Source organism: Lentzea sp. NPDC058436, assembly GCF_042721515.1.
In the GTDB taxonomy this organism is placed as follows: Bacteria; Actinomycetota; Actinomycetes; order Mycobacteriales; family Pseudonocardiaceae; genus Lentzea.
The window spans coordinates 1-57,671 of sequence record NZ_JBHXLF010000006.1 but is presented as its reverse complement, the minus strand read 5'-3'; the positions used below and the strand labels follow the sequence as shown (position 1 = coordinate 57,671).

Genomic DNA, 57,671 nt, shown 5'->3' with positions numbered 1-57,671 from the left:
ACCGTCGACGTCAACGCGACGTACAAGGACCCGCGCTGGGCGACCGTCGCGGGCGTGTACTCCAGTGAGGCGCGGCCGTTCCCCAGCGTCCCGAACTTCGCGCCGTTCCGGCAGAAGACCTCGGAGACCCTCAACTCCATCTTCGCGAAGTGCCCCGCCGACTCCTCGGCCGAGCTGAAGTCGCTCGCGGACGCGCTCAAGAAGGAGCTCGACAACCAGAAGGCGTCGAAGTGACGGCTGTTCAGTCACTCGGCGACACCCGAGACGTGGGCTCGACGGCTAGTGGCGGCGGTGCCGTCGAAACCCACCCCGTGAGGCGGCGCCGCCGGCGTCGCCTCACGGGAGCCACCTTCATCCCGTGGCTCTTCCTGCTCCCCGCCGCGCTGATCTTCCTGGTCTTCAAGTTCATCCCGATGGCGGAGGGCATCCGGCTCTCGCTGTTCGAGGTCCGGCCGTTCCTCGGGGACGTCTTCGTCGGGTTCCAGAACTACGCGACGATCCTGCGGGACGAGAAGTTCCTGACCGCCAGCTGGCACACCCTCGTGCTGGCCGGCGGTCAGACGGTCGGCGCGATGGTGATCGGCTTCTTCCTGGCGTTGCTGCTCGAAGGCCACACCAAGTCGCTGTGGTTCGTCCGGTCCGCGGTGTTCCTGCCCGTCGTGGCGGCCACCGCGGTCATCGGTGAGATCTGGCGGCTGTTCTTCTACCCGGCGCCGGAGGGCTTCCTCAACGAGCTGATCTCGTGGGTCGGCCTCGGGCCGTGGGAGTACATCCACAGCACGGACACCTCGCTGGTGTCGGTCATGTTCGTGGGCATCTGGAAGCACGCCCCGTACGACATGGTGCTGATCCTCGCCGGGCTCGCCGGCATCGACCGCCAGCAGTACGAGGCCGCCGCGATCGACGGAGCCTCGACGCCGCAACGGATCTGGAACGTCACGCTGCCCGCGTTGCGCCCGGTCATCACGATCCTCCTGACCCTGGCGGCGATCCGCGGCCTGCGCGTCTTCACCGAGGTCTACGTGCTCACCGGCGGTGGCCCGGCCGGCTCGACCGACGTCTGGATGACCCGCGTCTACACCACGGCGTTCGAACAGTCCGAAGCCGGACTCGCGTCGGCTGGTTCTGTGCTGTTGTTCCTGGTTACCTTGATTCTGACGGTCAGCGTGCAGTGGTACCGCCGCAGGAGGGAAGCGCGATGAGCACCGTGAACTCAAGTCGCTTCGACAGCGCCATCGGCTGGTCCACCCGCCCGGACGCGTGGGTCGGCAGGACCGTCCGGTTCCTCTTCAGCGCCCTCGCTGTAATCCTTTTCTGCGGCCCGCTGCTGGTCATCTTCTCCGGCGCGTTCGACCACAACCCGGACCCGACCAAGCTGTCGGTGATCCCGGACAGCCCGTCGCTGATCAACTTCCAGGTCGCGGCGGAGAACAAGATCTGGCACTACCTGATGAACTCGCTCGTCATCGCCGGTGGTGCGCTGCTGTTGCAGCTGTCGGTGAGCGTTTTCGCCGCGTACGCGTTGGCGCGCAAGAAGTTCCGCGGTCAGGCCATCGCCCTGCTGGTCATTCTCGCCACGATGATGTTGCCGGAGGAGGTCATCGCGATCCCGCTGTCGCTGGTGATCGGAGACCTACCGCTGGTGCACGTGAGTCTCAAGGGCACCCTGCTCGGCGTCATCCTCCCGCTGGGGGCCTGGGGTTTCTCCATCTTCGTCATGACGGAGTTCATGAAGGAGATCCCCGGCGAGCTGGAGGAGGCGGCCAAAGTGGACGGTGCGGGGGAGCTGCGCCTCTTCGCGCAGATCATCCTCCCGCTGTGCAAACCCGCGCTCGGCGTCATCGCCGTGTTCGGCTTCAACATGATTTGGGAGCAGTACCTGCTTCCCCTGATCGTCGCCGCTGACCCCTCCGATTACACGCTCACGGTCGCACTTCTCGCGCTCCGCTCCGACGACCAGGTCGGAACGGGCATCGTGCTGGCCGGTGCGTTGCTGGCGCTGGTACCGAGCCTGGTCGTGTACCTGTCGCTGCAGAAGTCCTTCCTGCGTGGGATCACCACCGGAGCGATCAAGGGATGAGTCTGGTTATGCAACTCGATGGTGTGCTGTTCTTTCCGGTGACCCCGTTCGACAGCGAGGGGAACATCGCGTACGACGTGCTCGCCGAGCACGTCAAGCACGGTGTCTCCGCCGGGCCGGGCGCGGTGTTCGTCGCGTGCGGCACCGGCGAGTTCCACGCGCTGGGGCTGGAGGAGTTCGAACGGGCGGTCGCCGTCGCGGTCGAGGCGACCGCCGGCAAGGTGCCGGTGTTCGCCGGCGCGGGCGGCTCGATCGTGGCCACCAAGCAGTTCGTGAAGGCCGCGGAACGCGCGGGCGCCCAGGGCATCCTGCTGCTGCCGCCGTACCTGGTGAGCAACCCGGCCGCCGGTCTCGTGCGGTTCGTGGCCGAGACCGCCGCCGGCACCGAACTGCCGATCATCGTGTACCAGCGCAACAACGCGCGGTTCACGCCGGAGACCGCCGTCGAGGTCGCGCGGATCCCGAACGTCGTCGGCTTCAAGGACGGCCTCGGCGACCTCGACCAGATGCAGCGGATCGTGCTGTCAGTCCGTGCCAACGTTGACAAGCCGTTCCAGTTCTTCAACGGCCTGCCCACCGCGGAGATGACGCAGCTCGCGTACCGGGCCATCGGCGTCGAGCTCTACTCGTCCGCGGTGTTCTGCTTCGCGCCCGAGATCTCGATCGGCTTCTACAACGCCGTGCAGTCGGGCGACACGAAGCTCGTGAACCGGTTCCTGTACGAGTTCTACAAGCCGCTGGTGGAGCTGCGCGACCTGGTCCCCGGCTACGCGGTCGGGCTGGTGAAGGCCGCGGTGCGCGCGAACGGGTTCGAGGTCGGTGGCGTGCGGCCGCCGCTGGTCGACCCGACCGACGAGCACCTCGTCGCGCTCGACAAGATCATCGCCGCGGGCAAGGCACTGCTGAGCTGAGAGGGCGTTCGGCATGAAGATCACCGAGATCGTTCTGACACCGATCGCGTTCCGGGACCCGCCGCTGCTGAACTCGGCGGGCGTGCACGAGCCGTGGGCGCTGCGCACGATCGTCGAGGTGCACACCGACGAGGGCATCTCGGGGCTGGGGGAGACCTACGGCGACCTCGGGCACCTGGAGCGCTCGCGGTCCGTTGTGGACTCCCTCATCGGCCTCGACGTCTTCGCGTTGAACGAGATGCACGCGCGGGTCGCCGCCGCACTCGGCGGCGAGGCCGGGCCGGACAAGCACGGGCTGACCGGCAAGATCACGGCGGAGAGCACCGTCGACCGCGTGTACTCGCCGTTCGAGGTCGCGTGCCTGGACGTCCAGGGCAAAGCACTCGGGCGCCCGGTGAGCGACCTGCTGGGCGGCGCGGTGCGTTCCTCCGTGCCCTACTCCGCCTACCTGTTCTACAAGTGGGACGGGCATCCCGGCGCCGAGCCGGACGAGTGGGGCGAGGCGGTCGACCCCGCCGGGATCGTGGCGCAGGCCTCCAAGATGATCTCGCGGTACGGGTTCGGGTCGATCAAGCTCAAGGGCGGCGTCTTCCCGCCGGAGCAGGAGATCGAGGCGATCCGCGCGCTGCGCGAGGCGTTCCCGGACCACCCGCTGCGGCTCGACCCGAACGCGGCCTGGTCGGTCGAGACGTCGCTGCGGGTGGCCGCCGAGCTCGACGGCGTGCTGGAGTACCTGGAGGACCCTGCGCCGGAGATCTCCGGGATGGCCGAGGTGGCCGCGAAGGCGCCGATGCCGTTGGCCACCAACATGTGCGTGGTCGCGTTCGAGCACCTGCGTCCGTCGGTGGAGCAGGACGCGGTGCAGGTGTTGTTGTCGGACCACCACTACTGGGGCGGTCTGCAGCGGTCGCGTCAGCTGGGGATGATCTGCCAGACGTTCGGCATCGGCCTGTCTATGCACTCGAACTCGCACCTCGGCATCTCGCTGGCCGCGATGACGCACCTGGCGGCGGCGACGCCGAACCTGAACTACGCGTGCGACACGCACTACCCGTGGAACGCGGCCGACGAGGTCGTGGAACCCGGCGTTCTGTCCTTTGTGGATGGTGCGGTGCCGGTCCCGACGACACCGGGGCTCGGTGTGTCGCTGGACCGCGACGCGTTGGGGCGCCTGGCGGAGAACTACGTCCGCTGCGGCATCACGGCTCGTGACGACACGGGCTACATGCAGAAGTTCGACCCGAGCTACGAGAGGAAGCGTCCCCGGTGGTGAAGTCGGTTGTCCACGCCTACCCGTGGGACCTGATCGGAGATCCCGAGGCCGTCGCGCGGTATCAGGCGCTCGGGGTCGACGCGATCGCCCTGGCAGCGTCGTACCACACCGTGCGGGCCGCGACGCCGCTCCACCCGTCGCACCGTCTGGTCGACGCACGGCACGCGGCGTTCTACCTGCCGGTGCGTGCGGAGAAGTACGGCCGTCTGGTACCCGCCGAACCGTCCTGGGTGGACGGTTCGGACTCGTTCGGCGATGCGGCGGCTCTGGTTCGTGCGGCGGGACTTCCGGTGTACGCGTGGACCGTGCTGACGCACAACTCGCGCCTCGGCGACCTGCACCCGGACGTGACGGTGGTGAACGCGTTCGGGGACCGCTACCCGTACGCGTTGTGCACCGCGCAGCCCGACGTCGTCGAGTACACGTCGGTGCTGGTGTCGGAGGTGCTGGAGCTCGGCGCGCCGGACGGGATCGTCCTGGAGGCCTGCGGGCCGCTGGGGTTCTTCCACGGCGGGCACCACGAGAAGACCGACGGCACGGACTGGAACGCGGTGCAGCAGAAGCTGTTGTCGCTGTGCTTCTGCTCGGCCTGCACCGCCCTGTACGCCGACCCGGATGCTCTGCGTGACGCGGTCCGGGCCGGGGTCGACCGCGGCGCTCTCACCGTCGAGGAAGCGCTGGGAGCGCTCGCGGACGACGTTCAGGCCGTCCGCACCGGCGTCGTGCGCTCGTTGCGGCAGCGACTGGTGGGCGAGATCCGTGCCGCCGCGCCCTCGGTGCGGGTCGGCATGCACGTGACGGCGGACCCCTGGGGCACCGGGCCGTTCGCGACCGTCGCCGGGGGAGTCGGCGCTGACATCGATGTCCTGACGACGATGTGCTGGCCCGGCCCGGACGTCGCCGTGCCCGGCATCGAGGCCCTGCGCGCCGCGGCCCCGGACACGCGGATCGCCGCGTACGTGCTGGGGCTGCCGCCGAAGCCGGCCGACGGGGCGGCGCTGTCCAAGGAATGGCTGGCGTACCTCGACGCCGGTGTGGAGGAATTCCACCTCTACCACGGGGGTCTAGCGTCCGCTGCACGCCTGGAAGCTTTGCGAGAGGCTGTAACCGCCGTTAGCCGGTAACTGTGAAAGAAAGTCGCTGCAACCCGTTGTGAGCGCGGTTCCGTCCTTCTCACATGAGGCACATAGGAACCGTAGTTGGCACTGGCGTACTGCTGCTCGTCATCTCGGCCTGTGGCAGCGCGCAGAACGCGGCGCCCGGAGCGGGTGGCGGTGGCGAAACGCTGCCCACCGCCACCTCATCCGCGGAGCCGTCGTCCGAGGTACCGCCGAACACGTCCCCCGGTGAAGTTCCGCCGGACGGCAAGCCGGTGACGAAGCTCGACGCGAACGCGTTGCCGCCGGACCAGCCGCGCACCGCGTGGACGGTGGGTGACGGGAAGACCGTCGGCGTCGTCGGCCAGGAGGGCGGCTGCGGCAAGGCCAGCGCGTCCGTGCTGGAGCAGACCGCGGACGCGGTGAAGATCGAGCTGCTGGAGACGACGCCGCTGACCAAGCAGATGTGCACCATGGACATCCGCTTCCCCCCGCTGACGGTGCAGCTCTCCGAACCCCTCGGTGAGCGCACGGTCGTGCTGACGTCGCGTCAGGAACAGAAGTAGACCTTCCTCCCCACGGTGCCCGGTCGGCACCTGCCCCCGCCGGCCGGGCATCTCCCCTTCTTCGATCTCACCTTCGTCCTGTCCGGACACTTCTCGGCCCAGGGTTCTCGGCGGAGACTTCCCGCTGGGGACTTCGCGCTGGAAACCTCCGCCAAAATTCGACCGGACAGGTCGCAGGACATTTCACAGGGACTTCTTGTCCCGGTTTGCGAGGATGGTGCGCATGAGAAACGCCGTCGCTGCCGTTGCTCTCGCCGTCGTGCTCGCCGGCTGTTCGTCCGGCACGCAGTCCGGCGCGCCCGGCTCCAGTTCACCGGGCACCGCACCCACGGGCACGACCGCGCCCGGTTCGAGCGGCACCCCCGGTTCGTCGTCGGGGGCCAACCCCACGGCCCCGGCCCAGCCTCCGGTCTCGATCTCGGAGGAGAAGCCCGTCATCCCTCCGAACGTCACGCCCGTGGCGAAGGAGAAGGTCGACACGACATCGTTGTCAGACACCTACCGCGACGAGGCCTACGTCTTCGGCGACGGCCGTGACGTCGAGGTCTTCGGCGTGGGCGGCGGCTGCAAGGAGGCCAGGGCCGAGATCACCGGCCAGTCCGCCGACGTCGTTCAGATCACGCTGGTCACCATCACCAAGCAGCCTCCCGGCACCATGTGCACTCAGGAGGTCCGCCAGGTGCCGCTGACCGTCCGCCTCGACGCGCCGCTGGGCGACCGCCGCCTGGTGTTGGAGTCCCGCGAAGAGACCGGCTGACGCCGCAGCGCTGAGCTGGGGCACTGAGCTGGGGCGCTGGTGTGAGTCGCTGGCACGGGACCCTCAGTACAGGGACACTGATATATGGATCTTGAGCCTGTCGACCTGGCGCATGGCGACCGCGTACTGCGCGTATACGACGTGGGTACCGGCGTCCCGGTGTTCTGGTGCCACGGAACACCCAACCTGGGACTGCCTCCTGAGCCGCTGTTCCGTCCGGGCGTGCGCTGGGTGTCCTACGACAGACCCGGCTACGGCGGCTCCACGTCCGTGGGCGACCGGCCCGTCGGAACAGCGGCAGCCGATATATCGCACATCGCCGACGAGCTCGGCATCGCGCGGTTCGCGGTGGCCGGTCACTCCGGCGGCGCACCACACGCCCTCGCGTGCGCCGCCCTGGTGCCGGACCGCGTGACCGCCGTGCTCGCCATCGCCCCGCTGGCGCCGTTCACCGCCGAAGGCCTCGACTGGTTCGCCGGCATGATCGCTTCGGCCAGGGGGTCCTTGGGAGCAGCCACCGCGGGCCGTGCGGAGAAGGAGCGCTACGAGGCGTCCGGCGTCGAGTACGTCCACGAGTTCTCCGAGGCCGACCTGGCCACGTTGCGGGGGCCGTGGTCGTGGCTCGGCGGAGTCGCCGGGCCGGCGCTGCCGGACGGTCCCGGCCCGCTGATCGACGACGACCTCGCCTACGTCGCGCCGTGGGGATTCGACCCGGCGACCATCACCGCGCCGACCCTCCTGCTGCACGGCGACGCCGACGGCATCAACCCGTCGGCGCACAGCCGGTGGCTGGCGGACCGCATCCCCGGTGCGGAGTTGCGCCTCACGCCGGGCGACGGCCACATCTCCGTTCTCGACCACGCCTCGGACGGCCTCGACTGGCTGCTGGCGCGCTGACTCAGGCGACGGCGACGACCTCGACGCCGAAGCGCACCTCCGTTTCAGCAGTACGAACGCACTGCCGAAACGGAGGTTTCGTAAGAGGGTCTAACGGCGGAAACTGATCTGCAGGGTCGGGGTCGACGTCTCCGCGAAGAAGTCGTTGCCCTTGTCGTCGACGACGACGAACGCGGGGAAGTCCTCGACCTCGATCTTCCAGACCGCCTCCATGCCCAGTTCGGGGTACTCGAGCACCTCGACCTTGCGGATGCAGTCCTGCGCCAGCCGCGCCGCCGGGCCACCGATCGAGCCCAGGTAGAAGCCGCCGTGCGTCGCGCACGCGTTGGTGACCTGCTTGGAGCGGTTGCCCTTGGCGAGCATCACCATCGAGCCGCCCGCGGCCTGGAACTGCTCGACGTAGGAGTCCATCCGGCCCGCGGTGGTCGGACCGAACGACCCGGAGGCGTAGCCCTCGGGCGTCTTGGCCGGACCGGCGTAGTAGACCGGGTGGTCCTTCATGTACTGCGGCATCTCCTCGCCTGCGTCGAGGCGCTCCTTGATCTTGGCGTGCGCGATGTCGCGGGCCACGACCAGCGGGCCGGTCAGCGAGACGCGGGTCTTCACCGGGAGCTTGGTGAGGATCTCGCGGATCTCCGCCATCGGGCGCGTCAGGTCGATGTTGACGACCTCGTCGGACAGGTCCTCGCCCTCGATCTCGGGCAGGAACTGCGCGGGGTCGCGCTCCATCTGCTCCAGGAACACGCCCTCGGCCGTGATGCGGGCCTTGGCCTGGCGGTCGGCCGAGCACGAGACCGCGATGCCAACCGGCAGCGAGGCGCCGTGGCGGGGGAGACGGATGACACGCACGTCGTGGCAGAAGTACTTGCCGCCGAACTGCGCGCCGATGCCGAAGTTCCGCGTGAGCTCCAGGACCTGCTCTTCGAGGTCCTTGTCGCGGAACGCGTGGCCCGCCGCGGAGCCCTCGGACGGCAGGTTGTCGAGGTAGCGGGCCGAGGCGAGCTTCGCGACCTTGAGGTTCTGCTCCGCGGACAGGCCGCCGACGACGACCGCGAGGTGGTACGGCGGGCACGCGGCCGTGCCGAGCGAACGCAGCTTCTCGTCCAGGAACGTCGCGAGGCGCTTCGGGTTCAGCACCGCCTTCGTCTCCTGGTAGAGGAACGTCTTGTTCGCGCTGCCGCCGCCCTTGGCCATGAACAGGAACTCGTACACGGGCTCCTGGCCGGGCTTGTGGAACACCTCGATCTGCGCGGGCAGGTTCGTGCCGGTGTTCTTCTCGTCCCAGAACGTCACGGGAGCCATCTGCGAGTAGCGCAGGTTGAGCTCCTGGTAGGCCTCGTAGACGCCGCGGGCCAGCGCCTGCTCGTCGTCACCGCCGGTCAGGACGGTCTCGGAGCGCTTGCCCATGATGATCGCCGTGCCGGTGTCCTGGCACATCGGAAGCACGCCGCCGGACGAGATGGCGGCGTTGCGCAGCAGGTCCATGGCGACGAAGCGGTCGTTGCCGGACGCCTCGGGGTCGTCGATGATCTTGCGCAGCTGGGCGAGGTGCGACGGGCGCAGCAGGTGCTGGATGTCGCGGATCGCTTCCTTCGCGAGCAGCGTCAGCGTCTCGGGCGCGATCTCCAGGAACTTGCGGTCACCGGCCTCGACGAGCTTGACCCCGTCGGAGGTGACGAGGCGGTACTCGGTCTCGGTGTCCTTCGCGAGGGGGAGGACGTCGGTGTACTCGAATGTGGTGGGCACGGGGTACACAACTCCAACGGTGTGCAGTTCGGATCAGAAAACCGTACCGCCACCAAAGGGACGTACCGCTGCCACGGCGTTGTTCCGTGGCCCACATACGCGGAAGGCCGGGGCGGCCCCCGGCCGTCCCGACCTTCCTTCGCGTGCTAACCCGACTCACGACGGGCGTCGCGTGGCTCTGGTAACGCCCGACCGTGCCGTGAGTTGAGTCACAAGTCAATACTGCCGGACAGGTGAAACCGGACCGTGACGACTTCGGGGACTACGAGGCGTAGGCGCGGAGCTTCGCAGCGCGTTCGCCCTGGCGGAGCTTCGACATGACCTCGCGCTCGATCTGACGCACCCGCTCGCGCGACAGGCCGAACCGCTTGCCGATCTGGTCGAGCGTGCGCGGCTGACCGTCCTCCAGGCCGTAGCGCAGCCGGATCACGGCCTGCTCACGCGGCTCCAGCGTCGCGAGCACGCGGCGCAGGTCGTCCTGCAGCAGCCCGGAGATGACGGCGCTCTCGGCGTCGGTCGCGTCCGAGTCCTCGATGAAGTCACCGAGGGGAGCGTCCTCCTCCGTGCCGACCGGCATGTCGAGCGATACCGGGTCACGGGCGTGGTCGAGCAGGTCGGCGACCTTGTCGACGTTGAGGCCGGCCTCCTTCGCCAGTTCCTCGTTCGTCGCCTCGCGGCCGAGCGTCTGGTGCAGGTCGCGCTTGATCCGCGCGAGCTTGTTCACCTGCTCGACGAGGTGGACGGGGAGGCGGATGGTGCGGCCCTGGTCGGCCATGCCGCGGGTGATCGCCTGGCGGATCCACCACGTCGCGTACGTCGAGAACTTGAAGCCCTTGGTGTAGTCGAACTTCTCGACCGCGCGGATCAGACCCAGGTTCCCCTCCTGGATCAGGTCCAGCAGCGGCATGCCGCGGCCCGTGTAGCGCTTGGCCAGCGACACGACGAGACGCAGGTTGGCCTTGAGCAGGTGGTCCTTGGCGCGGCGGCCGTCGCGGACGAGCGCCCCCATCTCCTCGCGACGGGTGGGGGTGAGGCGCTTGGCCGTCTCCATGACGTGCTGAGCGAACACACCGGCCTCGATGCGCTTGGCCAGTTCCACCTCCTCCTCGGCCGTGAGGAGCGCGGTCTTGCCGATTCCGTTCAGGTAGACTCGAACGAGGTCGGCTGCTGGTCCCTGGGCGTCGAGTTCGTGCTCGACGACGGTGGGCGTGTTCTCTCCGACTTCACGGTCGGAGATCCTCGTGACGGTCATGGATCTCCCTCCCCCTGGTGCGGGCGACGCTGCTGTCGGTCAGGCCTGTAGCTCCTGAACGAACAGTCGCGCGTGGCGGTCAAGGCGGCGCGGCGCTGCGCCCTGGTGGCCGGTTGCGGCGGGCCCGCTCGGGATCCCATCGCTAGCTGGCTGATACCTGGGTAACGAAGACGATTCCGAATTCGTTCCCGACTTCCATGACCTGAAGACGTCATCGCTGTCACAGCGGTTGCGCGACTAATCTGAGAACTGCCTGAGAACCCTTTAGTCAGAGCTCTACGATCACCGTGAACGGGCCGTCGTTCACGCTCCGTACCTTCATCTCGGCTCTGAATCGTCCCGTTTCGACGCGCGCGCCCTTTTGGCGTAGTTCCTGCACCACGGCGTTCACCAACGGTTCCGCGTGCTCGGGCCGGGCGGCCGCCGTCCAGGACGGACGGCGACCCTTCCGCGTGTCCCCGTACAGGGTGAACTGGCTGACGACCAGCAGTGGAGCACCCGTGGACTCGCACGACCGCTCGTCGTCGAGGATGCGCAGCCCGTGCAGCTTCTGCGCCATTTTGCGAGCGTGGTCGTCCGTGTCGTCGTGGTGTACGCCGAGCAGCACCAGCAATCCGGGCTCGTCGATCGCGCCGACGATCTTCCCTTCGACTTCGACACTCGCTTCTGTGACGCGCGCCACAACGGCTTTCACGCGGGAATCAACATTCCGTGCCGGATGAGATCACGAACGATCGGCAAGGCCGCTTCGGTGTCGATTTCTCCGTAAGCGAACTCGAGCAGCGAGAGCAGGTCCTCCAGCGGCAACGCGCCGTTGCAGCCGGCGACGAGCTTCGCGGTCGCCTCGTCGACCTCGTGCTGCCAGCCGGGCCCGTCCGTGCGGTGCAGGCGCGCGACGACCTTGCGCCAGCCCTCGTCGCCCGGCTCGGACACCTCTTCGAGCAGCACGGTGTCGGCGACCCGGAACCGCTGACCCAGCAGGTCGGGGTTCGCGCGCAGCCACGCGACGTTGTCGAGCCAGCGCGCCGCCTCCGGGCCCAGCGGGTCGTCGTAGGCGTGGCGCAGGTCCTCGCAGATGACCTGTGAGTGCATCTCATCGGTGCGACGCAGTGTCACGTAGCCGAAGCCGACGCCCTGGACGTCGTTCTCCTCGAACCAGTCCAGCCACGCCGCGGCCTTCTGCCGGCCCTCGGGGCTGCGCGGGTCGACGCCCGCGTCCTTGAGCCACGTGCCGACGTACAGGGCGGGCTCGGCGATGTCGCGCTGCACGAACCACGCGTCGATGCCGCCGCGGGGCAGCCAGCCCGAGACGCGCTCCTCCCAGTCCTCGCCCCTGCGGTGCACCCACGACGCGAGCAGCTGGCCGACGCCGCCCTCGTTGAGGAACGCGGGCAGCTGCCGGATGACCAGCGCCGACGCGTCGTCGCCGCCCAGGCCGGAGTCGCGGTAGACGTAGTCGACGCGCGGCGGGCCGACGACGAACGGCGGGTTGCACACGATGTGGTCGAAGCGCCGCTTGGCGACCGGCCCGAACCACTCGCCCCGCAGCGTCTCGACGTCGAGCTCGTTCAGGCGGAACGTGCCCTGCGCGAGCCTGAGCGCGCGCTCGGACAGGTCGGTCGCGGTGATGCGCTCGGCGTGCTTGCTCGCGTGCAACGCCTGGACGCCGCAGCCGGTGCCGAGGTCGAGCAGCGTGCCGACCGGGGTGCGCTTGGTCGCGCGGGCGAGGCTGATCGACGCGTGGCCGACGCCGAGCACGTGGTCCTCGGGGACCGCTCCGCCGCGCACATCGGAGTCGAGGTCGGCGACGACCCACCAGTTGTCCTCGTACGGCCGGACGTCGAGGCCCGCCCTGAGATCTCCCGCGTTCCTGTCGACGGCGAGGATCTCGTTCTTGACGGCGTCGTCGATGTCGACACCGGCGAGCGCGGCGCGGACGTCCTTCTCCGGCTCCTCGTCGCCGAGCAGGAACATGCGGATCAGCGTGCCGAGCGACCCGGCGTCCCTGCTCGCGCGGCGGGCGGGCTCCGGCTCGCCGCGGCCGAGCGCGGCGTGGGCCTGCGGGCCGAGCGCGTCGACGACGCCGTCGGCGGTGTAGCCGGAGTTCAGGAAGGCCTCGCGCAGACGGGCGCAGAGATCGGCAGAAAGATCGGGGTGCACGGGAGGAGATGCTTTCACGCCCCGAGGTTCAGCGCGTGATCCGGAGGGCGATGGCCATCGCGAGCCGCTGGTCGGGGTCGTCGAGGGGGAGCGGTGTCACCTCGGACATCTTCTGCATCCGGTACCTCAACGTGTTCGGGTGCACGTTGAGCTCCTTCGCCGCCGCCCGCACGTCGCCCTGGGCGGCGAGCCACGCCCTCAACGTTGTCGCGTACTGCGTCCCGTACTCGGCGTCGTACCGCAATATATTGGATATCGGTCCGCGGGTGGGCACACGCCCGGCGTCGGCGACGGCGGCGAGCCGTTGCAGCAGCACCTGCGCCCACGCGTCGTCGTATACAACCGGTGCACCGGTGGAGAGCGCGAGGCATTCATCGGCCTCCTGCCGCGACGACGGCAGCTGCGTCGCCTCGGCCGGGCCACCGATGCCCGCCAGCACCGTCGCCTCCGCTGGAAGCTCTCGCACCAGTGAACGAACCCACCCGACGGCGTCGTCGGCGGCGGGGATGACGGTGTAGAGGACGTTGCCGAACAGGGCGCTGCGTCCCGGCCGCGACCACCCGAAACCCGCGGTCGCCCGCTGGAACGCGAGCACCGCGGCGCCGTGCTCGCCCTCGCCGGCGTGGGCCTGGACGGCGATCACCCGCAGATCGGCCGACGGCAGCCCGAGCCGCGCGACGTCGGCGGACTCCGGGTGCTCCAGCAGCCTGATCACCAGATCCGCCTCGGCCTGCCGTTCGAGGTCCGTCGACGCCCGCGACCGCAACAGGTGCAACGCCGCCGTGCGCGCGCCGTCGACCAGCGCGGCGCTCCTCGCCGCGTCGACCGGCCCCGTCACCTCCACCCACACCGATCCGAGCAGCTCACGACCGGCGCGCACGGCGGCGACGAGCCGGTTGCCGAGCTGCGGGGTCAGCTTGGGCACGAAGATCGGTTCGTCCGACGACGCGAGGTGCGTGAACACCCCGAACTCGTCCAGTGCCCGCCGCGCTTCTTCCGGCACCCGCCGCCCGAGGATGGTCTGCACGCGGACGGGGTCGACGTCCTCCTGCCGGTAGGAGTACGCGAGCACGCGGGACTGCTGGTCCTCGATCGTCACCGGCCCGCCGACCACGCCCGCGATGACGTCGGCCAACCCGAACAGGTCCCCGGTCCGCGTACCGCCGTTGACGAGCGTCTGCGTGACGTTCGCGAGCTGGCTCCACGGCACCGACGGGTCCACGAGCAGCACGGCCGCGCCGGACTTCTTCGCCGCGGCCACCACCCGTTCGTCGAGCGGGGGCCTGCCGTGCAGGACGACGGCGGAGGCCGCGGTGGCCGACACGAGACGTGCCGCCGCGGCGACCGAGGGCGTGCCGAGACCGAGAAGTACGTCACCTGTGGCGGCAGGAGTGTTTTCCGCCGGGTCGTGCAGGGCAACTCCACGGAGTTCGGCGTCACGGCCCCTCGGCGCGCAGGCCAGATGCGTGCCCAGGCTGCCGAGCACGTCCACGAGCCGATCAAGGGCGACCACTCGCGGATGTTAACCGCCGACCGGCCGTCCCGGCCGTCACTCGGACGTGGGACCATAGGAGATGTGGAGGTGGTGTCGTGAGCAGTCCCGACCGGAACGACACCCCGGTGTTGATCACCGAGGCGGCCCCGTCCTACGAAGAACAGCACGCCGCCCGGCGCAGGAAGTACGCGATCATGATGAGCCTGCGCTTCCCGTGCCTCATCCTCGCGGCGTTGTTCGCGCACACCTGGTGGCTCGCGCTGTTCTTCATCGTGCTGTCCGTCCCGCTGCCGTGGATGGCCGTGCTGATCGCGAACGACAGGCCGCCGCGCAAGACCGAGAAGGCGAACCGCTACGAGGTCGAGCGCCGCGCCATCGCTCCGAAGAGCACCACCGTCATCGACGGCTGACGCGACGCAAGCGCTTCGCCCGCGGCTGAACCGCACCGATATATCAGCTGACAGCTGATATATCGGCTGAGGCCGAGACCTACCGGGGTGGCTGGGCGCCGACGACGCCGACCGCGCGAGAACCCGCACGGACACCACCGAGCAGGGCGTCCCGCTTCGAACCTCCGGCCAGCCACGCCGCGAGGAAACCCGCGTCGAACGCGTCGCCCGCGCCCGTCGAGTCGACGCACTCGGTGACTTCAGCGGGGACCGAGATCACCTCGTCCTGGTCCACCCAGCTCGCACCGTCGGGCCCCGACGTCACGACGACGGCGCCGACGTGCGACAGCAGCGACTTCGCCGAGGCCGGTTCGGGCGAACCGGTGAGGGCGAGGAGCTCGTCGGCGTTGGGCAGCAGGAAGTCGACCCCGCGCACGTCGGCCAGGAACGCCTCGGCCGAGTGGATCAGCACGGCCGCCTGGGGGTCGACGGACGTCGTCCAGCCCGCCGCGTGGGCGGCCTCCAGCACGGCGAGGCCCGCAGGACGTGAGGTGGCGTCGAGCAGCACGTAACCGGACAGGTGCAGGTGGCCGTTCGTGCCGGCGAGCAGGCCGGGGTCGAGGTCGGCGGGGGAGAAGCGGGCGTTGGCGCCGCGGTCGGGCAGCATCGAGCGCTGGCCGTTCTCGTCCACGAGCACCACGACGCAGCAGGTCGCGAGGTCCGGGTCGACCGCGAACGCGCACTGCACGCCCGCGGAGGTCAGTTCGGCGTGGACCTGACGTCCGGCGGAGTCCGCTCCGACACGCGCCACCAACACCGGCGACGCACCGCACGCGGCGAGCCACACGGCCGTGTTCGCCCCCGCGCCGCCCGGTTCGATGGTGACCTTGGCGCGCACGTCGCCGCCGTGGGCGATGGGGCCGGAGTGGCGGGCCACCACGTCGAGGCCCGCGTCACCGACGACGACCACAGGCCTCATCGGGCCAGCTCGACCGCGGTCGCGGCGGCCACCGAGGCGTTGTTGACGACGAGCTCCTCGTTGGCGTCGAGGCTGACGCCCTCGCTCGCGGTGTGGAAGTGCTCCAGCAGGACGGGGCTGACGTCCTTGCCGCGCACGTCCTGGTCGACGAGCTTCTGCAGGCCCTCGGCCAGCAGACGGTCGTGCAGGCCGGCGTCCATCTCGAACGCGGCGGGGATCGGGTTCGCCAGCAGCATGCCGCGACCACCGGCCGCGAACACGGCGGCGGCCTCGGCGGCGTTCTCGACGCGCCACGGCACGTCGAACGCGGACTCGCGGCGGTAGAAGGCGGGGAAGCGGGACGTCCGGTAACCGACGACCGGCACCGAACGGGTCTCCAGGACCTCCAGCGTCGCGCCCATGTCGAGGATCGACTTCACACCCGAGCAGACGATCAGCACCGGCGTCGTCGCCACCACGTCGAGGTCGGCGGACACGTCCCACGTCTCCCGCGCCCCGCGGTGCACACCGCCAAGGCCACCGGTCGCGAACACGCGGATGCCGGCCTGGTGCGCCAGCGCCGTGGTCGAGGCCACGGTCGTAGCGCCGCTGCGCCCCAGCGCGTAGGCGGCACCGAGGTCGCGCAGCGAGAGCTTCACGAGGTCGCCGGAGTTGCAGACGCGGTCGAGCTGGGCAGCGGAGAGGCCGATGTGCGGCACACCGTCGAGCACGGCGATCGTCGCGGGAACGGCACCGGCCTCCCGCACCACCTTCTCCAGGCGTGCGGCGACGGCCAGGTTGCGCGGCGCGGGCAGGCCGTGGGACAGGATCGTGCTCTCCAGGGCGACGACCGGCCGGTTCTCGGCCAGGGCGGCGGCAACTTCATCAGCGATGTGCAGCGTGGTCACGAGGGGACATCTTCCCAGGTACCCTGGGCGCGTGAGCACCCAGACTCTCCCCGAGGTCGACGTACGGCCGGACGAGACCGACCAGTCCTCGGACGACACGCCGAAGATGTTCCACTACGTGCGCAAGGCGAAGATCGCCGAGAGCGCCGTGATGGGCACGCACGTGGTCGCGCTGTGCGGCGAGGTCTTCCCGGTCACGCGGTCGCCGAAGCCCGGCTCGCCGGTGTGCCCGGACTGCAAGAAGATCTACGAGAACCTCCCGCCCGGCGGAGACGAGTAAGACACCTCTCCACACTGACAGCAGCGCCCGGCGCCTCGATCCCCCCCATCGAGGCGCCGGGCGCTGCTGTTTTCCGGGCCACTGTCGTGATCATGTGAGCGATACGTGAGCGGCGCCTGGTTGCATTCGCGCCCGTTACACCCACACGAGTGAAAATCCGCATATTGATCTGCAGTTGAAGCCCTGACACGGTTCACGCCGGACCTGGGGAAGGGTCCTCACAACCGAAAACTCTGGGGGGAACGCGTTGAGACACGCGTGGTCAAGTGGTGCGCGCAGACGCACGCGCAGACAGTTCAGCTTGCTGCTGGTCCTGCTCGTGGCGCTTCCGATCCTGTCCGGCGCCGACTCGCCCTACGGCTGGTCCGGCGCTCTGCCCGCAGGGGCGTCGACCTCCGCACCGGAACAACGCAGCGGCGCCGCGGACGGTTCCACTCACGAGGCCTCCGCCGACTCCACCCGGATCAAACGCGATCTACCCCAGCGCGACCAGCCGAGGCCCAAGAACGCCGTCGCTGACCAGTCCGCCCCGCTGCCCGAGGCGAAGAACGCGGCAGCAGAAGACCAGCAGATCAAGCCCGAGGTCGAAGAGCCAGTTCTTCCCGCTATCGAGAAGGACGCCGTAGAGCGTCCTCAGGACCGCACCGAGACCACCCAGACCTTCGACAACCCGGATGGCAGTCGCACGCTGCGGCTGCACACCGGACCGGCCAACGTCCGGCAGCCGGACGGGTCCTGGCTCCCGGCGGACCTGACCCTCGCGGCCGCTGGCGGCAGGCTGAGGCCGAAGGTGTCCCCGACGGGTCTGAGCTTCGCTACGAGAAGTGCGGACAGCGCACTCGTCCAGATCGATGTCGACGGCGATCACAGCATCGGCTACGGCATGCGCGACGTCACCGATGTGCCCGGCGAGGCCAAGGGCGAGCAGGTCACCTACCGCGGCGTCCGGCCCGGCACCGACCTGCGGCTCACGGCCACCCGGGGCGGGGTGAAGGAGGACCTGCTGCTCGCCTCCGCGGCGGCGCAGTCCTCCTACTCGTTCACGCTGAAGCTCAAGCGCCTCACGCCGCGCGTCGACTCCGTCGGCGGGATCGAGCTCGTGGACGGCGACAAGATCGTCGCGACCATTCCCGCCGGTGTCATGGACGACGCGGCCGGTGTGCGGTCGACCGGGGTGAGGTACGGCCTGGACAAGATCGCCGACGACACCTGGGTGCTGCGCGTCGACGCCGACCAGGCCTGGCTGCGCGATCCCGCCCGCAAGTTCCCCGTCACGCTCGACCCGAGCACCGAGCGGTTCAACACCGACAGCGACGCCATGTTCGTGCGTTCCAACGGCTTCGGTGGCGCGAACGGCGGCCTTGAGACCGGCAAGGTCGAGGGCAACCCGGTCTCGCGGACCTACCTGCACTTCTCCGGCGCGCAGAACGCGTTGCGCAATCGCTATGTCGTCAGCGCTTCGCTGACGCTCAACAACGTCTACTCGACGAACTGCACGCCGCGGCCGGTCTCGGTGTTCGAGGTGACCCAGCCGTGGTCGTCCTCCATGAGGTGGCCCGGAGCCGCAGTAGGGCAGTCGCTGTCCTCACAGACGTTCGCGCACGGAGGTGCGTCCGGTACCGCTTGTGCGGCCCCGGCGTGGGTGCCCTTCACCCTCGATGCCGACCTGATGACCCGGTGGACGCACGGTTCCGCGCTGGCACACGGCCTGTCGGTGCGCATGGCCGACGAGTCGCTGCGCGAGGGACGCCGATTCGCTTCGGCCAGCACCGTGAACCAGCCGTACCTGGAGGTCCGGTACTCCCCGGAAGGGGCCTCCTACGAGGCCACCGGTGTGACGCTGCCGAGCAACGTCAAGGAAGGCAAGCTCAGCGTCAAGGTCACCAACCTGGGCATGTCGAACTGGCCCTCGTCCGGTGGTGTCCACTTCGGATACATCATCAAGCAGGGTGACCGCGAAGTCGCGCGCCGCAACGGTTTCCGCGTTCCCGCCGACCTTGCGCCGATGGCGACGCATCAGTTCGTGGACCTGCCACTACCGGCACTCGCGCCGGCGGACTACGACGTCTTCCTGACCATGTTCAACCCGGACGGCACGGACTTCCGGGACGCGCACGGCGTGCCGCACGGGCGGATGCCGATCACGGTCTCCAACCGCGCGCCCACCACGGACTACCAGCAGCCCGGCACCGGTGCGACGGTCGAGTCGCTTCGGCCAACGTTGTTCGTGAGGGGCGTCGACCCGGACAACTGGCCCGCCCGCGGACTCACCTACAAGTTCAAGATCTGCACGGACGCCGCCCTCACCCAGGAGTGCCAGCAGACTCCCGAGTGGGCGGGCCAGTCGTTCTCCCCGCAGCTGAACCGGTGGAACAAGACCTACTACTGGGGCATCAAGGCGTACGACACGGTCGACGAGACGCCCTTCTGGGCCGGACCGTACGTCCTCACCACGCGCGTGCCGCAGCCCGCGATCACCTCGCACCTCGCGGGCAGCCCGAACTCGGCGCAGGGACCGGGTCTCGACCCCAACATCGGCAACTTCTCCACCGTCGTCACCGACGCCTCGATCCCGACGGCCGGGCCCGACCTCACGATCAGCCGCACCTACAACAGCCTCGACCCGCGCAAGGACACGGCGTTCGGCACTGGCTGGTCGTCGCGCCTGGACATGCGGATGAAGGCGGACGACGACCACTCCGGCAACGTGGTGATCACCCACCCGACCGGCCGGCAGGTGAGGTACGGCCGCAACCCGGACGGCACGTACGGCTCGCCCAGCGGAAGCACGGCCGACTTCGTGTACACCCCTGCCGCCGGCATCTACACGTTGCGGGACACGACCGGTGCCCAGTGGAGGTTCGACACTCTCGGCAGGCTTGTCACGATCGTCGACCCGGCAGGTCTCACCGAGACACTCGACTACGACACCGACGACCGCGTCAAAACGATCACCAGCGACACCAGCAAGCGGACGCTGACCGTTTCCTGGCAGGGCAACCACGTCTCGTCGGTGACCACGCAGGCACCTGAGCCGGGCACTCCGGCACCGGTGTGGACCTACACCTACGTCGGCGACCAGCTCAAGACCGTCTGCGTCCCCGGTGCCGCGCCGAACTGCACGACGCAGGAGTACGTGAACGGTTCGCACTACCGCAGCACGGTGCTCGACGACCGCCCGAAGGCCTACTGGCGCCTCGGCGAGACCACTGGCAGCACCTTCGCCAACGTGACCGCGCGCAGCGACGGCCAGCACGCCGCCCAGCCGCGCAACGTCGTGCTGGGCACCACCGGAGCGTTGGAAGGCACGTCGGACCGGGCCGCGACGTTCGACGGCAACTCGAGCTACGCGACGTTGCCGAACGAGCTCGTGTCCGAGTCGATGTCGCTCGCGGTGGAGCTGTGGTTCAAGACGACGTCGCAGGGCACCCTGCTGAGCTACGCGGACAAGGAGTTCCCGGCGGCGCCGGGAAGGTCGACCCCGGTGCTGTACGTCGGTACCGACGGCCTGCTCTACGGCGGGTTCGCCCGCCGCGACGCCGGTGGGCCGCGCCAAATCGTCAGTCCGCAGGCGGTCAACGACGACCAATGGCACCACGTCGTGCTGTCCGCCGCCATCGACACCCAGACGCTGTACCTCGACGGGCGGAAGGTCGGCGAGCCTCTCACCGGTCTCATCGACCACCGGGAGCAGACGAGGGTCACGCTCGGCGCGGGTTCTGGCAAGGACTGGCCCGCGACCAACGGCGGTGACTTCTACTTCTCGGGGTCGATCGACGAGGCCGCTGTCTACCTGCACCCGCTCGGCTCACTCGCCGTCGCGGAGCACCACGCGGCCAAGGGCAAACTCGACCAGCTGACCACGATCAAGCTGCCGCAGGACGACCGGCAGTACGCGAAGCTCACCTACGACGACGTCAACGACAGGGTCGCCACCCTGCTCGACCACACCGGCCGGTCGTGGTCGCTCGACACGCCGAAGACCAACGGCGCGACCCGCACCGCCGTGCTGCGCGGCCCGAGCAACTTCGGTGACTGGTCGTACGCGTTCGACCTCGACAACGGCGGCCGGCTCACCTCGGTCACGCACGACGGCGTGACATCGCGCAACGAGTACAACTCCGCCGGCTTCCTCTCGGCCACGGTCGACGAGAGCGGTCTGCGCACTGAGCTGACCACGGACGCCCGCGGAAACGTGCTGAGCCGCAAGACGTGTCGTGCCGCCGGCTCCTGCAACACCAGCTACTTCACCTACCTGGCAGCGGATCCGCTCAACCCGCTCGACCCGCGCAGCGACAAGCTGGAGTCCACTTCGGACGCTCGCTCGACCGACGCCGCCGACACCCGCTTCCGCGTCGACTACACCTATGACGCGGCCGGCAGGCCGACAGGCGTCTCGTCTCCGGCACCCGCGGGGGTGACGGTGCGGCCGAGCACGTCGGTCACCTACGCCACCGGCGGTGAGGCCGCGGTGGGCGGCGGCACCGTGCCCGCCGGCCTGCCGATCAGGTCGACCGGCAAGCGCGGCCAGGTGACCTCGCTCTCGTACTTCGCGAACGGTGACCAGGCCGAGGTCATCAGCCCGTCGGGGTTGAAGGCCGGGTTCACCTACGACGCTCTCGGGCGGCAGAAGTCCGTCACCACCGGGAACGCCGGCGGCGGTGTTTTCGGCACGACGACCTACGAGTACACGTCCCGGTCCAAGGTTGCGAAGGTGACCGCGCCCGCGGTGCAGAACACGATCACGGGCAAGACTCACCAGCAGGTGACGACGTACCGCTACGACGGCAACGACAACATGCTGGAGACCACCGTCTCCGACGTGCTGGCGGTCGCGGACGGAGGCACGCCGTCGCGCACCACGAAGACGGCGTACGACGCGCAGGACCGGTTGGTGCGCACGGAGTTCCCCGACGGCGGAACGGAAACGCGCGCATACGCGGACAACGGGCTCACCGAGACCGTGACCGACGTCAACAAGGTCGTGTGGACCTCGCAGTTCGAGGAACGCGGACTGTTGCTGTCGCGCACCGCGACCACTCCCGGCGCCGACCCGGAGGACCCCGGGGCGGCCGGCCTGCTGGTCGAGTCCCACGTGTACGACCCCGCGGGCAAGGTGCGGTCGTCCGACGACGCGATGGGCCGCAAGACCTCCTTCGCCTATTACGACGACGGTCTGCTCGCGACCACCACTCGCAACGGCTACCACGATCCCAACGGCACCGTTCGGGACGTCGTGCTCGAGGAACGCACCTACGACGCCGCCGGCAACGTGGTGGCAGTCGTCTCGGCGGGCGGGCGCAAGTCCACCCAGACGTTCGACGCGGCAGGGTTGCCCCTCACGTCGACGTTCGACCCGGACGGGCTGCGGCGCGCGGTGACCACCACGCGTGACGCCGACGGCAACGTGGTCAGGACCGAACGACGTGGTGCCGCCGACGACGCTCGTGTCGAAGTCACGGCCTACGAGTTCGACACGAGCAACCAGATCAAGGCGGAACACGCCTACCTCAACGCGGACACCGCTTTCACCACCAGGTACGACCGCGACGAGCGCGGGCTGCTGAGGTCGGTGACCGACCGGCGCCTGAACACGACGACCTTCAGCTACGACGCGACGGGCAACCAGGTCGCCGTGACCTCCCCGTCCGCGGAGGTCTGGGTCGGCGGTGTGCGCACAGCGGGCTTCACCGGCACGAACACCGCGGGTCGCAACGTGTTCGGGGAGCAGACGCACACCCGTGACGCGGCCGGCGCGGTGTCGGTCACCGAGTACGACTCCATGGGGCGCGCCACCAAGGTCAGCCTCCCCGCGTACACGCCACCGGGCGGTCAGCCGGTCGTGCACAGCAGGCGGATGGAGTACGACCAGGGCGGCAGACTGAAGAAGTCGATCGACGGCCTGAACCGGGTCACGAGCTACGACCACGACCCCTACGGCCGGGTCACGGCGACGACCCTGCCCCAGGTGGGCGAGGCGCCTGCCGTGATCAGGGCCCGCTACAACCGCGCCGGCGACCTGCTCACCGGGATCGACCCGATGGGCAACGAGACGCGGTTCACCTACGACGAGCTCGGCCGGCGGATCACCAGCACCGAGGTCGACCGCTCGTCCGGCTCGCCGCTCTACTTCACCACCACGACGAAGCACGACCTCGCGGGCAACGCGTTGTCGGTGACCAACTCGATGAACGCCACGTCCAGCGCCACCTACAACGCGGCGGGTGAGGCGCTCACCTCGACCGACCCGACCGACCGGGTGGCGAGGACCAGCTACGACATCGCGGGCCGCGTCGCGACGAGCACCGATCCGTCAGGCCTGGTCTCCAGCCAGACCTACGACCTGCTCGGCAGGACGGTCCGGTCGGCGAACCTGGCGAACGGCACCGAGCTGCGGGCGGCCACGACGGAGTACGACCCGGCCGGCAACGTGCTGAAGCGGGTCTCGCCGCAGGGACGCGTCTCGAGTTACACCTATGACGCGCTCGGCCGGCTGTTCACGCAGACGGAGAAGGTCGACGCGACCAAGTCGATCGTCACGTCGTTGGGCTACGACAAGCTCGGCAACCGCAGCAGGGTCGTCGACGGCCGCGGCAACGCGACGGTCCACACCTACACGGCGAGCGGGCTGCCGGAGTCGACGATCGAACCGGCGACGACGGCCACGCCGAACGCGGCGGACCGCACGTGGACCACCGTGTACGACGCCGCGGGCCAGATCACCCGCGAGCTCAAGCCCGGTGGTGTCGCCATCGACCGGGAGTACGACGCGCAGGGCCGGGTGAAGCTGGAACGCGGCTCTGGCGGCGAGGCGGCCACCTCGGACCGCACGTTCGGCTACGACCCCGCCGGTCGGATGATCAAGATCGGCGGACCCGCCGGCGACAGCGGCTACACCTACGACGACCGCGGCAACCTCCTCACGTCGTACGGGGCGGGCGGATCGGCGACCTACACGTACAACGGCGACGGCACGGTCGCCACCCGCAAGGACGTCACCGGTGACGCGTCGTTCACCTACGACAAGGCCGGCAGGCTGCTCTCCGCGGCCGACCCGTTGTCGGGCCGCACGGTCGACTACGGCTACGACTCGGCCGGGCGGCTGGGTGTGGTGTCGGACCGCGCGGTGAGCGCGTGGACGTCCCGCAGGCTCACCTACGACCCGCTCGGGCGCCAGACGTCCGACCAGGTCCAGGAGACCGTGGAAGGCGGGTTGCGCGTCCTCGTCGGCACGGAGTACGGCTACGACCTCGACGGCAAGGTGACGTCGAAGAAAGTCACCGACACGTCGGGCTCGGCCGCCAACACCTACGGCTACGACGGCGCGGGCAGGCTCACCTCGTGGACCGGCCCGGCCGGCACCACGGCCTACCGGTGGGACGACTCGGGCAACCGCGTCGGAGCGGGCGCGGTGACCTTCGAGTACGACGAACGCAACAGGCTCAAGTCCGGTGGCGGCGCGACGTACACCTATTCGCCGCGTGGCACCCGTGCCTCGGTGACCCAGAACGGTCAGACCACGGCGTCGAACTTCGACGCCTTCGACCGCCTGGTCTCCTCGGGCGCGGTCGGCTACCGCTACGACAGCCTCGACCGCGTCACCGACCGCAACGGCGTCGCGTTCAAGTACCAGGGCCAGACCAACGACGCCGTGAGCGACGGCAGCAGGCTGATCAGCAGGTTGCCCGACGGCACCGCCTTCTCCGACAAGGTGGCGGGCAGCACCGTCAAGGGCCGCATGCTGTTCGCCGACCAGCACGGCGACATCATCGGCCGCTACCTCGGAGCAGCCGTCGACGGTCTGCGCACCTTCGACCCGTTCGGCGCCGTCACCAGCTCGTCCGGAGCGGGGTCCTCGCTCGGGTTCCAGGGCGACTGGACCGACGGGGCGACCGGCTCGGTCAACATGGGCGCGCGCTGGTACGCGCCGGGTGCCGGGCAGTTCGTCAGCCGTGACGACTGGACGCTCGACCCGTCGCCTTCCGCGCGCGGCAACCGGTACGCCTACACGTGGAACGACCCGGTCAACGGCATGGACCCGGACGGCCACGACAACATCCCGGTGCTCTGCCTGCAGGACTGGAGCTTCACCCCGCGCAGCGTCCTCGACCTGCGCAAGCTCAACCCGGCGGTGCAGGCGTGGGAGTCGTTCTTCAAGCAGATGACCGGCACGTCGAAGTGCCTGGCGCAGACCGCCGGGACCTGCGTCGCGACCATCTACGACGACTACGGCAACCTCTGCCCGGGCTACATGACCTGTCTGAACGGGTCCGTGCAGAAGTACGGCCGCTGCGGTGGCCTCTACACCCCCGACGACGCCCTCCGGCCCGGAGACTGCAAGACCTTCGTGGGTGGCTGCAGCAGGCCGCAGCAGAACTCGAACCAGCCGGGGAACCCCGGAAAGCGCCCGACCGTGGTGGCTCCGCGGCCGCCGCCTCCACCCAAGTGGTGGAGGGACGCGCATCGGTACCTGCCGCGCCCGGACTTCGGCGTCAACCTCGTGCCGCGCTCGCCGGACGTCGTGACCCTGCCGCCGGCGGACCAGACCAACGACGATCCGGGCCAGGACACCGAGGACTCCACGGAGACGACGGAGGACGACGACAGCAACGACGCTCCGGACGCGCAGCCGACCGGCAACCCGTCGTCGAACCCGAACTCGCCGCCACCGGGAAAGCTGCCCAAGCCGCAGATCGGCCTGGACGCCAACATCTTGGTCTACTGGTGGAACAAGGACGGCCAAGGAGACTACGGCCATCTCAAGGACCAAATCGAGTCAGCGGTCTGGGGAAATGAGATCGTAATTTCGCCGCAGGCGTACAAGGAGTTCATCTACCTTGGCACAAAGAATAAGGACCCGGATCGGGTAAAGTGGTACGACAAAAATGTCAAAGACCGAGCGAGAATAGGTCATGACGAGCGTGAGGACGAGGTGCGAGACCTTGTCAACCGGGGACCTGCGCAAGATAGGGGAGGCAGGACGAAGCTGAGTGAAGAGGACGCGCGAGTTTATGACTCCGCGAGGCAGAACAGTCCTACTTTGCTGCTGATGACCAGTGACAACGAGTTGTGCACCAACCTCCGATACGACGGACATCCGTACATCTATCTGCATCCCGGTAGCGGTAACGTGTCCGGGACAGCCTGCAAAAAGGGAACCAAGTAGAGCTGGCGGTGGAGGTTTTCGATGGGGATGTACAACATCCTTCTGCTCGATCAGGTCGAAGGATGTCCGCAGTGCGGTCTGGGAAAAACCAGGTACGTCCAGTTCGGCTTCGGTGCGTTGGCTCTGAAGGAATATCGAGTAGGGGACGACCTGGAGTGGGGGAGTTTGGACAGGGGTGAGCCGGGGCTGCGTCACGTCGCCGTCTTCGGTACCGGCCTCAACTGCGTCGACTGCGACTACGGCTGCGATGACGACTTCCGGATAGACGTCAAGTCCGACGTCATCGTGTCGGCGGTGGTGGACGACGGAACGCTGGACTACCTGTCGCAGGGGCACCACTACTGGCTTGTGCTCGAAAGATAGCCGCATTATCCGTTGAAGAATGGAATAAAATGAGAAGATTGCGACGTGCGGCCGTCTTGGCCGTGGGTTTCACGCTGGGGGCGGCTGTCGTCGCAACACCGGGATGGGCGGCAGCGCCGCCCGCCGGCACCAGACCGGACGTGGTGAACTCCGCGGACGACGCCAGACCCGGCCAGACGGTGCCCAAGGACGCGAAGGGCCGCAGGCTCGTCTACGTCGAGGGCGCGCAGGTGAACCAGCTCCGCGCGGCAGTCGTCAAGGCGGGCGGTTCGGTGAGCGGTTCCGGCAACGGCCGGATCAAGGCCGCCGTGCCCGAGGACAAGCTGGACCTGGTTGCGAGCCAGCCCGGCGTGTCCGAGGTGCGGCTGCCCGACCGCGCGGTGCCGATGGCGATCACGTCCGAGGGTGTGAGCGCCGCCAAGGCGAACCTGTGGCACGACGCCGGCAAGAAGGGCGCCGGTGTCAAGGTCGGCATCATCGACATCGGGTTCGGTGACGTGGAGTCCGCGCAGGCCTCCGGGGATCTGCCGGCCGGCCTCACCATCAACAACGACAACTGCCTCGACGCGGCGGAGAAGTCGCGGCACGGCACCGGCATCGCCGAGATCGTGCACGACGTCGCCCCTGAGGCGCAGCTGTTCCTCGCGTGCATCGAGGACACCTTCACCTTCGACCAGGCCGAGGTGTGGCTGCGGCAGCAGGGCGTGCAGGTGATCTCCTCCGCAGTCGGCTTCCTGGCTCCCGCCGGCAGCCGCGGCGACGGCACCGGTGACGCCGGCAGCCCGGACGAGGTGGTCAAGCGCAGCAAGGCCGCGGGCATCCTCTGGAGCGTCGCCGCGGGTAATCAGGGGCGGCTGCACTACGGCGGCAAGGCCGTCGACTCGAACGGTGACAGCTGGGTCGATTTCGGGATCTCCCGCCAGAACGGCTTCCCGCTGGACCCCGGTGCGACCGCCACCGTCGGGTTGCGCTGGGACGCGTGGCCGAAGACGAGGCAGGACCTGGACCTCTACGTCTCGACGACGTCGGAGAACCCGCCGACCGGAGTGAACGACCCGAACGTCGTCGCGGTGTCGACGCGCTCACAGCGCGACGAGCCGGAGGGACGCGCGCCGACGGAGTCGGTCTCCTTCCGCAACGACTCGGGCGCCACGAGGACCTACTGGGTCTACGTGAAGAACCACAACGCGTCCTTCACCACGCCGATCGAGCTCTTCGTCAACGGGCCCGGCCAACGGCAGCAGTTGCAGCTGTACACCGAGGCGGGCAGTGTCGTCGAGCCCGCGACCTCACCGCACGTGATCGCGGTGGGTGCGACCCAGCCGGCGTCGGGCCGGGTGCAGGACTACAGCGGCCGCGGCCCGACGGTCGACGGCAGGACGAAGCCCGACATCACGGGCTATGACGCGGTGTCGACCAAGGTGACGGGAACGCTGACCGGCACCTCGGCGGCGGCGGCGCACGTCGCGGGCGCGGCGGCCCTGCTCAAGTCGGCCAGCCCGGCGCTCGACGCGGTGCAGCTCCAGTCGGCGTTGCAGGGCAGGGCGACGGCGCCGGCGAACGCGGACCGGAACAGCTGGGGCAGCGGGACGCTCAACCTGGGCGTGCCGAGCGACGTGCCCACCGCGCCCGCCGGGTCCAAGTTCACGATCGACCCGGTGCCGACGCGGGTGCTCCTGGGCGAGCGGTTCGAAGCCGGTCAGACCAAGACGGTCCCGTTCTCGAGCCTTCCGTCTGGTTCCACCGCCGTCGCGATCACCCTGTCGGCGAGGGCCGACCAGAACGACATCGGCGACTTCGGCATCGAGGTCGCTCCTGGCGACCCCGCCGCGCTGGCGGGCAAGGTGCCCACGCTGAACGCCCGCGGCGACAACCAGTGGACGTGGCAGTCGCTGACGCTGTTCGCGCCGCTCGCCGGCGACCGGTCGATCAAGCTGCGCAACCGGGGCAACGGACCGGTGGTCGTCGTGGTCGAGCGGCTCGGGTACTTCCACCCGACCCAGGGCACGAACACCTACGTTCCGAAGGCCGCGCCTGCTCGCGTGCTCGACACGCGCGGCTTCGCGACCACCACGGGTGGCAACACCCGCAAGACGCCTCTCATCGGTGGGAACACCAACGAGAAGACCGTGGACGTGCAGATCCGCGGTGTCGCGGACGTGCCGCAGAACGCGACCTCGGTGGTCGCGAACCTCACCGCGTTCGAGGCCACGTCGCAGCAGTTCCTGGTCGCGCACGCCGGTGGCACCGCGCAGCCGGTGACGACCTCCGTCGTGGTGAACACCGGTGACCGCCGGACCAACCTCGTCGTGGTGCCGATCGGACCGGACGGCAAGATCCGGCTGACCAACACCAGCACCGCCTACACCGCCGGTGTGGCGCTGGACGTCCTCGGCTGGTTCGCGGAAGGCGACGCCGGCGCCAGGTACGTGACGATGGGTGAATCCGGCCGGGTCGCGGACACGGCCACCGGCCTCGGTCTGCCCAAGGCCCCGATCGGGCACGGGCGGACCGGCAGGTTCCAGGTGTCCGGTGTCGCGGGGGTTCCGTCCTCGGCGACGACGGCCGCCGTGGTGCTGACCGGGAGGGACGACAACCTCGGCACCGAGCTGAGCGCGGTGGCGAAGGAGGTCGGCTGGCTGGCGGCGAGCCAGGTGGGCACGCGCAAGACGGAGACCGCGTCCGGACTCGCGCTCGTCCCCCTCGGGGACAGCGGCCAGGTCGACGTGCGCAACGAACGCGGGCAGACCAAGTTCTCGGCCGACGTCACCGGGTACTTCGTCGGTGGTTCTAGGGTCGCGACGTCGGCTGTAGCGGGCAACTGCGTCACTGCCCCGGACGCCGACGGCTTCACCAGCATCTTCGACGGGCGCAACGAGAACGACCTCGGTGGCTGGCAGTCCACGGGCACCAAGGCGACGGTCGACGGGTGTGAGGCCGTCACCGCCAACACGAACGACGTCAACTGGTACGCGGCGCACACGTACGGCAACGACTACACGCTCAAGCTCGACTGGAAGGCCACGTCCGCGTCGTCCGACTCGGGTGTGTTCGTCGGCATGACCAACCCCGGCATGGACGCGGGAAGGCCGAGCCAGACCGGGTACGAGGTCAACATCGGCGCCACGAACGCGACGGGAACGCTGCAGACCGGCGGGATCGTCGGCATCAAGGCGCCGAGCAGCACGTCGGCCGTCAAGCCGGTCGGCGAGTGGAACACGTTCGAGCTCCGGTACCGCTGGAACACAGTGACCGTGCACCTCAACGGTCAGCTGGTGAACGAGCACGGTTTCTCGGACGCGACGGCGGCGGGCAAGAACACGTTCGTCGGTTTCCAGAACGACAACATCGGTGACCCCGTGCGCTTCCGCAACGTGCGGATCAAGCGGGACACGCCGGTGCTGTCGGGCGAGGTGAAGAACAACAGCGGCCGATGCCTCGACATGTTCACCGGTGACCCGAACCTGGGCGTCGTCAGCCTGCACGACTGCAACAGCAGCTTCGCCCAGGTGTGGACGATGCAGGGCGGCCTGCTGCAGGCCGGCGGCAAGTGCCTGAGGGTGCCGGCCGCCTCCGACGGCACCGAGGCGATCCTCGCCGGCTGTGCGGGTGACGACTTCCAGCAGTGGGTGGTGCGCGGGGACAACAGGATGGTCCACCGCGCGTCCGGGCGGTGCCTCACACCGCGTGGCAGCGCCAACGAGTCACGGCTCGAACTGCGTCCCTGCGACCCCGGGAACACGTCCCAGACCTGGACGCTGCCCGCGGGCAACGGCGGCAAGGTCGGTCAGGTCGCCGCGCAGCTGGGCAAGTGCCTGGACGTGTTCAACGCCGACGTGACGCAGAACAAGGTCGGAATCAGTCCGTGTCACGGCGGTGTGAACCAGTCCTGGGTCGCGCCCGGTGACGGCACGCTGCGGGGCTCGGGCAAGTGCGTCAACGTCGCGTCGGACACCCCGGGCGAGGGCAGCTCGGTGAACCTGGCGGCGTGCAACGGCGCGCAGCACCAGCAGTGGGTCTCACAGCCCGACGGAACGCTGGTCAACCCGTTGACGGGTCGCTGCCTGACGTCGGCGAGCGCGGACTTCTCTCCGATGACGGTCACCACCTGTGGCGGCACGCCGTCGCAGAGCTTCCGGCTCAGCTCGCAGGTCACGTCCGTCGGTCAGGTCGTGGGTCTCGCGACGAAGTGCCTGGACGTGTTCGGTGCTGTGCCCACGGGCAAGATCAACCTGCACTCGTGCGGGGGATCGGCGGCACAGAACTGGTGGACTCCCGGCAACGGCACCCTGTTCGCGCTGGGTCAGTGCCTCGACATCCAGCACACCGGCAACGGGGCGCTGACCAACCTGGCCGGTGCGAGCTGCCGGGGTGACAGCGGGCAGATCTGGTCCGCGCGGTACGACGGCACGATCGTCAACCCGCTGGCGAACCGATGCCTGGACGTCTTCGGCGCGCTGCCGGACGACGGGACGCAGATCGTCATCGGGGACTGCCACCAGGGCTTGAACCAGAGGTGGGCGACGCCGGTCAACCCGAGCTGATCGGGACGACCACGACGGCGGGGGTGGCTTCGGCTACCCCCGCTGTTTTTCTTCCTCCGCCTCGGGCGACGGCTTCTGGATCGGCAGCGGTGACGTCAGCTGCGTGTCCGCGGGCGAGGGCGCCGAGTAGCCGTTGTTCGTCTCCGCCTGCGGCTTGGCGCTCTCCTCGCGGATGCGGGACGCCGCGCGTTCCATCTCCAGCCTGCGCCAGCGGCGGCGCTGGCGGCGGGTCATGCGGGCAGGCCACATGTCCTGGACGGCGCTGTTGAAGTACGCGCCGATCGTGATCGCCAGGCCGATGAAGAACACGAACAGCAGGAACGCGATCGGCGTCGCCAGCGCGCCGTAGGTGTAGCCGGTGGTGGTGATCCACTGGATGTACAGGCGCAGGCCGATGGACGACAGGATGAACACGGCCATCGCGAGGACCGCGCCCGGCAGGACGCGGTGGTACGGCAGGCGTCTCGGCAGCGCCACCTTGTAGAGCAGCGACAGCGAGAGCACGAGCAGCAGTCCGACGCCGGGGTAGTAGAAGCGGCCCACCCACGTCTCGATGTACGGCTGCCAGGTCGTGGGGAAGAACTGCGGCAGGACGTCCGGGCCGAGCGCCAGGACCGGCAGGCCGACCACCAGGGCGACCAGCGAGATCATGTAGAGCAGCAGGGCGAAGATGCGCTGCCACAGCTCGTTGCGCACGCCGTACTGGCCGTGGGCGACCGTGATCGCGTCGACGAACGACGACATCGCCGACGAGCCCGCCCACAGCGATATCAGGAAGCCGATCGAGACGATCTCGCCCTTGCCGGTCGAGAGGATCTCCGCGACCGTCGGCGCGATCACGCCGTTGACGACGTCCGCGCTGAAGATCGTCCGGGTGAATCCGATGATCTTCTCCTGGACGGACAGGACGATCTCCGGGCCGAACCACGTGCCGATCCAGCCCATCGATCCCAGCACGCCGAGCAGCAGCGGGGGGAACGACAGCGTCTGCCAGAACGCGGCCTCCGCCGCTTCTGAGAAGATGTTGCCCTGCCACGCCTTCGACAGCGTGCGCGCGAGTAGACGCAGCGGCCCCTTTCGGCCGGACCTGCGTGGTGCGTCGTTGTCGGAAGGCGAAACCATCGCGGTGACAAGCATGGTGCATACCGCCACGTTTCGCGGCATCGACGCCCGGAACAGGTAGAGTCGCGGTGCCCTCGGCCACGGTCCGCCTGAGGGTATTGCTATGTCTGACCTGCGCAAATGAGGAGAAACACGTCTTGACAGCGCCAGCAGCAACGCCGGCAGCAATGCGACCGCTGCGAGCCTGGCAGCGTCGCGCGCTGACCAAGTACCTCGCCGCCAGGCCGAAGGACTTCCTCGCCGTCGCGACGCCGGGCGCGGGCAAGACGACCTTCGGGCTCCGCGTCGCCGCCGAGCTGCTGGCCGACCGGACGATCGAGGCCGTCACGATCGTCACGCCCACCGAGCACCTCAAGCACCAGTGGGCGAAGGCCGCCGCCGAGCAGGGCATCCACATCGACTCGAACTTCCGCAACACCAACGCGATGACCTCCCGCGACTACCACGGTGTCGCGGTCACGTACGCGCAGGTCGCCGCCCATCCGACGCTGCACCGCGTGCGCACCGAGAACCGCAAGACGCTCGTGCTGCTCGACGAGGTGCACCACGGCGGCGACGCCAAGTCGTGGGGTGACGCGATCCGTGAGGCGTTCACGCCCGCCGTGCGCCGTCTGTGCCTCACCGGCACGCCGTTCCGCTCGGACGACTCGCCGATCCCGTTCGTCCAGTACGAGGAGAGCAACGGCGGCTTCAAGACGTCCAAGGCGGATCACACTTACGGGTACTCCGACGCGCTGCGCGACGGCGTGGTGCGGCCCGTGCTGTTCCTGGCGTACTCGGGTGAGGCGTCGTGGCGGACCAGCGCGGGCGAGGAGTACACCGCACGGCTGGGCGAGCCGCTGACGCAGGAGCAGACCACGCGGGCGTGGCGCACGGCACTCGACCCGGCCGGCGACTGGATGGCCTCGGTGCTGCGCGCCGCCGACCAGCGGCTGACGCAGAAGCGGCAGAACGGCCTGCCCGACGCGGGCGGCCTGGTGATCGCCACCGACCAGACCGTCGCGAAGGCCTACGCGCAGGTGCTGGAGCGCGTCACCGGTCAGATCCCCACGCTCGTGCTCTCGGACGACCCGAAGGCGTCCGGCAGGATCGCCGAGTTCGCCGCGACGACCGAGCGCTGGATGATCGCGGTCCGCATGGTGTCCGAGGGCGTCGACGTGCCGCGGCTCGCCGTCGGCGTGTACGCGACGTCGTCGTCGACCCCGCTGTTCTTCGCGCAGGCCATCGGCCGCTTCGTGCGCAACCGGAAGCCCGGCGAGACCGCCACGGTGTTCCTGCCCTCGGTACCGGTGCTGTTGCAGCTCGCGTCGGAGCTGGAGGCCGAGCGCGACCACGTCCTGGGCAAGCCGCACCGGGAGAAGGACGGCTGGGACGACGAGCTCATGGCCGCGGCGAACCAGGCCAAGGACGAACCGGGCGAGGACGAGCGCGCCTTCACGGCCCTGGGCACCACCGCCGAGCTCGACCAGGTGATCTACGACGGCTCCTCGTTCGGCGCCCCGACCCAGGCGGGCTCCGAGGAGGAGCAGGAGTACCTCGGACTGCCCGGCCTGCTCGAACCCGACCAGGTGCGCACCCTGCTGCTGCAGCGGCAGGAGGAGCAGATGGCGATCGCCGCCAAACGCCCCAAGCCCGAGGTCGCTGTGCGCGAGGCACGGCCGGTGGGTGTGCAGGAGCGCCTCACGGCCCTGCGCAAGGAGCTCAACACCCTCGTCGCGATGCATCACCACCGCACGAAGAAGCCGCACGGCAAGATCCACAACTCGTTGCGCGAGTACTGCGGTGGCCCGCCCACGGCGATGGCCACCATCGAGCAGCTCGAAGAACGGATCGCGACCCTGCGGTCCTGGTAGAGCTCGCCGAAACCGATATCCGATATATCAGTTCCGGGTGACGGCGACGGCGAGCGTGCTGTAGCGCATGGTGAACTCGCCGCCGATCGCGTCGATCGCGGCGCCGACGTCGCTGAGCAGTGCGGCACCCTGCTCGGCGCTGAGCAGGGCCATCGGGCTCATGGTGCGCATCAGGTCGACGTACTCGGCCGTCGTGTAGACGCGCTCCCAGTCCGCGCGCCACTGCTCGGTGCGCGAGAACGCACCCGAGGCGGCGAACGCGTCGCCGGTGCGCACACAGCCGGCCTGATAGGACTCGAACGCCTCGTCGTAGGAGTGGCCGACGCGGTAGGGGATCTGAGCCGCCAACTTGTCGTAGGCCGCGACGTAGGCGTCGGCGATCGCCGACGGAGTCCCGAACACGTGCCAGAGCGCCACGAAGACCCCGCCGGGCCGCAGCACCCGTGCCGCCTGGAGCGGACCCTCCTCCGCGTCGACCCAGTGCCACGACTGCCCGGCGACGACGGCGTCGAACTCGCGGCCGGCCGGGTCCCAGGTCTCGAACTTCGCCACCTCGACGGGCACACCGGTGCCGCGGGCGAACCCGGCCATCCGCTCGTCGTGCTCGACGCCCAGCACGTCCAGCCCCGCCGCTTGCAACTGCCGTGACAGGACGCCCGTGCCGCACCCCACCTCGACCACCCGAGGGCCGGGGCTCGTGGCGACGAGCCTGCCGACCAACTCGCCCGGATACGGCGGCCGGGTCCTGTCGTAGCGGGCGGCCTCGGCGCCGAACGACCTCGCCAGCCGATCAGTCACTCCTTTTGGGGCTTCCTTGTCGACGGTCATGCACCCAACCTAGGGATGTCCGGGAGGTGACAGGCGTGTGTTCGCCGTGAGGCGATATCCGATATATCGCCGTTGTGATCGGTAGCGCGGTGGTAACGCTCTCACGACTCTCGGTGACCATATTTCGCCACGGTTACCGCATCGTTGCGACTTAATCGATTCAGTGTGGTTCCGGTCACGCATATGTCAGGCATACGTTGTGCGCCACAACATTCTCTGTGACACAGCGCAGTGAAAGGGATGGCGGATGCGCAGCAAGACTCTCGCTTCCATCGCCGTGACCGCGGGCCTCGCCCTGGCGGTTTCGGCGTGCGGCGCCAACACGTCCTCCGGCACCGGAGGCAGCACCACGGAATCCAACGCTGGCAGCGGCACGGGCGCGAAGGTCGGCGTGATCCTGCCCGAGACCGCGACCTCGGCTCGCTGGGAGGGCTTCGACAAGCCCCTCCTCGAGGCCGCTCTGAAGGCCGAGGGTCTCAGCCCCGACATCCAGAACGCTCAGGGCGACGTCCAGAAGTTCAGCACCCTGGCCGACGGCATGATCAACTCCGGCGTCAAGGTCCTGATCATCGCCACGCCCAACAGCGAGGTCGGTGCGTCCGTCGCCAAGAAGGCGCAGGCCCAGGGTATCCAGGTCATCGACTACGACCGCCTGAACACCGGTGGCTCCTCGTCGTACTACGTGTCGTTCGACAACGTGAAGGTCGGCGAGCTGCAGGGCCAGGGCCTCGCGGACGCGCTGAAGGAGAAGCCGCAGGGCGCCCAGGTCATCGAGATCGAGGGTGCGCCGACGGACAACAACGCGACGCTCTTCACGCAGGGCCAGAAGAAGGTCCTGCAGCCGCTCTACGACTCGGGCAAGCTCAAGCTGGTCCAGTCCCAGCCGATCGACAACTGGGACAACCAGAAGGGTGGCCAGGTCTTCGAGCAGATCCTGACCTCCAACGGCGGCAAGGTCGACGGCGTCGTCGCCGCGAACGACGGCCTCGCCGGCGCCGTGATCACGATCCTCAAGAAGGTCGGCCTCAACGGCAAGGTCCCGGTCACGGGTCAGGACGCCACCCCGGACGGCCTGCAGGCCGTGCTCCGCGGTGACCAGTACATGACCGTCTTCAAGCCGATCAAGGACGAGGCCGAGGCCGCCGCCAAGCTGGCCGGCGCGCTCGCCAAGGGCGACACCGCCGCCGCCGACGCGCTCGCGTCCGGCTCGACGGACGACAGCAAGGGCAACCGCAAGGTCAAGTCCGTCCTGCTGTCCGCCCAGCTGATCACCAAGGACAAGGTCAAGTCCGTCGTCGACGCGGGCTTCGTCAAGGCCTCGGACATCTGCGTGGCCGACACCCAGGCCGCCTGCACCGAGCTCGGCATCAAGTAGGACCGCTCGCGACGAGGGCGGGGTGCGGTTCTGCCGCACCCCGCCTCTCGCCGCGTGGTAACCACGGAGGAAACCCAGTGAGCGAGCCGATTCTCGAGCTGCGCGGCATCAACAAGAGCTTCGGTCCCGTGCACGTCCTGCACGACATCGACCTCGACGTCCAACCCGGCGAGGTCACCGCCCTCGTCGGCGACAACGGCGCGGGCAAGTCGACGCTGGTCAAGTGCATCGCGGGCATCCACCCCACCGACTCCGGTGAGGTCCTTTTCGGCGGTCAGCCCGTGCACATCAAGGGCCCCCGCGACGCCGCGGAGCTCGGCATCGAGGTCGTGTACCAGGACCTCGCGCTTGCCGACAACCTCGACATCGTCCAGAACATGTTCCTCGGCCGCGAGCGCACCAAAGGCGGGCTGCTCGACGAGACCGACATGGAACAGGCCGCGCGCAAGACGCTGGCCTCGCTGTCGGTGCGCACGGTGAAGTCGGTCCGCACGCAGGTCGCGTCGCTGTCCGGTGGTCAGCGCCAGACCGTGGCGATCGCCAAGGCCGTGCTGTGGAACAGCAAGGTCGTGCTGCTCGACGAGCCCACCGCCGCCCTCGGCGTCGCGCAGACGCGCCAGGTGCTCGACCTGGTCCGCCGGCTCGCGGAGCAGGGCCTGGGCGTCGTGCTGATCAGCCACAACATGAACGACGTCTTCGAGGTCGCCGACAAGATCGCGTGCCTCTACCTCGGACGCATGGCCGCGGTCGTGTCGACCAAGGACGTCACGCACGGCCAGGTGGTCGAGCTGATCACCGCCGGGCGTTCCGGTGACCTGGGCATCGCCCGCCCCGAGGCGGCGACGATCTGATGAGTTCCGAAGAGGCGAGCATGACCGACACCACCGAAACTCACGAGCAGGAGACGCCCCAACAGGGCGCCATCTCGGACTTCGGCATCGACACGACCTCCCAGTCCACCGGCGAGGCGGTCCGCGACTACTGGGCCAGGGTCCGCAGCGGCGAGCTCGGCTCCCTGCCCGCTCTGCTCGGACTCGTCGTGCTGCTGATCGTCTTCAGCTCGCTGTCCGACACGTTCTTCACGCTCGGCAACCTCGCCAACCTGCTCCAGCAGGGCGCCAGCATCACCATCATCGCGATGGGCCTGGTGTTCGTGCTGCTGCTCGGCGAGATCGACCTGGCCGCCGGTACCGCGTCCGGTGTGACGGCCTCGGTCATGGCGTTGCACCTGATCCACAACGGCAACCTGCTCGGCGGCATGGGCGACACGGTCTTCTACGTGTTCTGCGGCCTGCTGATCCTCGCGATCGTGCTCTCGGTGCTGATGAAGATCTGGGCCGGCGCAGCCCTGTCGGCCGTCGCGCTGGTCATCGCCGCCGTCGGCATCCCCGCGAACGCCTGGCTGGAGATGCTGCTCGCGGTCTGCGTCGGCGCGGCCATCGGCTCCATCACCGGCTTCCTGGTCGCGAAGGTCGGCATCCCGTCGTTCGTCGTGACCCTGGCGCTGTTCCTCGTGTGGGGCGGTGTCGTGCTGCAGCTCATCGGCCAGGGCGGCACGCTCGGCCTGCGCGACGACACGATCTTCAACGTCGCCAACGGCAACCTGAACTTCGTGGGCTCCTGGGCCCTGTTCATCATCGCGGTCGGCGGCTACGCGGCGGTCGTGCTCACCCGGCACTTCTCCCGCCTGCGCAAGGGCCTGGTGGCTCAGCCGACCTCGCTGGTGCTGGCCAAGATCGGTGCCCTCGCGGTGCTGGCCGCGGTGATCACCTACGCGCTGTCGCTGAACCGGGCGCCGAGCGACCTGATCGTCATCGAGGGCGTGCCGTACGTGGTGCCGCTGGTCCTCGTGCTGCTGGTGGTCGGCACGTTCGTGCTCGACCGCACCTCCTACGGCCGCCACATCTACGCGGTGGGCGGCAACAAGGAGGCCGCGCGCCGCGCCGGCATCAACGTCGAGCGGATCCGCATGAGCGTGTTCGTGATCGCCTCCTCGGCGGCCGCGATCGGCGCCATCGTCTACTCGTCGAAGGTCGGCTCGGTCGACCCGAACGCCGGTGGCGGCAACACGCTGCTGCTGTCGGTCGGTGCGGCCGTCATCGGTGGCACGTCGCTGTTCGGCGGCAAGGGCCGGCTGCGCGACGCGGTGATCGGTGGCGCGGTGCTCGCGATCATCCAGAACGGCATGGGCCTGCTCCGTCAGCCCGCCGCCGTCGTGTTCATCGTGACGGGTCTGGTCCTGCTGCTCGCCGCGAGCGTCGACGCGTTGTCCCGCCGCCGGGCGGCCACCGCGGCTCGATGACGCGGTGACCGGCCCCACGTCCGGCACCCGTCCCGACGAGATCCGCAGGCACAACAGGACGGCGCTGCTGCGCCGCCTGCACGTCGACGGACCGTCCACCAGGGCGTCGCTCGCGGCTGAGCTCGGCCTCAACCGCAGCACGATCAAGGCCCTGGTGGACGGCCTCGCCGAAGCCGGTGTGGTCGCTGAACGCGTGCCCGCTCTGCGCAGCGGAGCGGGCCGCCCGTCCCTCCTGGTGCTTCCCCAGCCGCACGCCGCCGTCGTCATCGCGATCGACGTCCGCGTCGAGCACGTGGCGATGGGGTTCGTCGGCCTCGGAGGGGAGATCCTCGGCAGGGACAGCTGGAACCTGCACCGGACGCGTGATCCGGGAGAGGTCATCACGCACATCGTCGAGTCGGCGCGCCTCATGGCCGACGACCTCGACGCCACCGCGGTCGGGGTGGGCATCTCGGTGCCCGGCGTCGTGCGGCGCGCCGACGGGCACGTCCACGAGGCACCCAACCTGCACTGGACCGGTGTGGCGCTCGGCAAACGCCTGGAGGCGGTGCTGAAGCTGCCGGTCCTGGTCGGCAACGACGCGGAACTCGGCGCTCTCGCCGAACACGTCCGCGGTGCCGCGCGGGAGTCCTCGGACATGGTCTACATCTCCGCGGACGTCGGCGTCGGCGGGGGAGTGATCCTGTCCGGACAGCCGTTGCGCGGCTCGGGCGGCTACGTCGGCGAGCTCGGGCACATGGTGGTCAACCCGCGCGGACGGCGCTGCTACTGCGGCTGTGACGGCTGCTGGGAGACCGAGGTGGGCGAACCGGCGCTGTGCCGGGCGCTGGGTCTTCCCGACGACGCTCCGCGCGGTGCCGTGGTCGCGGCGCTGCGGGCGCTGGACGACCCGGCGGTGCTCGACGAGTTCGCCGGCTGGCTCGCACTGGGGCTCGCGAACATCGTCAACGTGCTCGGCCCTGAACTGGTGGTGCTGGGCGACCTCTACACGGCACTGCCGGCGTCCGTGGTGGACGCGGTGAGCGCGGCCGTGCAGACGCGCAGTCTCGTCTCCCGCGCGGTCGGCGGGACCCAGGTCGTGACGTCACCCCTGGGACGCGACGCGAAGCTCGTCGGAGCAGCGGAACTGGCCTTCGAGCCCGTCCTCGACACCCTCTGAGAAGCCAGGAAAAGCGAAGGGGGCGGAGATCCTCGCGGATCTCCGCCCCGAGCGGCTAGGTGGGGTGGAAGTCAGCCCTGCTGAATCTCAGCAGCGAGTTCGCGCAACTTCTCACTGTGCGCGCGAGCGTGGTGCCCGCAGAACAGCAGCTCGCCCCCGGACGGGAGCAAGGCGCGAACCTGGGCAGCAGCCCCGCAGCGGTCGCAGCGGTCGGCAGCGGTCAACTCGGGGCGGGTGAGTGCTGCAGTCATGATGAATCTCCCTCCGTCCCGGCACCGGAACTGAGTGTTGCGGTGCCCTCTTACCAAGCTGCGACCACGGCGCCCCTGGATTGGTGCGCGGTGCTCGCTGGCTCCACTCTGACAGACGTTTCGGCGATAGTCAGTGTTCCCGTGTACGTGGCGACTCGCGTCACTATGCGATTTACCCGGCTGCAGCAGGATTACACCTGCGTTCGCCACCGGTTCACCGTCTTGACACGCACGCTGAGCGACCGGAAACCCGCTGGTGGAGCAGCATGTTCGGGCCGTTCGGTCGGTTGCGTGCCACCGAGAGTGTGATATCGGTTGCGCTTGTCCGCCCGCAGCGAACAGGTCACGAACGTCCCACGATTCGGACGCGGGACCGTGATCAAGTGGCGCTTCCGATTCCTTTTCGAAACACGTCGGCCCCGCACCGAACCGGTGCGGGGCCGCGTGCGTATGACTCGGTAAGACCTAGTCGAGGTAGTCCCGGAGAACCTGCGAACGGGACGGGTGCCGCAGCTTCGACATCGTCTTGGACTCGATCTGGCGGATGCGCTCACGCGTGACGCCGTAGACCTGACCGATCTCGTCCAGCGTGCGCGGCTGGCCGTCGGTGAGACCGAAGCGGAGCCGCACGACGCCAGCCTCGCGCTCGGACAGCGTCGCGAGCACGGACTGCAGCTGGTCCTGCAGCAGCGTGAACGAGACGGCGTCGACCGCGACGACGGCCTCGGAGTCCTCGATGAAGTCGCCGAGCTGGCTGTCGCCCTCGTCGCCGATCGTCTGGTCCAGCGAGATGGGCTCACGCGCGTACTGCTGGATCTCCAGCACCTTCTCGGGCGTGATGTCCATTTCCTTGGCGAGCTCCTCCGGGGTGGGCTCGCGGCCCAGGTCCTGGAGCAGTTCGCGCTGGATGCGACCGAGCTTGTTGATGACCTCGACCATGTGCACCGGGATGCGGATGGTGCGGGCCTGGTCGGCCATCGCGCGGGTGATCGCCTGACGGATCCACCAGGTGGCGTACGTGGAGAACTTGTAGCCCTTGGTGTAGTCGAACTTCTCGACGGCGCGGATCAGACCCAGGTTGCCCTCCTGGATCAGGTCCAGGAACGCCATGCCGCGGCCGGTGTAGCGCTTGGCCAGCGACACGACGAGACGGAGGTTCGCCTCGAGCAGGTGGTTCTTGGCGCGCTCGCCGTCACGGACGATCCAGCGCAGGTCGCGGCGCAGCTGCGGCGTGAGCTTCTCCGCTTCCTCCTCGGAGCGGCGCACGCGCTCGGCGGCGTAGAGACCCGCCTCGATGCGCTTGGCGAGCTCGACCTCCTCCTCGGCGTTGAGGAGGGCGACCTTGCCGATCTGCTTGAGGTAGGCGCGGACCGAGTCGGCGGAGGCGGTGAGCTCCGCGTCCTTGCGCGCCTGGCGCAGGGCCTCGGACTCCTCCTCGTCCCAGACGAAGTCCCCGTCCTGCTTGGGGTCCTCCGCCTGCTCGGGCTCGTCGACGACCGGCTCGTCGACGATCTCGACGTCCTCCAGGTCCTCGGCGCCCGGAGCGCCTTCCATGTCCTCGGGGTCTTCGCCGTTCTTGGCGGTGCCCTTCGCGGCAGGATCGGCCTTGCCGGCCGTCTTGCGCGGGGCCTTGGCGGCGGCGGGCTTCTTCGCTGCCGCAGCGGTCGTCTTGCGCTTCGGCTTCTCCTCGGCCTCGCCGGCCGCGGTCGCCTTGGTCGTCTTGGCGGCGCTCGCGGCGGAGCTGGAGCGTCGGGTTGCGGTTTCTGCGGCTGCCACGTACGCCCTTTCGCGACGGTCGTTCAAGCGGACCGGAGGGCGCGAAACCTCGGTCGCCAGAGTTCGGGGGATCTCCCCGCCGATCTTGCTTGGCGGGTGTGCGTTCCATTGTAACGACGTCGGTGACGCGGTGTTGCGCCCCGAGGTGCTTCGAGGCGCGCTCACCTGCGTTTTCGCAGCTAGATCGAGTCGGACACGTTTCGGTGTCGAACGCTCTGCAGTGCGGTGACCACCAACCCTTGCCGGGTTGTGCGCGGTCCAGGGCACCACGAGGCGTCCACCTGGGCCGTGCGCAACCCGGTGAGGATTGTGGTCACCGCACTAGGGCCTGACGCCGTGTGCGGCGGCCCAGGCCGCGCCCACGATGCCCGCGTCGTTCTTCAGCGCGGCGGCGACCACCTCGGTGCGGACCTCGAGCAACGGCAACCACTTGTGCGCCTTCTTGCTCACGCCACCACCGGCGATGACGAGGTCGGGCCAGATGAGGTCCTCCAGCACGTTGACGTACCGGCTGACCCTGGGCGTCCACTCCTCCCAGGACAGGTCCTTCTCCTCCTTCACGGAGGCGGCCGCGCGCTTCTCGGCGTCGTGCCCGTCGACCTGCAGGTGGCCGAACTCGGTGTTCGGGACCAGCTTGCCGTCGAGGAACACCGCGCTGCCGATGCCCGTGCCGAACGTCAGCAGCACCACGGTCCCGTTCTTGCCCACGCCCGCGCCGAACGACATCTCCGCGATGCCGGCCGCGTCCGCGTCGTTCATCACGACGATGTCCTCGGGCCTGCGCTTGAGACGCTGGGCGAAGAGCGTCTGGGCGTCGCAGTTGATCCAGCCCTTGTCGACGTTCGCCGCGCTGAGGGCGACACCGTGCTTGACCACGCACGGGAGCGTGACGCCGACAGGTCCGTCCCACTGGAACTTCTCGACGATCTCCGCGACCACCTCCGCCACCGCCTCCGGTGTCGAAGGCTGGGGCGTGGGGATCCGCATGCGTTCGCCGTCCAGTGCTCCTGCCTCGAGGTCGACCAGGCCGCCCTTGACGCCGGAGCCGCCGATGTCCACACCGAACCCGCGGGTGATGCCCATTCCCCGTGGTCCTTCCTACTCGTTCGATTCAGTAACCGTGGTGCGCAGACACTAGCCTGACCTTGTCCGATAGTCCCGTGCTAGTGACGCAGGAGGGAACCGGTCGTGTTCGATCCCCGGCCACTCGTTGACATCGCGACGGCCATCGGACGGGAAGCGGGCGCTCTTGTTCAGCGCATGCGTGCTTCCGCCGTCGTCTCGTTCGACACCAAGAGCACATCGACGGACGTGGTCACCGCCGCGGACCGCGCCTCGGAACAACTCGTCCGGACGCGTCTGTCCGAGTTGCGGCCCGGCGAACCCGTCCTCGGAGAGGAGGAGGGCGGAACCGTCGTCGAGGGCCTGACGTGGGTCGTCGACCCCATCGACGGCACCGTCAACTACCTCTACGGAATCCCCTGGTACTCCGTGTCGATCGCGGCGCAGCTCGACGGCGAGTCCGTCGCGGGGGCCGTGTTCGAACCCGCGACCGGCCGCATGTGGACCGCGGCACGCGGGTACGGCTCGTTCCTGGACGGCGCGCCGCTGAGCGTGTCCGCGACGACCGACCTGTCGCTGTCCCTGCTCGGCTACGGGTTCGCGTACCGGCCGGAACGCCGTCAGCGGCAGGCCGACGCGTGGGCGGGCATGGCCACGCGGGTGCGCGACCTCCGCCGGGCGGGCGCGGCGTCGCTGGACCTGTGCTCGGTGGCGGCCGGACGGCTCGACGCCTACGCCGAGCACGGGCTCGGCCGCTGGGACTGGGCGGCCGGCGGGCTGATCGCGGCGGAGGCCGGCGCGGTGGTGCGGCTGCCGGGATCCTCGCCCGAACTGGGGGAGGACGCGACGTTCGCCGCAGCGCCCGGCATCGCCGACGCCCTGTACGGGGCCCTGGCCGAGTGCGGCTTCGGCAAGGTCTGAGCCGCAGATCGATGTTGCGGATCAACGTTGCGGGGTCAATGTCGCGGATCAATGTTGACGCGTCGGTGCCGCTGTACTTGAGCAGGCCGGATCAACGTTGATCCCACGTCGCATCAACGTTGACTCAACATTGATGCGGCCAGTCAACGTTGATCCGCGGCTCGTCCAGTCAACGTTGACTGGACGAGCCTGAGGCGGACATGCGAAACGGCGCCTCCCCTGCAGCAGGGGCGGCGCCGTTCGTAAGAGGGTCTAACAACTGTTGCTCGGCCTTCGGGCCGGAAGAACGGTCAGCAGCTCACGTCGCGCGCGCCGGTGAGGTTGTCGGCGTTCAGCGTCGGCGGTGCGGCGGCGGCCACCTGGCCCCCCTGCTGCTCCGGCTGCTGCGCCGCCCACTCGCTGAGCTGGTCGAGCACCTTGCGGGCGTTGCTGTTCGGCTTGACCTCGTCGAACTTCTTGCCGATCGCCACGTCGACGGTGGCGTCCTGGCGCTCGTCGCGCACGAGCTCCAGGCACGGCTCCAGCAGCGACAGCGTCCTGGCCGCGGACGCGCCGGGGGCGCCGAAGCGGAGCTGGCCGCGGCAGCCCATGTCGCCCGCCGGGTAGACGACGTCGTTGCCGGGATCGGCCGCCTGCTTCAGGCCGAGCTCGGTGAACATCGTCGCGACGGCCTTGGCGTGGTTGCGCTGCGTCGAGGCGTTGACGACCTTGAAGCTGACCTCGCCGACCGGCACCGGGTTGGTGCGGTCGAGCGCGTCGTGCTCCAGGACGGTGCCCAGCGCGGGCGGGGGCGCCGTGGGCGTCTCGCCGGCGGCGGGGTCGGCCCCCGCGGTGGCGGAGGAGGACGCCGTCACGTTGCCGGGCGCGTTGCACCTGATGGCCGCGTCCACGTCGCTTGCGTTGCCGAGCACCTTCACCCACACGAACACGGAACTGACCAACAGCACCGCGAACAGGACGAGCGCGGGCACGGGCCGACGCCTCTTGTAAGGCGTCAAGCTTCCCGATGCGGATCCCACGTTCGAAGTCCTCCCCGTGATCCGTCCCCTGAGATCAGCCTAGGCCTTGCCCGGCTGTTGCGCGCCCGGAAGGGCGTGACCCACTGCACCGGTCCCATTGCTCACAGTCAGGACGGTACCGGTCCGGCGCCAGGTTGCACGCCGAGACGCATGTGCTCCCGCACAGCCTATCGGTCCAGCGTAGAAAGGTTGTGTCACCCGTCCGGTCGGTAGGGGGTAACCCGATGTCGAGTCACTCGGGCAATGAGCTACCCTCTGCGCGCTCCGCACACATTTCGATCAAGCCGACGGTCACGTCAAGGGGGTTGGCTTGCCCGCCGGGTGTGGGAGACCTACGTCACCTTGACGTGGGGCACAAATGAGGTCGCTGGAGCGTTAACCAGCGACACGAACAGTCTCCGTAGACCGCAGGGGTGAAGAAGATGGCGACCGACTACGACGCGCCGCGTCGCAGCGAGGCGGACGAACTCGCTGAGGACTCCCTCGAGGAGTTGAAGGCCCGGCGGAACGAGACGCAGTCCGGCGTCGTCGACGTCGACGAGGACGCGAGCGCGGAGAACTTCGAGCTGCCGGGCGCCGACCTGTCCGGTGAGGAGCTCACGTTCAAGGTCCTGCCCAAGCAGGCCGACGAGTTCACGTGCTCGAAGTGCTTCCTGGTGCACCACCGCAGCAGGCTCGCCGAGGACAACGGCGGCACGTACATCTGCCGCGACTGCGCCTGATCCGCATCAGCCGGAGTCCGCAGGAGCAGAAGAAAGAACTGGGCGCTCACCCTCACGGGTGGCGCCCAGTTGTGTTCTTCGGGACTTCCAGGACTTCAGGACTTGATCGCGGCGGCGAGCTCGTCCGGCCGCCGCGTGCTGATCACCCAGTAGGGGGTCGGGTCCTCCGGGTCGTTCACCCGCACCCGCACGAGCGGCTTGACCCAGCCCCGGTGCACGACGAACGCCGCGGGGTCGAGGTCGCGGCCCATGGTCCGGCGGCGGTCCTCCTGCGAGATCACCTCGACCTCGCCGAGCAGCTCCAGCGGGATGTGCGCGTCACCCGCGCGCAGCTCACCGCCGGCGACCTCGACCTTCGTCGAACCCAGCCGGACGATCAGCAGGACCGTCAGCGGCAGCAGGATCACGTACGGCAGCCAGGACCGGACGCCGGGGAAGCCCATGTGCACCTCGGCGGCCAGCAGCGCGGCCGCGAGCAGCGGCAGCGGCCAGATCCACCACGTCACGTACAGGCGCTCGCGGAAGGTCGTAGTGGCGGTCACGGCAGTCTCACTCACGTCGTCAGGGTAATCTCGGCCGCCGTGTCCAGCGTCGAGGTGTTGCTGACCCGGCTCGATCCGGGGGTTCCGGTGCCCGCCTACGCCCGTCATGGCGACGCGGGCGCTGATCTGGTCACCACGTCGGACGTGGTCATTCCACCAGGCGAGCGCGCCGTGGTCGGCACCGGTGTCGCGATCGCGCTTCCCGACGGTTTCGCCGGGTTCGTGCACCCGCGTTCCGGTCTGGCCGCGAGGGTCGGGTTGAGCGTGGTGAACACGCCCGGCACGATCGACTCCGGCTACCGCGGTGAGATCCGCGTTTGCCTCGTGAACCATGATCTTCGTGAGCCGATCGCGCTGTCACGCGGCGACCGGATCGCCCAGCTCGTCGTGCAGCGCGTCGAGCACGCGGTGTTCCGCGAGGTCACCGAGTTGCCGGAGACGGAACGCGGTGCGGGAGGCTATGGCTCGACCGGCGGGCACGTGGTGCTCGCCAGGATGAAGGCGGAGGGGTAGGGCAATGTTCGGAAGGCGCCGCAAGCGCGGTCGTCACTCCTCGGGCGCGGTCGACACCGGTCCGGAGCACGACGAGGACTTCGACGACGTCGAGGGCCCGTGGGACTCGGCCGTGGCGCCTCAGGACGACGTGGACCGGCTCGACCTGGGCTCGGTGCTGCTGCCGATGCCGGACGAGGCCCAGCTGCAGGTCGAGATGGACCAGCAGACCAACGCGGTGCGCGCGGTGCACATCCTCACGCCGGTCGGGCAGCTGACGGTCAGCGCGTTCGCCGCGCCGAAGTCGGGTGACCTCTGGAAGGAGGTCGGCGCCGAGCTGATCGACGGCCTCAAGGAGGACGGCGCCCGCATCAACCGCGAGAACGGCGAGTGGGGCGAGGAGATCACCGCGCGCAACCAGGGCGTGAAGATCCTCTTCGTCGGCATCGACCGGCCGCGCTGGATGCTGCGCGGTGTCGCGGCCGGCCCCGAGGAGCACTTCGAGCAGAACGCCGAGGCGCTGCGCGAGATGCTGCGCGGAACGGTGGTCGTGCGCGGTGAGCAGCCGATGCCGCCCCGCACGCCGTTGCCGGTCGAACTGCCTGAGGCGATCGCTCGCCACATCCAGCAGCAGCAGGGCTAACGAGCCTGCTGCCACGCCTGCACCGCACGCCCCAACGCGTGCGGATAGGCGTCCAGTGTCGTTGTGACGAGCACGGCGCGTGGGAGGGCTTCCGCCCACGCGCGTGCCACCGAGATCGGGTGCACCGGGTCATCGGTGCACCCGACGATCCCCGTCGGCACGTCGAGCGCCTTCAGCTCGTCGAGCGTCGGCGCGAGCGAGTCCGCGGCTTCTTCGAGGTGCGGCACGAGCTGGTCCCCGTAGCCGTGCCAGGCCCTGGACAGCTCGTCGTGCAGCCAGCCGGTCGTGCCGGACAGCGCCGTCGTGAGGCCCTGCGTCCTGACGACGTCCGCGCTCGCCCTGGCCGCGAGCGCCGCCGGAGCCCCTCCAGGCGCGCCGGTCCACGCCGGCAACGCCAGGACGAGCCCCGCGCACCGGCCGGGGTTGGCCACCGCCCACCTCGCGGCGACGTGCGCGCCCAGTGAGACACCACCCACCACGATCGGGTGGCTTGCCGGGGCATTTTCGAGGGCCGTCAACCGTTCACGGAGCGTGCGAACGCGTGGTGCGTGGAGAACGGCACCTACCTGCGACAACGGCTCGGTGAACACAGATCGGACGAACACCTCGTCTGAGGCGGTTCCGGGCAGCAGGACCACGGTCTCGGCAGGCACGCCCGGGATTGTCGTCGCCTCTGCGTACCCTCACTGTCAGACGGCCCACACCACGGGGCCACCAGAGCACTGCGGGAGTCGGGGATGAGCGGCTATTGGCGCCGCTTGGTGCGTCGCTTGACCAGCGACGTCGCCGAGCTCGACGCGGACGACCTGTCGCGAAAAGCGGAGGCCGTCGGCGCGGTGAAGGCCTGCGACTGCAAGTCCGGTGAGGAGGTCACCGTCCTCGGAAGGCTCCGCAGCGTGGAGCTCTGCCCCCGGGACGCGGCCGCCACCCTGGAAGCCGAGCTCTACGACGGCACCGAGGGCGTCACCCTCGTCTGGCTCGGCCGCCGTCGCATCGCGGGAATCGAGCCTGGTCGGACGATCAAGGCACGAGGCCGCATCGCCGTGCGCGACGGGCGCAAGGTGCTCTACAACCCCTACTACGAGTTGCAGAACGCTTCATGACTTCAGCCAAGACCGAAGAAAAGCAGCCCACCGTCCTCGAGCAGATGGGCGGGGTGAGCGGGATGCTCTACTCCTCGCTGCCCGTCCTCGTCTTCGTGATCATCAACTTCGCGACCAAGAACCTGATGGCCGCGATCATCAGCTCCCTCGCCGCCGCCGTCGTCATCGGCGCGGTACTGGCCGTGCGCAAGGGAACCATCCAGCCCGCGATCTCCGCCGTCTTCGGCGTCGGCATCGCGGCCTTCATCGCCTACAAGACAGGCGAGGCCAAGGGTTTCTTCCTCTTCGGCATCTGGCAGAGCATCGTGTACGGCAGCGCGTTCCTGCTGTCGATCATCGTGCGCTGGCCGCTCGCCGGCGTGCTCTGGACGTTCCTCAACGGCAGAGACCGCTCCTGGCGCGAGGACAAGGCCACGGTCCGCGACTACGACATCGCGACCTTCGTGTGGGCACTGGTCTTCTTCGCCCGCTTCGTGGTCCAGCGCTGGCTCTACGACGAGGACCAGGTCGGCTGGCTCGCCGTCGCCCGCCTCGGCATGGGCTACCCGCTGATGGCCATCGCCCTGCTCGCCACGGTCTGGGCGGTCCGCCGCGCGGACAAGCGGCTCAAGGCGGCCGAGGAGGCCGCCGAGGCGAAGGCCAAGTCGGAGGCCGAGGCGGAGGGCGTGCTCACGCGCACGGCCGACGACCTGATGACCCCGGACATGGACGAGCTCAAGCGCGTCGTCGACGCCGAGTCCCGCGACAGGTCCAGAGACTGACCGCTCCCAGAATGCGCCGATGCCCGGCAGGCCGAGCCTGCCGGGCATCCGTGTGAGAGCGGTCAGTACCCCAGAGCCGTCTTGATGTCCTGCTCGACGGCGGCGGTCGTGACGAACAGCAGCTCGTCCCCGCCCTCCAGGGTGTCGTCCGGCTGCGGCACGATGACCCGCCCGCCGCGCAGGATCGTCACGAGGGCGGCGTCGCGCGGCAGCGTCAGCTCCGAGACCGCGCGGCCGGCGAACGGCGTCGACTCGTCGAGCGTGATCTCCACGAGGTTCGCCTGCCCCTGCCGCAACGTCATGAGCCGCACGACGTCACCGATCGTCACGGACTCCTCGACCATGGCGGCCAGCAGCCGTGGCGTCGACACGGCCACGTCGACACCCCACGACTCGGTGAACAGCCATTCGTTCGTCGGGTCGTTCACGCGCGCGATGACGCGCCGCACCGCGAACTCCGTCTTGGCCAGAAGCGACACCACGAGGTTGACCTTGTCGTCACCGGTCGCGGCGATCACCACGTCGCACAGCTGCATGCCCGCGTCCTCCAAAGAGGACAATTCGCACGCGTCGGCCTGCACCCACTCGGCCTGCTCGACCGAGTTCGGGTCGAAGTGCGCCCGGTCCCGCTCGATCAGCATCACCTGGTGCCCGTCCGAGACGAGCTCCTGCGCGATGGACCGGCCCACCGCTCCCGCGCCGGCGATAGCGACCCGCATCAGCTCTCCTCCGGTGCCTGCAGCGCCGCGGCCGCGACGTCGGTGATCGTGCCGGACAGCGCCGCCACGTAGATGGTGTCGTCGGCCTGCACGACGGTCGAGTGCTCCGGCAGCACACCCGTGCCGAAGCGCATCACGAACGCCACGCGCGCGCCGATCGCCTCCTCCAGCTCGCGCACCGGCCGTCCGACCCACGACTCGGCGACCTCGATCGGCAGCACGGCCACGGTTCCGGACGGGTCGCGCCACGCGGTCGCCGCCCCTTCGGGCAACAGCATCCGCAGGAACCGGTCGGTCGACCACGGCACGGTGGCCACGGTCGGGATGCCCAAGCGCTCGTACACGGCCGCGCGCTTGTGGTCGTAGATGCGCGCGACGACGTGCTCGACACCGAACGTCTCGCGCGCGACCCGCGCCGAGATGATGTTGGAGTTGTCGCCGCTGGAGACCGCCGCGAACGCGCCCGCGCGCTCGACACCGGCCTCGATCAGGACATTGCGGTCGAAACCGTTGCCGACGACCTGCTGCCCGTGGAAGTCGCTGCCCAGCCTGCGGAACGACTGCGGGTCCTTGTCGATCACGGCGACCTGGTGGTCGAGTCGCTCCAGGGCCCTGGCCAGGGAGGCTCCCACCCGGCCACACCCCATGATCACCACGTGCACGACATGCCTCCTCAGGCGAACTCTGCGCAGAACCTACCGAGCATTAGCCCGTCCCGGTGAGCGGACCCCTTACGCTCTGGCCGTGTCCAAGCTCGCCACCGCCGCCAAACGCCTTCTGGTCGGACGGCCGTTCCGCAGCGATCGCCTCGCTCACACCCTGCTGCCCAAACGCATCGCCTTGCCGGTCTTCGCCTCCGACGCCATGTCGTCGGTCGCGTACGCGCCGGAAGAGATCTTCCTGATGCTGTCGGTGGCGGGCCTGAGCGCGTACGCGATGGCGCCGTGGGTGGGTGTCGCGGTCATCGTGGTCATGCTGACCGTGGTCGCCAGCTACCGCCAGAACGTGCACGCGTACCCGTCCGGCGGCGGCGACTACGAGGTGGCCACGGTCAACCTCGGACGCAGAGCGGGACTCACCGTGGCGAGCGCGCTGCTCGTCGACTACATCCTCACGGTCGCCGTGTCGATCTCGGCGGCCGCGGCGAACATCGGGTCCGCGATCCCGTTCGTCGCGACCCACAAGGCGGAGTTCGCGGTCGCGGCCATCGTGCTGCTGACGGCCGTGAACCTGCGCGGCATCCGCGAGTCCGGCAGCGCGTTCGCCGTCCCCGTCTACGCGTTCATGATCGGCGTCTTCGGCCTGATCGGCTACGGCCTGTTCCGCGGCTTCGTCCTGGGCGACGACATGCGCGCCGAGAGCTCGGGCCTGGAGATCCACGCCGAGTCCGACCACCTGATGGGACTCGCGTTCGTCTTCCTGGTGCTGCGTGCGTTCTCATCGGGCTGTGCGGCGCTCACGGGCGTCGAGGCGATCAGCAACGGCGTGCCCGCGTTCCGCAAGCCCAAGTCCCGCAACGCCGCCACGACGCTGCTGCTGATGGGCACCATCTCGGTGGTCATGCTGATGGGCCTGATCATCCTCGCCCAGCTCACCGACGTGCGGATGGCCGAGTTCCCCCAGCAGCAGATCACCAACGCGCCCGCGGGCTACGAGCAGAAGACGATGGTGGCGCAGATCGCGCACGCCGTCTTCGACAGCTTCCCGCCCGGCTTCTACTTCATCGCCGGCGTCACCGCGCTGATCCTCGTGCTGGCCGCCAACACGGCGTTCAACGGCTTCCCCGTGCTCGGCTCGATCCTCGCCCAGGACCGCTATCTGCCGCGTCAGTTGCACACCCGCGGCGACCGGCTGGCGTTCTCCAACGGCATCCTGTTCCTCGCGGGCTTCGCGGTCGTGCTGGTGATCGCGTTCGACGCCGAGGTCACCCGGCTGATCCAGCTCTACATCGTCGGTGTGTTCGTGTCGTTCACGCTGAGCCAGCTCGGCATGATCAAGCACTGGCAGCGGCTGCTCAAGACCGAGACCGACGCCCAGGCGCGCACCAGGATGCGGCGCTCGCAGGCCATCAACACGTTCGGCCTCGCGCTGACCGCGACCGTGCTGATCATCGTGCTGATCACCAAGTTCACCAAGGGCGCGTGGATCGCCATCGCCGCGATGGCCGCCATCTACGCGTTGATGACGGCGATCCGCAAGCACTACGACACCGTCGCCGAGGAGCTGCGCAAGCAGGAGCGCGTGCGCACGATGCCCGCGCGCAACCACTGCATGGTGCTGGTGTCCAAACTGCACATGCCGACGCTGCGCGCGTTGTCCTACGCCAAGGCCACGCGCCCGGACGTGCTGGAGGCCGTCACGGTCAACGTCGACGACGGCGACACCCGCAGGCTCGTGCAGGAGTGGGAGAAGGAGAACTTCAAGATCCCGCTCAAGGTCATCGAGTCGCCCTACCGGGAGATCACCAAGCCCGTTCTCGACTACGTCAAGAGAGTCAAGACGGACAACCCGCGCGACGTTGTTACGGTGTTCATCCCCGAGTACGTGGTCGGCCACTGGTGGGAGCAGCTCCTGCACAACCAGAGCGCGTTGCGGCTCAAGGGAAGGCTGCTTTTCCAGCCGGGTGTGATGGTGACCAGCGTCCCGTGGCAGCTGGAGTCCTCGGTGAAGGTCAAGGACAAGGACGTCATCGCGCCCGGCGCTGTCCGAAGGGGACTTGACGACCGATGAGCACGACCAAGGAAGACTGGACCGGACGCAAGTTCGAGGTAGAGGTAGGCCCTGTCGCGCACGGCGGGCATTTCGTTGCACGGCACGAGGGACGCGTTCTGTTCGTGCGTCACGCACTGCCTGGCGAGCGTGTCGTGGTGTCTGTGTACGAGGACAACGGCGGCTCGTTCTGCCGTGCGGATGCCGTGGAGGTCCTGGAGCCATCACCGGACCGCGTCGAGGCGCCGTGCCCGTTCAGCGGGCCGGGGATGTGCGGTGGCTGCGACTTCCAGCACGTCTCGTGGGACGCGCAGCGGGAGCTCAAGGCCCAGGTCGTGCGCGAGCAGCTGAGCCGCCTGGCGAAGATCGAACGGGACGTGGTCGTCGAGGCGCTGCCGGGCGGTCCGCTGGAGTGGCGCACCCGCATCCGGATGGCCGTCGATCGCGACGGGCGACCCGGTTTCCGCGGCACCCGTTCCCACGATGTGATCCCGATCGACCACTGCGTGATCTCCCGGCCGGGCATGGTCGAGGCCGTGGCGGACCGAAAGTGGCGGGCGCAGGAGGTCACGATCGTCCAGGACGGTGACGGCAACCGTCATGTGGGTGAGGTGCGCGGCCGACACACCGCCCGCCGCGCCGGAACCGGTACGGCCGTCGAGACCGCCGCCAGCCGAAAGTGGCGAATTTCCGCGGACGGCTTCTGGCAGGTCCACCCGGCCGCCGCGGACACGTTCGCGACCGTCGTGGGGCAGTGGACCGCGGCCGAGCCGGGGCAACGCGCGTGGGACCTCTACGGCGGCGCGGGACTCTTCGCGTCGGTGCTCGGCAGGCAGGTCGGCGAGACCGGATCCGTGCTGGTCGTGGAGTCGTTTCCCGGTGCCGTGGAAGACGGCCGGCGCAACCTCCGCCGCATGTCCCAGGTGGAGTGGGTCGCGGACAAGGTGGAGCGTGCCGTGACGCGCCGCATGCCCGTTGAGGACCCTCACGTCGTGGTGCTGGATCCCCCTCGTAAGGGGGCGGGCAAGGTCGTTGTGGCTGAAGTCGCACGACGCCGTCCGCAGCGGGTCGTCTACGTCGCCTGCGACCCCGCTGCACTGGCCCGTGACCTGGCCGAATTCACAGTTCAGGGGTACCGGCTCGCGGAGCTGCGGGCGTTCGACGCGTTCCCGATGACGCACCACGTGGAGTGCATCGCCCTGCTCGTGCCTGAGACACGGTGACCATGCGTCTCAGTCGCGTCTCCGTAGACTGAGCCGAAGTCTTCAGGAGTGAGGTGGGCGTGGTGACCCTGCTGGAGTCCGTGCACGGACCAGCTGATCTGAAACGGATGGACGAGGCGCAGCTGAAGCAGCTGTGCGAGGAGATCCGGCGTTTCCTGGTCGACAAGGTGTCCAAGACGGGCGGGCACCTGGGACCCAACTTGGGTGTCGTCGAGCTGACCGTGGCACTGCACCGGGTCTTCGACTCGCCGCAGGACCCGATCGTGTTCGACACCGGTCACCAGTCGTACGTGCACAAGATCGTCACGGGCCGCCGCGACGGCTTCGACCGGCTCCGCCAGCAGGGCGGCATGTCGGGCTACCCGTCGCGGTCGGAGTCCGAGCACGACGTGCAGGAGAGCTCGCACGCCTCCTCGGCGCTGTCCTACGCGGACGGACTGGCGAAGGCGAAGCAGATCAACGGCGCCCACGGCCACGTGGTCGCGGTCGTCGGCGACGGCGCGCTGACCGGCGGCATGTGCTGGGAGGCGCTCAACAACATCGCGTCGGACAGGAACCGCCCGGTCGTGATCGTCGTCAACGACAACGGCCGCTCCTACTCGCCGACGATCGGTGGTCTCGCCGACCACCTGTCGTCGCTGCGGCTGCGCCCCGGCTACGAGCGCGTGCTGGAGAAGGGCAAGAGCGTCCTGGAGCAGACGCCGTTCTTCGGCAAGCCGCTCTACGCCGCCCTGCACGCCGCCAAGCGCGGCATCAAGGACGCGCTGGCGCCGCAGGCGATGTTCGAGGACCTCGGTCTCAAGTACATCGGCCCGGTCGACGGCCACGACATGGCGACGCTGGAGTCCGCTCTGCAGCGCGCCAAGTCGTTCGGCGGCCCGGTGATCGTGCACGCCGTCACCCGCAAGGGCATGGGGTTCGCGCCGGCCGAGAACCACCAGGCCGACCAGATGCACGCCACCGGCGTCATCGACCCGATCACGGGCGAGGACGTGAAGCCGGCCAGCCGCACCTGGACGCACGTGTTCTCCGACGCGCTCGTGGACGTCGGCCGCGAGAGGTCCGACGTCGTGGCGATCACCGCCGCGATGCAGGGGCCCACCGGCCTCGACCCGTTCGCCAAGGCGTTCCCGGAGCGCTTCTTCGACGTCGGCATCGCGGAGCAGCACGCGCTGACGTCCGCCGCCGGTCTCGCCATCGGCGGTCTGCACCCGGTCGTGGCCGTCTACGCGACGTTCCTCAACCGGGCGTTCGACCAGCTCCTGATGGACGTGGCGCTGCACAAGCAGGGCGTCACCGTCGTGCTGGACCGTGCCGGCGTCACCGGCCCGGACGGCGCGTCGCACCACGGCATGTGGGACATGTCGATCCTCGGCGTCATCCCCGGTGTCCACGTGGCGGCGCCGCGTGACGCGGGCTCGCTGGTCGAGGAGCTCCGCGAGGCCGTGGAGATCTCGGACGCGCCCTCCGTCATCCGCTACCCGAAGGCCTCGGTCGGCCCGGACCTGCCCGCGTTGGAGCGCGTGGGTTCCGTGGACGTCCTCCGGCGGTCGGGCAACGACGTGCTGCTGGTGACGGTCGGCGCGTTGGGCGAGCTCGGGCTCGACGCCGCGCAACGGCTGGAGGACCAGGGCATCGGCGTGACGGTCGTCGACCCGCGGTGGATCTACCCGATGTCGACCGACCTCGTGGAGATGGCCGCGTCGCACAAGCTCGTCGTCACCGTCGAGGACGGTGGCCGCCACGGTGGCTTCGGCTCCTCTCTCGCGGCCGCGCTGCGAGACGCGGACGTCGACGTGCCGTTGCGGGACATCGCGCTGCCGCAGCAGTTCCACGACCACGGCTCGCGTGGTGAGGTGCTCTCGTTGTGCGGCATCACCGCGCAGGACGTGGCGCGCCGCGTGACGGAGTGGGCCGCCCGCCTGGAGTGCCTGCCCGTCGAGATCGACGCGCCCGCCGAGAAGTAGTTCCTCTGCTCCGAACGTCACGGCCCCCGGTCGCTCCGCCGACCGGGGGCCGTTGCCGACAGGCCTTGTGAAGGTGTCGTTAAGCGCCTTCTCAGGTGTGTGTGGCACCTTTGACGGCGTGCGGATTCTGGTAGTCGAGGACGAGGCACCTCTGGCCGACGCGATCGCTCGTGGCCTGAGGCGTGAAGGCATGGCCGTGGACGTCGCCTACGACGGCGAGACCGGGCACGAGAAGTCGACCGTCACGCGGTACGACGTGGTGGTGCTCGACCGCGACCTGCCGGGGATGTCCGGCGACGAGCTGTGCAAGGAGATCCTCAGCTCCGGCGCGCTCACCAGGGTCATGATGCTGACCGCGAGCGGGTCGATCGAGGACCGCGTGTCCGGGCTGTCGCTCGGCGCGGACGACTACCTCGCGAAGCCGTTCGCGTTCCCCGAACTGGTCGCGCGCGTGCGGGCACTGGCCCGGCGCGCCACGCCCGCCACGCCGCCCGTGCTCGCCGCGCAGGACGTGGAACTCGACCCGGCGCGGCGCACCGTGTCGCGCGGTGGGCAGCCCATCGAGCTGACCCGCAAGGAGTTCGGCGTCCTCGAAGTGCTGCTCGCGGCCAAGGGGTCGGTCGTCAGCAGCGAGGAGCTGCTTGAGCGCGTGTGGGACGAGAACGCCGATCCGTTCACCACGACCGTGCGCGTCACCGTGATGACGTTGCGCAAAAAGCTGGGCGAGCCGGGCATCATCGACACCGTCGTGGGCTCGGGCTACCGGGTCCCCAGTGCTTCGAACGGCTCTGCTGAGGACTGAACCCATGCGAAGGCGCGGGCCGGGACTGCGTCTGCGGATCACGCTGCTCACCACCGCGCTCGTCGCCGTGGTGAGCGCTGTTCTGCTGTTCCTCGGGTGGACGCTGGTCGGACGGGTCTTCGACTCGTCGCCGTCGTTCCCCTCCGACAGCCAGGTCACGGTGGACGGGGTCACCGTCACCGTGAAGACGTTGACCGACGCGTTGACGGTGGCCGCCCGGCAGGACTTGCTGCGCGCGGGCCTCATCGCGTTCGCGTGCATGGTGGTGGCCGCCGCCGTACTCGCGTGGACGTTCACCGGCCGTGTGCTGAAACCTCTCCACGACGTCACGGGTGCCGCGCGTCAGCTGTCGGCCGAGTCGCTCGGGTCGCGGTTGCGGCTGGAAGGGCCGCGTGACGAGGTCGCGGAGCTCGCGGACACGTTCGACACGATGCTCGACCGGCTCGAAGCCGCCTTCGACTCGCAGCGCCGGTTCGTGGCGAACGCGTCGCACGAACTGCGCACTCCTCTCTCGGTGGTGCGCACGGAGCTGGACGTGACTCTGTCCGACCCGGATGCCGACGTCGAAGAGCTGCGCCGCATGGCCGGCGTCGTGCGTGCCGCTGGGGAGCGTGCCGAACAGCTGGTGTCCGCGCTGCTGCTGCTCGCGCGCACGGACGGGATCGGGCTCGCTGTCCGTGAGCCGGTCGACCTGTCCGCCGTGGTCGAGTCCGCGTGGAGGGCCGCACGCGCCGAGGCCGAGGCACGGAACCTGCGCACCGTGTTCCGGTGCGTGCCGGCGCTCGCGGTCGGCGACCCCGCCCTGCTGGAGCGCATCGCCGGCAACCTGCTGGAGAACGCCGTCCGCCACAACCACGTCGGCGGGTGGATCGAGACCGTGGTGGAGACGGGCCCGCAGTGGTCGGTCCTGCGGGTGTCGTCGTCGGGGCCGGTGATCCCGCCGGACCGCGTGGAGGAGCTGTTCGAGCCGTTCCGCCGCGGGGTCAAGGACCGGACGAGCCAGTCCGGCACGGGTCTCGGGCTCTCGATCGTGCGTGCCGCGGTGGCCGCCCACGGCGGGTTTGCGCAGGCAGTGGCCGTGCCGACCGGTGGTCTGTCGGTCACCGTGCACCTGCCGAGCGCACCCCAGTAGCGCTGGATACAAGATTCTTCGCGTGGCCCCGGTCACACTGTGCGTCGATCTTGGCGGGTTTGGGCCGTCCGCGTGCTGTCTGACCTGCGGTTACTCCGTACGTGACCCCCGATTTGGATCTCGTACAGGGCCCGTGTAAATTTCTCCATGTCAGCACGGAACGGGCCGGGAAACACAGCCGGAACGGAGTGCGGCACAAGACTTCTAAGCCTGACACAGCCCCGGAAGTGACTCTCCTCTGAGATGAGCTGCGGTGAGCGCGTGTTCTTTGAGAACTCAACAGCGTGCCGAAACACAGCCAGTAATATATGAATTACCTCCTCGTCGAGGTAGTTCCTTTGAGGCA

General features: G+C 69.1%; 47 protein-coding genes (1 of these 47 running past the window's edge). 30 read left to right on the top strand and 17 right to left on the bottom strand.

Annotated features, from left to right (window positions below):
* The 9 genes from ACFWN2_RS23685 to ACFWN2_RS23645 form a co-directional block, all read left to right on the top strand.
* Positions 1-234, top strand: the final stretch of a protein-coding gene (locus ACFWN2_RS23685; RefSeq protein ID WP_382430672.1) for an ABC transporter substrate-binding protein. 1,086 nt of this gene lie to the left of the window's left edge; 234 of the gene's 1,320 nt are visible here — the last part of the coding sequence; its start codon lies off the left edge, out of view; it ends in the stop codon at positions 232-234.
* Entirely contained in the window at positions 231-1,202 is a 972-nt protein-coding gene (locus tag ACFWN2_RS23680) for a carbohydrate ABC transporter permease (RefSeq protein WP_382430670.1), read from the top strand. Before ACFWN2_RS23685 ends, ACFWN2_RS23680 begins: the two co-directional genes overlap by 4 nt.
* Positions 1,199-2,080, top strand: a complete 882-nt coding sequence (locus ACFWN2_RS23675) for a carbohydrate ABC transporter permease (protein ID WP_382430668.1) — start codon at positions 1,199-1,201, stop codon at positions 2,078-2,080. Before ACFWN2_RS23680 ends, ACFWN2_RS23675 begins: the two co-directional genes overlap by 4 nt.
* A complete protein-coding gene (locus tag ACFWN2_RS23670; protein WP_382430666.1) occupies positions 2,077-2,991 on the top strand; it encodes a 5-dehydro-4-deoxyglucarate dehydratase in 915 nt (304 codons plus the stop codon). Before ACFWN2_RS23675 ends, ACFWN2_RS23670 begins: the two co-directional genes overlap by 4 nt.
* Positions 2,992-3,004: 13 nt before the next feature.
* A complete protein-coding gene (locus ACFWN2_RS23665; protein ID WP_382430664.1) occupies positions 3,005-4,264 on the top strand; it encodes a glucarate dehydratase family protein in 1,260 nt (419 codons plus the stop codon).
* A complete protein-coding gene (locus ACFWN2_RS23660) occupies positions 4,261-5,388 on the top strand; it encodes a hypothetical protein (protein WP_382430662.1) in 1,128 nt (375 codons plus the stop codon). Before ACFWN2_RS23665 ends, ACFWN2_RS23660 begins: the two co-directional genes overlap by 4 nt.
* A gap of 53 nt (positions 5,389-5,441) precedes the next feature.
* Positions 5,442-5,927 (top strand): hypothetical protein, encoded by a 486-nt coding sequence (locus tag ACFWN2_RS23655; protein WP_382430660.1) that lies wholly within the window; start codon positions 5,442-5,444, stop codon positions 5,925-5,927.
* A 223-nt stretch (positions 5,928-6,150) separates the two neighbouring features.
* On the top strand, positions 6,151-6,684 hold the full coding sequence (locus ACFWN2_RS23650; protein WP_382430658.1) for a hypothetical protein: 534 nt from the start codon (positions 6,151-6,153) through the stop codon (positions 6,682-6,684).
* Positions 6,685-6,825: 141 nt separating this feature from the next.
* A complete protein-coding gene (locus ACFWN2_RS23645) occupies positions 6,826-7,581 on the top strand; it encodes an alpha/beta fold hydrolase (protein WP_382431177.1) in 756 nt (251 codons plus the stop codon).
* Between the two features lie 90 nt (positions 7,582-7,671).
* On the opposite strand, the gene ACFWN2_RS23640 is transcribed toward ACFWN2_RS23645, so the two are convergent.
* From ACFWN2_RS23640 to ACFWN2_RS23620, 5 genes are all read right to left on the bottom strand, one after another.
* Positions 7,672-9,336 (bottom strand): fumarate hydratase, encoded by a 1,665-nt coding sequence (locus ACFWN2_RS23640; RefSeq protein ID WP_382430656.1) that lies wholly within the window; start codon positions 9,334-9,336, stop codon positions 7,672-7,674.
* A gap of 253 nt (positions 9,337-9,589) precedes the next feature.
* Positions 9,590-10,579, bottom strand: a complete 990-nt coding sequence (locus ACFWN2_RS23635; RefSeq protein ID WP_382430654.1) for a sigma-70 family RNA polymerase sigma factor — start codon at positions 10,577-10,579, stop codon at positions 9,590-9,592.
* Positions 10,580-10,847: 268 nt separating this feature from the next.
* Entirely contained in the window at positions 10,848-11,273 is a 426-nt protein-coding gene (gene dtd, locus ACFWN2_RS23630; protein WP_382430652.1) for a D-aminoacyl-tRNA deacylase, read from the bottom strand.
* Positions 11,270-12,757 (bottom strand): methyltransferase, encoded by a 1,488-nt coding sequence (locus ACFWN2_RS23625; protein WP_382430650.1) that lies wholly within the window; start codon positions 12,755-12,757, stop codon positions 11,270-11,272. The genes dtd and ACFWN2_RS23625 overlap by 4 nt, the downstream gene beginning before the upstream one ends.
* A gap of 10 nt (positions 12,758-12,767) precedes the next feature.
* Positions 12,768-14,252 carry a PucR family transcriptional regulator gene (locus ACFWN2_RS23620; protein ID WP_382430648.1) on the bottom strand — a complete coding sequence of 495 codons (1,485 nt, stop codon included), beginning with the start codon at positions 14,250-14,252 and terminating at the stop codon, positions 12,768-12,770.
* A 77-nt stretch (positions 14,253-14,329) separates the two neighbouring features.
* Between ACFWN2_RS23620 and ACFWN2_RS23615 the strand changes: the two genes are divergently transcribed.
* A complete protein-coding gene (locus ACFWN2_RS23615) occupies positions 14,330-14,644 on the top strand; it encodes a DUF3099 domain-containing protein (protein ID WP_355302216.1) in 315 nt (104 codons plus the stop codon).
* Between the two features lie 79 nt (positions 14,645-14,723).
* Here ACFWN2_RS23615 and ACFWN2_RS23610 read toward each other — a convergent pair whose 3' ends face one another.
* On the bottom strand, positions 14,724-15,602 hold the full coding sequence (locus tag ACFWN2_RS23610) for a carbohydrate kinase family protein (RefSeq protein ID WP_382430646.1): 879 nt from the start codon (positions 15,600-15,602) through the stop codon (positions 14,724-14,726).
* The gene (locus ACFWN2_RS23605; protein WP_382430644.1) at positions 15,599-16,489 is read right to left on the bottom strand and encodes a pseudouridine-5'-phosphate glycosidase; all 891 of its coding nucleotides are present in this window, start codon (positions 16,487-16,489) and stop codon (positions 15,599-15,601) included. Before ACFWN2_RS23605 ends, ACFWN2_RS23610 begins: the two co-directional genes overlap by 4 nt.
* Before the next feature lie 31 nt (positions 16,490-16,520).
* Here ACFWN2_RS23605 and ACFWN2_RS23600 point away from each other — a divergent pair, with 31 nt between their 5' ends.
* From ACFWN2_RS23600 to ACFWN2_RS23585, 4 genes are all read left to right on the top strand, one after another.
* Entirely contained in the window at positions 16,521-16,769 is a 249-nt protein-coding gene (locus tag ACFWN2_RS23600; RefSeq protein ID WP_355302211.1) for a DUF3039 domain-containing protein, read from the top strand.
* A gap of 301 nt (positions 16,770-17,070) precedes the next feature.
* The gene (locus ACFWN2_RS23595) at positions 17,071-25,935 is read left to right on the top strand and encodes an RHS repeat-associated core domain-containing protein (protein ID WP_382430641.1); all 8,865 of its coding nucleotides are present in this window, start codon (positions 17,071-17,073) and stop codon (positions 25,933-25,935) included.
* Positions 25,936-25,956: 21 nt separating this feature from the next.
* Positions 25,957-26,298, top strand: coding sequence for a hypothetical protein (locus tag ACFWN2_RS23590; RefSeq protein ID WP_382430639.1), 342 nt, complete (start codon positions 25,957-25,959; stop codon positions 26,296-26,298).
* Positions 26,299-26,327: 29 nt separating this feature from the next.
* Positions 26,328-30,842 (top strand): ricin-type beta-trefoil lectin domain protein, encoded by a 4,515-nt coding sequence (locus ACFWN2_RS23585; RefSeq protein ID WP_382430637.1) that lies wholly within the window; start codon positions 26,328-26,330, stop codon positions 30,840-30,842.
* A gap of 33 nt (positions 30,843-30,875) precedes the next feature.
* On the opposite strand, the gene ACFWN2_RS23580 is transcribed toward ACFWN2_RS23585, so the two are convergent.
* Complete coding sequence (locus ACFWN2_RS23580; RefSeq protein WP_382430635.1) at positions 30,876-31,964, bottom strand: YihY/virulence factor BrkB family protein; 1,089 nt, start codon at positions 31,962-31,964, stop codon at positions 30,876-30,878.
* A 167-nt stretch (positions 31,965-32,131) separates the two neighbouring features.
* Between ACFWN2_RS23580 and ACFWN2_RS23575 the strand changes: the two genes are divergently transcribed.
* Entirely contained in the window at positions 32,132-33,817 is a 1,686-nt protein-coding gene (locus ACFWN2_RS23575) for a DEAD/DEAH box helicase (protein WP_382430633.1), read from the top strand.
* Positions 33,818-33,844: 27 nt separating this feature from the next.
* On the opposite strand, the gene ACFWN2_RS23570 is transcribed toward ACFWN2_RS23575, so the two are convergent.
* Positions 33,845-34,645, bottom strand: a complete 801-nt coding sequence (locus tag ACFWN2_RS23570; RefSeq protein WP_382430631.1) for a class I SAM-dependent methyltransferase — start codon at positions 34,643-34,645, stop codon at positions 33,845-33,847.
* 247 nt (positions 34,646-34,892) lie between these two features.
* Between ACFWN2_RS23570 and ACFWN2_RS23565 the strand changes: the two genes are divergently transcribed.
* The 4 genes from ACFWN2_RS23565 (at position 34,893) to ACFWN2_RS23550 (ending at position 39,481) form a co-directional block, all read left to right on the top strand.
* Positions 34,893-36,020, top strand: a complete 1,128-nt coding sequence (locus tag ACFWN2_RS23565; protein WP_382430629.1) for a sugar ABC transporter substrate-binding protein — start codon at positions 34,893-34,895, stop codon at positions 36,018-36,020.
* Positions 36,021-36,097: 77 nt separating this feature from the next.
* On the top strand, positions 36,098-36,871 hold the full coding sequence (locus tag ACFWN2_RS23560; RefSeq protein WP_382430627.1) for an ATP-binding cassette domain-containing protein: 774 nt from the start codon (positions 36,098-36,100) through the stop codon (positions 36,869-36,871).
* Between the two features lie 20 nt (positions 36,872-36,891).
* Entirely contained in the window at positions 36,892-38,322 is a 1,431-nt protein-coding gene (locus tag ACFWN2_RS23555) for a sugar ABC transporter permease (RefSeq protein ID WP_382430625.1), read from the top strand.
* Between the two features lie 4 nt (positions 38,323-38,326).
* On the top strand, positions 38,327-39,481 hold the full coding sequence (locus ACFWN2_RS23550; protein WP_382430623.1) for an ROK family protein: 1,155 nt from the start codon (positions 38,327-38,329) through the stop codon (positions 39,479-39,481).
* Between the two features lie 71 nt (positions 39,482-39,552).
* Here ACFWN2_RS23550 and ACFWN2_RS23545 read toward each other — a convergent pair whose 3' ends face one another.
* The 3 genes from ACFWN2_RS23545 to ppgK all read right to left on the bottom strand — a co-directional run bounded on the left by ACFWN2_RS23545 (position 39,553) and on the right by ppgK (position 42,591).
* Positions 39,553-39,732: a hypothetical protein gene (locus ACFWN2_RS23545; protein WP_231642793.1), complete on the bottom strand. Its 180-nt coding sequence runs from the start codon at positions 39,730-39,732 to the stop codon at positions 39,553-39,555.
* A gap of 465 nt (positions 39,733-40,197) precedes the next feature.
* A complete protein-coding gene (locus ACFWN2_RS23540) occupies positions 40,198-41,568 on the bottom strand; it encodes an RNA polymerase sigma factor (protein ID WP_382431175.1) in 1,371 nt (456 codons plus the stop codon).
* Between the two features lie 261 nt (positions 41,569-41,829).
* Positions 41,830-42,591: a polyphosphate--glucose phosphotransferase gene (ppgK, locus tag ACFWN2_RS23535; RefSeq protein WP_382430621.1), complete on the bottom strand. Its 762-nt coding sequence runs from the start codon at positions 42,589-42,591 to the stop codon at positions 41,830-41,832.
* Positions 42,592-42,696: 105 nt separating this feature from the next.
* On the opposite strand from ppgK, the gene ACFWN2_RS23530 reads away from it, so the two are divergent.
* A complete protein-coding gene (locus tag ACFWN2_RS23530; protein ID WP_382430619.1) occupies positions 42,697-43,491 on the top strand; it encodes an inositol monophosphatase family protein in 795 nt (264 codons plus the stop codon).
* A gap of 290 nt (positions 43,492-43,781) precedes the next feature.
* On the opposite strand, the gene cei is transcribed toward ACFWN2_RS23530, so the two are convergent.
* The gene (cei, locus tag ACFWN2_RS23525; protein ID WP_382430617.1) at positions 43,782-44,510 is read right to left on the bottom strand and encodes an envelope integrity protein Cei; all 729 of its coding nucleotides are present in this window, start codon (positions 44,508-44,510) and stop codon (positions 43,782-43,784) included.
* Between the two features lie 422 nt (positions 44,511-44,932).
* Here cei and ACFWN2_RS23520 point away from each other — a divergent pair, with 422 nt between their 5' ends.
* Positions 44,933-45,232 (top strand): DUF4193 domain-containing protein, encoded by a 300-nt coding sequence (locus ACFWN2_RS23520; RefSeq protein WP_030474775.1) that lies wholly within the window; start codon positions 44,933-44,935, stop codon positions 45,230-45,232.
* 95 nt (positions 45,233-45,327) lie between these two features.
* Here the strand turns inward: ACFWN2_RS23520 and ACFWN2_RS23515 are convergent, their stop codons facing one another.
* The gene (locus tag ACFWN2_RS23515; RefSeq protein ID WP_382430615.1) at positions 45,328-45,789 is read right to left on the bottom strand and encodes a DUF3093 domain-containing protein; all 462 of its coding nucleotides are present in this window, start codon (positions 45,787-45,789) and stop codon (positions 45,328-45,330) included.
* Between the two features lie 24 nt (positions 45,790-45,813).
* Between ACFWN2_RS23515 and dut the strand changes: the two genes are divergently transcribed.
* A complete protein-coding gene (dut, locus tag ACFWN2_RS23510; RefSeq protein ID WP_319978224.1) occupies positions 45,814-46,287 on the top strand; it encodes a dUTP diphosphatase in 474 nt (157 codons plus the stop codon).
* A 4-nt stretch (positions 46,288-46,291) separates the two neighbouring features.
* The gene (locus ACFWN2_RS23505; RefSeq protein ID WP_382430612.1) at positions 46,292-46,909 is read left to right on the top strand and encodes a DUF3710 domain-containing protein; all 618 of its coding nucleotides are present in this window, start codon (positions 46,292-46,294) and stop codon (positions 46,907-46,909) included.
* Here the strand turns inward: ACFWN2_RS23505 and ACFWN2_RS23500 are convergent.
* Positions 46,906-47,562 (bottom strand): alpha/beta fold hydrolase, encoded by a 657-nt coding sequence (locus ACFWN2_RS23500; protein ID WP_382430611.1) that lies wholly within the window; start codon positions 47,560-47,562, stop codon positions 46,906-46,908. The genes ACFWN2_RS23505 and ACFWN2_RS23500 overlap by 4 nt on opposite strands.
* A gap of 84 nt (positions 47,563-47,646) precedes the next feature.
* Here ACFWN2_RS23500 and ACFWN2_RS23495 point away from each other — a divergent pair, with 84 nt between their 5' ends.
* Positions 47,647-48,012, top strand: coding sequence for an OB-fold nucleic acid binding domain-containing protein (locus ACFWN2_RS23495; protein WP_035908814.1), 366 nt, complete (start codon positions 47,647-47,649; stop codon positions 48,010-48,012).
* Entirely contained in the window at positions 48,009-48,773 is a 765-nt protein-coding gene (locus ACFWN2_RS23490; protein WP_382430608.1) for a DUF3159 domain-containing protein, read from the top strand. The genes ACFWN2_RS23495 and ACFWN2_RS23490 overlap by 4 nt, the downstream gene beginning before the upstream one ends.
* A 62-nt stretch (positions 48,774-48,835) precedes the next feature.
* Here ACFWN2_RS23490 and ACFWN2_RS23485 read toward each other — a convergent pair whose 3' ends face one another.
* Positions 48,836-49,492 carry a potassium channel family protein gene (locus ACFWN2_RS23485; RefSeq protein WP_382430606.1) on the bottom strand — a complete coding sequence of 219 codons (657 nt, stop codon included), beginning with the start codon at positions 49,490-49,492 and terminating at the stop codon, positions 48,836-48,838.
* Entirely contained in the window at positions 49,492-50,154 is a 663-nt protein-coding gene (locus ACFWN2_RS23480) for a potassium channel family protein (protein WP_382430604.1), read from the bottom strand. Before ACFWN2_RS23480 ends, ACFWN2_RS23485 begins: the two co-directional genes overlap by 1 nt.
* An 82-nt stretch (positions 50,155-50,236) precedes the next feature.
* On the opposite strand from ACFWN2_RS23480, the gene ACFWN2_RS23475 reads away from it, so the two are divergent.
* The 5 genes from ACFWN2_RS23475 to ACFWN2_RS23455 all read left to right on the top strand — a co-directional run bounded on the left by ACFWN2_RS23475 (position 50,237) and on the right by ACFWN2_RS23455 (position 57,325).
* On the top strand, positions 50,237-52,222 hold the full coding sequence (locus tag ACFWN2_RS23475) for an APC family permease (protein WP_382430602.1): 1,986 nt from the start codon (positions 50,237-50,239) through the stop codon (positions 52,220-52,222).
* Positions 52,219-53,424, top strand: coding sequence for a class I SAM-dependent RNA methyltransferase (locus ACFWN2_RS23470; RefSeq protein WP_382430600.1), 1,206 nt, complete (start codon positions 52,219-52,221; stop codon positions 53,422-53,424). Before ACFWN2_RS23475 ends, ACFWN2_RS23470 begins: the two co-directional genes overlap by 4 nt.
* Positions 53,425-53,486: 62 nt before the next feature.
* Entirely contained in the window at positions 53,487-55,391 is a 1,905-nt protein-coding gene (gene dxs / locus ACFWN2_RS23465; protein ID WP_382430598.1) for a 1-deoxy-D-xylulose-5-phosphate synthase, read from the top strand.
* 118 nt (positions 55,392-55,509) lie between these two features.
* A complete protein-coding gene (locus ACFWN2_RS23460; protein ID WP_330277978.1) occupies positions 55,510-56,193 on the top strand; it encodes a response regulator transcription factor in 684 nt (227 codons plus the stop codon).
* A 4-nt stretch (positions 56,194-56,197) separates the two neighbouring features.
* The gene (locus ACFWN2_RS23455; protein ID WP_382430596.1) at positions 56,198-57,325 is read left to right on the top strand and encodes a sensor histidine kinase; all 1,128 of its coding nucleotides are present in this window, start codon (positions 56,198-56,200) and stop codon (positions 57,323-57,325) included.
* The last annotated feature ends 346 nt before the right edge of the window (positions 57,326-57,671 follow it).

Bases quoted from the DNA above. Each gene is read 5' to 3' on its own strand.
- ACFWN2_RS23675 (WP_382430668.1), top strand. From the start codon at position 1,199: ATGAGCACCGTGAACTCAAGTCGCTTCGACAGCGCCATCGGCTGGTCC.
- ACFWN2_RS23670 (WP_382430666.1), top strand. From the start codon at position 2,077: ATGAGTCTGGTTATGCAACTCGATGGTGTGCTGTTCTTTCCGGTGACC.
- ACFWN2_RS23665 (WP_382430664.1), top strand. From the start codon at position 3,005: ATGAAGATCACCGAGATCGTTCTGACACCGATCGCGTTCCGGGACCCG.
- ACFWN2_RS23655 (WP_382430660.1), top strand. From the start codon at position 5,442: ATGAGGCACATAGGAACCGTAGTTGGCACTGGCGTACTGCTGCTCGTC.
- ACFWN2_RS23650 (WP_382430658.1), top strand. From the start codon at position 6,151: ATGAGAAACGCCGTCGCTGCCGTTGCTCTCGCCGTCGTGCTCGCCGGC.
- ACFWN2_RS23635 (WP_382430654.1), bottom strand. From the start codon at position 10,579: ATGACCGTCACGAGGATCTCCGACCGTGAAGTCGGAGAGAACACGCCC.
- ACFWN2_RS23610 (WP_382430646.1), bottom strand. From the start codon at position 15,602: ATGAGGCCTGTGGTCGTCGTCGGTGACGCGGGCCTCGACGTGGTGGCC.
- ACFWN2_RS23590 (WP_382430639.1), top strand. From the start codon at position 25,957: ATGGGGATGTACAACATCCTTCTGCTCGATCAGGTCGAAGGATGTCCG.
- ACFWN2_RS23585 (WP_382430637.1), top strand. From the start codon at position 26,328: ATGAGAAGATTGCGACGTGCGGCCGTCTTGGCCGTGGGTTTCACGCTG.
- ACFWN2_RS23580 (WP_382430635.1), bottom strand. From the start codon at position 31,964: ATGGTTTCGCCTTCCGACAACGACGCACCACGCAGGTCCGGCCGAAAG.
- ACFWN2_RS23575 (WP_382430633.1), top strand. From the start codon at position 32,132: ATGCGACCGCTGCGAGCCTGGCAGCGTCGCGCGCTGACCAAGTACCTC.
- ACFWN2_RS23570 (WP_382430631.1), bottom strand. From the start codon at position 34,645: ATGACCGTCGACAAGGAAGCCCCAAAAGGAGTGACTGATCGGCTGGCG.
- ACFWN2_RS23565 (WP_382430629.1), top strand. From the start codon at position 34,893: ATGCGCAGCAAGACTCTCGCTTCCATCGCCGTGACCGCGGGCCTCGCC.
- ACFWN2_RS23555 (WP_382430625.1), top strand. From the start codon at position 36,892: ATGACCGACACCACCGAAACTCACGAGCAGGAGACGCCCCAACAGGGC.
- ACFWN2_RS23545 (WP_231642793.1), bottom strand. From the start codon at position 39,732: ATGACTGCAGCACTCACCCGCCCCGAGTTGACCGCTGCCGACCGCTGC.
- ppgK (WP_382430621.1), bottom strand. From the start codon at position 42,591: ATGGGCATCACCCGCGGGTTCGGTGTGGACATCGGCGGCTCCGGCGTC.
- ACFWN2_RS23520 (WP_030474775.1), top strand. From the start codon at position 44,933: ATGGCGACCGACTACGACGCGCCGCGTCGCAGCGAGGCGGACGAACTC.
- ACFWN2_RS23505 (WP_382430612.1), top strand. From the start codon at position 46,292: ATGTTCGGAAGGCGCCGCAAGCGCGGTCGTCACTCCTCGGGCGCGGTC.
- ACFWN2_RS23495 (WP_035908814.1), top strand. From the start codon at position 47,647: ATGAGCGGCTATTGGCGCCGCTTGGTGCGTCGCTTGACCAGCGACGTC.
- ACFWN2_RS23490 (WP_382430608.1), top strand. From the start codon at position 48,009: ATGACTTCAGCCAAGACCGAAGAAAAGCAGCCCACCGTCCTCGAGCAG.
- ACFWN2_RS23485 (WP_382430606.1), bottom strand. From the start codon at position 49,492: ATGCGGGTCGCTATCGCCGGCGCGGGAGCGGTGGGCCGGTCCATCGCG.
- ACFWN2_RS23470 (WP_382430600.1), top strand. From the start codon at position 52,219: ATGAGCACGACCAAGGAAGACTGGACCGGACGCAAGTTCGAGGTAGAG.
- ACFWN2_RS23455 (WP_382430596.1), top strand. From the start codon at position 56,198: ATGCGAAGGCGCGGGCCGGGACTGCGTCTGCGGATCACGCTGCTCACC.